The organism is Nostoc sp. CCY0012 (assembly GCF_963920855.1).
In the GTDB taxonomy this organism is placed as follows: Bacteria; Cyanobacteriota; Cyanobacteriia; order Cyanobacteriales; family Nostocaceae; genus Cyanocohniella.
The window spans coordinates 1-54,802 of record NZ_CAWUDM010000039.1 but is presented as its reverse complement, the minus strand read 5'-3'; the positions used below and the strand labels follow the sequence as shown (position 1 = coordinate 54,802).

At 41.9% G+C, this 54,802-nt stretch carries 56 protein-coding genes, 1 tRNA gene, 3 pseudogenes and 1 riboswitch; of the genes and pseudogenes, 24 read left to right on the top strand and 36 right to left on the bottom strand.

The features are described from left to right. Positions 1-120: 120 nt before the first annotated feature. Positions 121-588 carry an MgtC/SapB family protein gene (locus ACM0OS_RS13430; protein WP_414543686.1) on the bottom strand — a complete coding sequence of 156 codons (468 nt, stop codon included), beginning with the start codon at positions 586-588 and terminating at the stop codon, positions 121-123. Positions 589-959: 371 nt separating this feature from the next. Between ACM0OS_RS13430 and ACM0OS_RS13425 the strand changes: the two genes are divergently transcribed. Next, the gene (locus ACM0OS_RS13425; protein WP_414543685.1) at positions 960-3,329 is read left to right on the top strand and encodes a putative PEP-binding protein; all 2,370 of its coding nucleotides are present in this window, start codon (positions 960-962) and stop codon (positions 3,327-3,329) included. A gap of 7 nt (positions 3,330-3,336) precedes the next feature. On the opposite strand, the gene ACM0OS_RS13420 is transcribed toward ACM0OS_RS13425, so the two are convergent. From ACM0OS_RS13420 to ACM0OS_RS13400, 5 genes are all read right to left on the bottom strand, one after another. Further along, on the bottom strand, positions 3,337-4,146 hold the full coding sequence (locus tag ACM0OS_RS13420; RefSeq protein WP_414543684.1) for a hypothetical protein: 810 nt from the start codon (positions 4,144-4,146) through the stop codon (positions 3,337-3,339). A gap of 335 nt (positions 4,147-4,481) precedes the next feature. Beyond that, on the bottom strand, positions 4,482-5,144 hold the full coding sequence (locus ACM0OS_RS13415; protein WP_414543683.1) for a DUF1361 domain-containing protein: 663 nt from the start codon (positions 5,142-5,144) through the stop codon (positions 4,482-4,484). A 332-nt stretch (positions 5,145-5,476) separates the two neighbouring features. Continuing rightward, entirely contained in the window at positions 5,477-6,673 is a 1,197-nt protein-coding gene (locus ACM0OS_RS13410) for a hypothetical protein (RefSeq protein WP_414543682.1), read from the bottom strand. Between the two features lie 162 nt (positions 6,674-6,835). Next, positions 6,836-8,728 carry an iron uptake porin gene (locus ACM0OS_RS13405; RefSeq protein WP_414543681.1) on the bottom strand — a complete coding sequence of 631 codons (1,893 nt, stop codon included), beginning with the start codon at positions 8,726-8,728 and terminating at the stop codon, positions 6,836-6,838. 118 nt (positions 8,729-8,846) lie between these two features. Next, positions 8,847-9,245, bottom strand: a complete 399-nt coding sequence (locus tag ACM0OS_RS13400; protein WP_414543680.1) for a hypothetical protein — start codon at positions 9,243-9,245, stop codon at positions 8,847-8,849. 243 nt (positions 9,246-9,488) lie between these two features. Between ACM0OS_RS13400 and ilvB the strand changes: the two genes are divergently transcribed. Continuing rightward, a complete protein-coding gene (gene ilvB / locus ACM0OS_RS13395) occupies positions 9,489-11,384 on the top strand; it encodes a biosynthetic-type acetolactate synthase large subunit (protein WP_414543679.1) in 1,896 nt (631 codons plus the stop codon). Positions 11,385-11,463: 79 nt separating this feature from the next. On the opposite strand, the gene ACM0OS_RS13390 is transcribed toward ilvB, so the two are convergent. Genes ACM0OS_RS13390 through cobG form a run of 3 tightly spaced genes read right to left on the bottom strand, consistent with a single transcriptional unit; the run spans position 11,464 to position 14,291 of the window. Beyond that, positions 11,464-12,168: a precorrin-2 C(20)-methyltransferase gene (locus tag ACM0OS_RS13390; RefSeq protein WP_414543678.1), complete on the bottom strand. Its 705-nt coding sequence runs from the start codon at positions 12,166-12,168 to the stop codon at positions 11,464-11,466. 2 nt (positions 12,169-12,170) lie between these two features. Continuing rightward, positions 12,171-12,797: a precorrin-8X methylmutase gene (locus tag ACM0OS_RS13385; protein WP_414543677.1), complete on the bottom strand. Its 627-nt coding sequence runs from the start codon at positions 12,795-12,797 to the stop codon at positions 12,171-12,173. 27 nt (positions 12,798-12,824) lie between these two features. Beyond that, positions 12,825-14,291, bottom strand: a complete 1,467-nt coding sequence (gene cobG / locus ACM0OS_RS13380) for a precorrin-3B synthase (RefSeq protein ID WP_414543676.1) — start codon at positions 14,289-14,291, stop codon at positions 12,825-12,827. A 50-nt stretch (positions 14,292-14,341) separates the two neighbouring features. Further along, positions 14,342-14,500: riboswitch (cobalamin riboswitch) on the bottom strand. A gap of 71 nt (positions 14,501-14,571) precedes the next feature. Between cobG and cbiE the strand changes: the two genes are divergently transcribed. Beyond that, entirely contained in the window at positions 14,572-15,783 is a 1,212-nt protein-coding gene (cbiE, locus tag ACM0OS_RS13375; RefSeq protein ID WP_414543675.1) for a precorrin-6y C5,15-methyltransferase (decarboxylating) subunit CbiE, read from the top strand. Positions 15,784-15,800: 17 nt separating this feature from the next. On the opposite strand, the gene ACM0OS_RS13370 is transcribed toward cbiE, so the two are convergent. Next, a complete protein-coding gene (locus ACM0OS_RS13370; RefSeq protein ID WP_414543674.1) occupies positions 15,801-19,229 on the bottom strand; it encodes a PAS domain S-box protein in 3,429 nt (1,142 codons plus the stop codon). Positions 19,230-19,608: 379 nt separating this feature from the next. Beyond that, a complete protein-coding gene (locus tag ACM0OS_RS13365) occupies positions 19,609-20,877 on the bottom strand; it encodes a CCA tRNA nucleotidyltransferase (protein ID WP_414543689.1) in 1,269 nt (422 codons plus the stop codon). An 86-nt stretch (positions 20,878-20,963) separates the two neighbouring features. Here ACM0OS_RS13365 and ACM0OS_RS13360 point away from each other — a divergent pair, with 86 nt between their 5' ends. The 11 genes and pseudogenes from ACM0OS_RS13360 to ACM0OS_RS13310 form a co-directional block, all read left to right on the top strand. Next, entirely contained in the window at positions 20,964-21,212 is a 249-nt protein-coding gene (locus ACM0OS_RS13360) for a Ycf34 family protein (RefSeq protein WP_414543673.1), read from the top strand. Between the two features lie 318 nt (positions 21,213-21,530). Then, positions 21,531-22,253 (top strand): tRNA (adenosine(37)-N6)-threonylcarbamoyltransferase complex dimerization subunit type 1 TsaB, encoded by a 723-nt coding sequence (gene tsaB / locus ACM0OS_RS13355; RefSeq protein ID WP_414543672.1) that lies wholly within the window; start codon positions 21,531-21,533, stop codon positions 22,251-22,253. A 180-nt stretch (positions 22,254-22,433) separates the two neighbouring features. Next, the gene (locus ACM0OS_RS13350) at positions 22,434-22,646 is read left to right on the top strand and encodes a glycogen debranching protein (protein ID WP_414543671.1); all 213 of its coding nucleotides are present in this window, start codon (positions 22,434-22,436) and stop codon (positions 22,644-22,646) included. A 195-nt stretch (positions 22,647-22,841) separates the two neighbouring features. Further along, the gene (locus ACM0OS_RS13345; RefSeq protein ID WP_414543670.1) at positions 22,842-23,303 is read left to right on the top strand and encodes a helix-turn-helix domain-containing protein; all 462 of its coding nucleotides are present in this window, start codon (positions 22,842-22,844) and stop codon (positions 23,301-23,303) included. 50 nt (positions 23,304-23,353) lie between these two features. Beyond that, positions 23,354-23,620, top strand: coding sequence for a hypothetical protein (locus tag ACM0OS_RS13340; RefSeq protein ID WP_414543669.1), 267 nt, complete (start codon positions 23,354-23,356; stop codon positions 23,618-23,620). Positions 23,621-23,771: 151 nt separating this feature from the next. Beyond that, positions 23,772-23,987 (top strand): hypothetical protein, encoded by a 216-nt coding sequence (locus ACM0OS_RS13335; RefSeq protein ID WP_414543668.1) that lies wholly within the window; start codon positions 23,772-23,774, stop codon positions 23,985-23,987. Positions 23,988-24,064: 77 nt separating this feature from the next. After that, complete coding sequence (locus tag ACM0OS_RS13330) at positions 24,065-24,601, top strand: HNH endonuclease (RefSeq protein WP_414543667.1); 537 nt, start codon at positions 24,065-24,067, stop codon at positions 24,599-24,601. A 202-nt stretch (positions 24,602-24,803) separates the two neighbouring features. Next, a tRNA-Asp gene (locus ACM0OS_RS13325) sits at positions 24,804-24,878 on the top strand. Between the two features lie 247 nt (positions 24,879-25,125). After that, positions 25,126-25,830 carry an IS4 family transposase gene (locus tag ACM0OS_RS13320; RefSeq protein ID WP_414543666.1) on the top strand — a complete coding sequence of 235 codons (705 nt, stop codon included), beginning with the start codon at positions 25,126-25,128 and terminating at the stop codon, positions 25,828-25,830. A gap of 20 nt (positions 25,831-25,850) precedes the next feature. Continuing rightward, positions 25,851-26,315, top strand: coding sequence for a transposase (locus tag ACM0OS_RS13315; RefSeq protein WP_414543665.1), 465 nt, complete (start codon positions 25,851-25,853; stop codon positions 26,313-26,315). Between the two features lie 35 nt (positions 26,316-26,350). Next, positions 26,351-26,602 (top strand): annotated as a pseudogene (locus ACM0OS_RS13310) (zinc ribbon domain-containing protein); the annotation flags it as partial. A 38-nt stretch (positions 26,603-26,640) separates the two neighbouring features. On the opposite strand, the gene phnE (ACM0OS_RS13305) reads toward ACM0OS_RS13310, so the two are convergent. From phnE (ACM0OS_RS13305) to phnG, 14 genes are all read right to left on the bottom strand, one after another. Then, complete coding sequence (gene phnE / locus ACM0OS_RS13305) at positions 26,641-27,441, bottom strand: phosphonate ABC transporter, permease protein PhnE (RefSeq protein ID WP_414543664.1); 801 nt, start codon at positions 27,439-27,441, stop codon at positions 26,641-26,643. Between the two features lie 2 nt (positions 27,442-27,443). Beyond that, entirely contained in the window at positions 27,444-28,202 is a 759-nt protein-coding gene (gene phnE, locus ACM0OS_RS13300) for a phosphonate ABC transporter, permease protein PhnE (RefSeq protein ID WP_414543663.1), read from the bottom strand. Between the two features lie 7 nt (positions 28,203-28,209). After that, complete coding sequence (gene phnC, locus ACM0OS_RS13295; protein WP_414543661.1) at positions 28,210-28,974, bottom strand: phosphonate ABC transporter ATP-binding protein; 765 nt, start codon at positions 28,972-28,974, stop codon at positions 28,210-28,212. Between the two features lie 74 nt (positions 28,975-29,048). Beyond that, positions 29,049-29,963, bottom strand: a complete 915-nt coding sequence (gene phnD / locus ACM0OS_RS13290; RefSeq protein ID WP_414543660.1) for a phosphonate ABC transporter substrate-binding protein — start codon at positions 29,961-29,963, stop codon at positions 29,049-29,051. Between the two features lie 636 nt (positions 29,964-30,599). Further along, complete coding sequence (locus ACM0OS_RS13285; protein ID WP_414543659.1) at positions 30,600-31,223, bottom strand: hypothetical protein; 624 nt, start codon at positions 31,221-31,223, stop codon at positions 30,600-30,602. A gap of 18 nt (positions 31,224-31,241) precedes the next feature. Then, positions 31,242-32,378 (bottom strand): phosphonate metabolism protein PhnM, encoded by a 1,137-nt coding sequence (gene phnM / locus ACM0OS_RS13280; protein WP_414543658.1) that lies wholly within the window; start codon positions 32,376-32,378, stop codon positions 31,242-31,244. After that, on the bottom strand, positions 32,371-33,093 hold the full coding sequence (gene phnL, locus ACM0OS_RS13275; protein ID WP_414543657.1) for a phosphonate C-P lyase system protein PhnL: 723 nt from the start codon (positions 33,091-33,093) through the stop codon (positions 32,371-32,373). The genes phnM and phnL overlap by 8 nt, the downstream gene beginning before the upstream one ends. A 46-nt stretch (positions 33,094-33,139) precedes the next feature. Beyond that, on the bottom strand, positions 33,140-33,910 hold the full coding sequence (gene phnK / locus ACM0OS_RS13270) for a phosphonate C-P lyase system protein PhnK (RefSeq protein ID WP_414543656.1): 771 nt from the start codon (positions 33,908-33,910) through the stop codon (positions 33,140-33,142). Positions 33,911-33,983: 73 nt separating this feature from the next. Continuing rightward, positions 33,984-34,868, bottom strand: coding sequence for an alpha-D-ribose 1-methylphosphonate 5-phosphate C-P-lyase PhnJ (locus tag ACM0OS_RS13265; protein ID WP_414543655.1), 885 nt, complete (start codon positions 34,866-34,868; stop codon positions 33,984-33,986). After that, positions 34,865-36,061, bottom strand: a complete 1,197-nt coding sequence (locus tag ACM0OS_RS13260) for an alpha-D-ribose 1-methylphosphonate 5-triphosphate diphosphatase (protein WP_414543688.1) — start codon at positions 36,059-36,061, stop codon at positions 34,865-34,867. Before ACM0OS_RS13260 ends, ACM0OS_RS13265 begins: the two co-directional genes overlap by 4 nt. 14 nt (positions 36,062-36,075) lie before the next feature. Then, positions 36,076-36,498 carry a fosfomycin resistance glutathione transferase gene (locus ACM0OS_RS13255; RefSeq protein WP_414543654.1) on the bottom strand — a complete coding sequence of 141 codons (423 nt, stop codon included), beginning with the start codon at positions 36,496-36,498 and terminating at the stop codon, positions 36,076-36,078. Further along, a complete protein-coding gene (locus tag ACM0OS_RS13250) occupies positions 36,495-37,655 on the bottom strand; it encodes a carbon-phosphorus lyase complex subunit PhnI (RefSeq protein ID WP_414543653.1) in 1,161 nt (386 codons plus the stop codon). Before ACM0OS_RS13250 ends, ACM0OS_RS13255 begins: the two co-directional genes overlap by 4 nt. A 55-nt stretch (positions 37,656-37,710) precedes the next feature. Next, complete coding sequence (phnH, locus tag ACM0OS_RS13245; RefSeq protein WP_414543652.1) at positions 37,711-38,307, bottom strand: phosphonate C-P lyase system protein PhnH; 597 nt, start codon at positions 38,305-38,307, stop codon at positions 37,711-37,713. Between the two features lie 49 nt (positions 38,308-38,356). Continuing rightward, complete coding sequence (gene phnG / locus ACM0OS_RS13240; protein ID WP_414543651.1) at positions 38,357-38,815, bottom strand: phosphonate C-P lyase system protein PhnG; 459 nt, start codon at positions 38,813-38,815, stop codon at positions 38,357-38,359. A 114-nt stretch (positions 38,816-38,929) separates the two neighbouring features. On the opposite strand from phnG, the gene phnF reads away from it, so the two are divergent. Further along, positions 38,930-39,676 (top strand): phosphonate metabolism transcriptional regulator PhnF, encoded by a 747-nt coding sequence (phnF, locus tag ACM0OS_RS13235; RefSeq protein WP_414543650.1) that lies wholly within the window; start codon positions 38,930-38,932, stop codon positions 39,674-39,676. Here the strand turns inward: phnF and phnE (ACM0OS_RS13230) are convergent. The 4 genes from phnE (ACM0OS_RS13230) to ACM0OS_RS13215 all read right to left on the bottom strand — a co-directional run bounded on the left by phnE (ACM0OS_RS13230) (position 39,673) and on the right by ACM0OS_RS13215 (position 43,055). Beyond that, positions 39,673-40,446: a phosphonate ABC transporter, permease protein PhnE gene (gene phnE / locus ACM0OS_RS13230; protein WP_414543687.1), complete on the bottom strand. Its 774-nt coding sequence runs from the start codon at positions 40,444-40,446 to the stop codon at positions 39,673-39,675. The two genes, phnF and phnE (ACM0OS_RS13230), sit on opposite strands and share 4 nt — an antisense overlap. 108 nt (positions 40,447-40,554) lie before the next feature. Beyond that, a complete protein-coding gene (phnD, locus tag ACM0OS_RS13225) occupies positions 40,555-41,556 on the bottom strand; it encodes a phosphonate ABC transporter substrate-binding protein (RefSeq protein ID WP_414543649.1) in 1,002 nt (333 codons plus the stop codon). Between the two features lie 119 nt (positions 41,557-41,675). Continuing rightward, positions 41,676-42,473, bottom strand: coding sequence for a phosphonate ABC transporter ATP-binding protein (phnC, locus tag ACM0OS_RS13220; RefSeq protein ID WP_414543648.1), 798 nt, complete (start codon positions 42,471-42,473; stop codon positions 41,676-41,678). Positions 42,474-42,893: 420 nt separating this feature from the next. Beyond that, positions 42,894-43,055: a hypothetical protein gene (locus ACM0OS_RS13215; protein ID WP_414543647.1), complete on the bottom strand. Its 162-nt coding sequence runs from the start codon at positions 43,053-43,055 to the stop codon at positions 42,894-42,896. Positions 43,056-43,123: 68 nt separating this feature from the next. Here ACM0OS_RS13215 and ACM0OS_RS13210 point away from each other — a divergent pair, with 68 nt between their 5' ends. Then, the gene (locus ACM0OS_RS13210) at positions 43,124-43,861 is read left to right on the top strand and encodes a DUF2786 domain-containing protein (protein WP_414543646.1); all 738 of its coding nucleotides are present in this window, start codon (positions 43,124-43,126) and stop codon (positions 43,859-43,861) included. 5 nt (positions 43,862-43,866) lie between these two features. Here the strand turns inward: ACM0OS_RS13210 and ACM0OS_RS13205 are convergent, their stop codons facing one another. After that, positions 43,867-44,898 carry an NADP-dependent oxidoreductase gene (locus ACM0OS_RS13205; RefSeq protein WP_414543645.1) on the bottom strand — a complete coding sequence of 344 codons (1,032 nt, stop codon included), beginning with the start codon at positions 44,896-44,898 and terminating at the stop codon, positions 43,867-43,869. Between the two features lie 40 nt (positions 44,899-44,938). Next, positions 44,939-46,048: a dihydroorotase gene (gene pyrC, locus ACM0OS_RS13200; RefSeq protein ID WP_414543644.1), complete on the bottom strand. Its 1,110-nt coding sequence runs from the start codon at positions 46,046-46,048 to the stop codon at positions 44,939-44,941. A gap of 298 nt (positions 46,049-46,346) precedes the next feature. On the opposite strand from pyrC, the pseudogene ACM0OS_RS13195 reads away from it, so the two are divergent. Further along, positions 46,347-47,600, top strand: a pseudogene (locus ACM0OS_RS13195) (ISAzo13 family transposase). Positions 47,601-47,682: 82 nt separating this feature from the next. Next, positions 47,683-48,021, top strand: a complete 339-nt coding sequence (locus ACM0OS_RS13190) for a thermonuclease family protein (RefSeq protein WP_414543643.1) — start codon at positions 47,683-47,685, stop codon at positions 48,019-48,021. A gap of 76 nt (positions 48,022-48,097) precedes the next feature. Here ACM0OS_RS13190 and ACM0OS_RS13185 read toward each other — a convergent pair whose 3' ends face one another. Beyond that, positions 48,098-48,997: an oxidoreductase gene (locus ACM0OS_RS13185; protein WP_414543642.1), complete on the bottom strand. Its 900-nt coding sequence runs from the start codon at positions 48,995-48,997 to the stop codon at positions 48,098-48,100. Between the two features lie 121 nt (positions 48,998-49,118). Between ACM0OS_RS13185 and ACM0OS_RS13180 the strand changes: the two genes are divergently transcribed. Continuing rightward, entirely contained in the window at positions 49,119-49,634 is a 516-nt protein-coding gene (locus ACM0OS_RS13180) for a GNAT family N-acetyltransferase (RefSeq protein WP_414543641.1), read from the top strand. 258 nt (positions 49,635-49,892) lie between these two features. Here ACM0OS_RS13180 and ACM0OS_RS13175 read toward each other — a convergent pair whose 3' ends face one another. Next, positions 49,893-50,036: a helix-turn-helix domain-containing protein gene (locus ACM0OS_RS13175; RefSeq protein ID WP_414543640.1), complete on the bottom strand. Its 144-nt coding sequence runs from the start codon at positions 50,034-50,036 to the stop codon at positions 49,893-49,895. Between the two features lie 563 nt (positions 50,037-50,599). On the opposite strand from ACM0OS_RS13175, the gene ACM0OS_RS13170 reads away from it, so the two are divergent. Continuing rightward, positions 50,600-51,565: an orange carotenoid protein N-terminal domain-containing protein gene (locus tag ACM0OS_RS13170; protein ID WP_414543639.1), complete on the top strand. Its 966-nt coding sequence runs from the start codon at positions 50,600-50,602 to the stop codon at positions 51,563-51,565. Between the two features lie 380 nt (positions 51,566-51,945). Here the strand turns inward: ACM0OS_RS13170 and ACM0OS_RS13165 are convergent, their stop codons facing one another. Genes ACM0OS_RS13165 through ACM0OS_RS13155 form a run of 3 tightly spaced genes read right to left on the bottom strand, consistent with a single transcriptional unit; the run spans position 51,946 to position 52,748 of the window. Further along, a complete protein-coding gene (locus ACM0OS_RS13165; protein ID WP_414543638.1) occupies positions 51,946-52,161 on the bottom strand; it encodes a hypothetical protein in 216 nt (71 codons plus the stop codon). Continuing rightward, positions 52,148-52,357 (bottom strand): hypothetical protein, encoded by a 210-nt coding sequence (locus tag ACM0OS_RS13160; protein WP_414543637.1) that lies wholly within the window; start codon positions 52,355-52,357, stop codon positions 52,148-52,150. Before ACM0OS_RS13160 ends, ACM0OS_RS13165 begins: the two co-directional genes overlap by 14 nt. Further along, positions 52,338-52,748, bottom strand: a complete 411-nt coding sequence (locus ACM0OS_RS13155; RefSeq protein ID WP_414543636.1) for a hypothetical protein — start codon at positions 52,746-52,748, stop codon at positions 52,338-52,340. The genes ACM0OS_RS13160 and ACM0OS_RS13155 overlap by 20 nt, the downstream gene beginning before the upstream one ends. A 465-nt stretch (positions 52,749-53,213) precedes the next feature. On the opposite strand from ACM0OS_RS13155, the gene ACM0OS_RS13150 reads away from it, so the two are divergent. From ACM0OS_RS13150 to ACM0OS_RS13135, 4 genes and pseudogenes are all read left to right on the top strand, one after another. After that, on the top strand, positions 53,214-53,507 hold the full coding sequence (locus ACM0OS_RS13150; protein ID WP_414543635.1) for a hypothetical protein: 294 nt from the start codon (positions 53,214-53,216) through the stop codon (positions 53,505-53,507). A 55-nt stretch (positions 53,508-53,562) separates the two neighbouring features. Then, positions 53,563-54,042 carry a hypothetical protein gene (locus ACM0OS_RS13145; protein WP_414543634.1) on the top strand — a complete coding sequence of 160 codons (480 nt, stop codon included), beginning with the start codon at positions 53,563-53,565 and terminating at the stop codon, positions 54,040-54,042. A 29-nt stretch (positions 54,043-54,071) separates the two neighbouring features. Continuing rightward, the gene (locus ACM0OS_RS13140) at positions 54,072-54,323 is read left to right on the top strand and encodes a hypothetical protein (protein WP_414543633.1); all 252 of its coding nucleotides are present in this window, start codon (positions 54,072-54,074) and stop codon (positions 54,321-54,323) included. A 56-nt stretch (positions 54,324-54,379) separates the two neighbouring features. Continuing rightward, positions 54,380-54,658: pseudogene (locus ACM0OS_RS13135) on the top strand (ISKra4 family transposase); the annotation flags it as partial. Positions 54,659-54,802 lie beyond the last annotated feature (144 nt).

Here is a 54,802-nt window from a genome sequence, read left to right as displayed (position 1 = left end):
CAAGGAGAGGGGTTGGGGGTGAGGTTCTGTATTTTATTAAATCCACATTCCTAAGTATTCAGCCAGAATCACGACAGAATCGGGTTTTTGATGATCCCGAACTCAAGTTAAATACCAAATTTATAGTGTAGGAGGATGTTTTTCTAATTTTTTAAATATATTAAGGACTAAAAAAGTTAGAATAGCAGCAATTAATCCTAGCTGCCACAAACCAACTCCAGCAGCAATTCCCAACGCGGCACAAACCCATACAGATGCTGCTGATGTTAATCCATGAATTTCCGGGCGACGAGAGTCTTGAGAAGATTCGCGCACAATTTCTCCAGCACCCATAAAACCGATGCCAGTTGCCACACCTTGGATAACACGGCTGATGGCATCAGCACTTGGTTCGAGTAAAGTGAATTGCAAAGGTATAATGATAAACATTGCTGCACCAAGACTTACCAGCATATGAGTTCTTAAACCTGCTGGTTTTTTCTTAAATTGGCGTTCTATACCAATAATTGCGCCGAATAACAAAGCCAGGGATAACCTAAAAATGATATTCAGCAAATCATCGGGTGCAAGATAGTAAGTATTTAGCAATTGTAAATATGGTAAAAAATACTACATTTTATATAATTACTTGATCATATAGTTGACGAAAACTATGCAAAAACTAGTAACTCAGAATATAGATTGATACTGATTATCTGAGCATTGATCTGGAAAAAACTACATGCTAGATAGTATCCTACCTCACATTGTTAAATTTCACATAAACTCAAGAAGGACATAGGCTATTAAGGGTTACATCTAAGGGCGCACAAAAATAAGGTAAGTAATTTTATTCAGGTACTTATCAAATATAAATAGGAGAAACTCTGGCTGATAAAAATTTTATGGATAAAAACCGAAAATGTACCAAGGCGGAATATTCATAGCGACAAATAGACAACAGACAACTAACAAATTGAGTGGATAAACTCTACTGGCTGAACCAAATTAAACTGCAAGACCGCGCCAAAGTAGGTGACAAAGCATTTTACTTGAGCAGAATTACGCAGCGTGGCTACCCGGTGCTGCCCGGTTTTGTCATCTCGGCAGAAGTTTTGCGACAATTTTTAGCAACTCTCAACAGTCCAGAGTCTTTAGTTGCAGACTTGCCCTATTCTTCTTTGCATCTGGACGTATCTAATTGGCGGCAACTTCAGCAAGTAGCTGGGCGGTTACGTCAGGAAATTCTGACAGCAAATGTCCCACAGGAATGGGTGAGGACAATTTTTGCTGCTGCTAGAGAATGGCAAACTAGTCATGTAATTTTGCGCCCCACGTTGGCATTATCCACAACTACGTCGGCAGTAGGAAATACTTCTGGGTTGCTGGAGTCGATTTTTTGCCGTTGCCATGAAGAAGCGATCGCCTCGGCTTTAAAGCGTACTTGGAGTCAGATGTTTCGTGCCAGGAGTCTCCTGTATTGGCGACGGGCAGGCATTAGTTTGCAACAAATTAATTTAGCTGTGTTAGTGCAACCAGTGCAGAATGCCATCGCTAGTGGTCTACTTAATGCTAATTCTTCGGGGTGGACAATCGAAGCAACTTGGGGGTCAGGATTAGCGATCGCCAAAGGTGATGTCTTACCCGATGCATATTATATTCAACATGAAACTGGGGTAGTACTAGAGCGACATCTAGGTAATAAAATGCTGGCTTATCGTTTTGATGATAGCGCCACAGAGGATTCATCGAAGTCAGTTGTAACCGCAGATAATACTGATATAGTGGCCTATGTCCTTGAGGAAGCCCAACAAAAACAGTACGCTTTACCAGAAGAATATTTACAACAAGTAATCACTCTGGGAAATCAACTTGTGAGTGAAATAGGTCAAAACTTTACCATTAAATGGACTATCTCTGAAGAAGCCCCAACACCCAATCTCTACCTCACTCAAGTCAATGCCCCTCAATCTACAATTCCTCGTTTACAGTTCATCAAAGGACTAGGGGCATCAGGGGGGCGGATAGCAGCAACTGCTCATGTAATTGTCAATTCCCAAAATAAACCCGAACAAATACCCCAAGGCGTGATTTTAATAGTATCGGCCATCACACCTGATTGGTTGCCTTTACTACATCAAGTTGTAGGTATTATCACAGTTCAGGGAGGATTAACTAGTCACGCAGCAATTCTGGCTAGGGAATTAGGTATTCCAGCAGTTGTTAACGCAGCAGACGCTACAGTCCTGATTCACAACGGCGAAAGGTTGCTTTTGGATGGTGATCGGGGAGAAGTTTATCGCATCAAAGGAGACAAACTAGGAGAGGGAGAGACTCAAGACCTAAATTCCCCTTATTCCTCCATTTCTCCATCATCCCCCAATCCCAGAAAGGGTCACGCAGCCCCTCACCTACCTATGATTGCTACTGAGTTACTCGTGAACCTGAGTCAGCCTAGTTTAATAGAGCAAGCACAAAGCTTACCTGTGGATGGAGTGGGTTTATTGCGTTCCGAAATGATGTTACTCAACATCTTAGAGGGACAACATCCCCATAGTTGGATCACAAGTGGCCGCAAAGCAGAACTGTTAGAAAAATGGTCTTTTGCCATTATGCAGTTTGCGCGTGCTTTTGCACCACGACCAGTTTTTTATCGTTCTTTAGATTGGCGATCGCCTCCTTCACTGCAATCGATGCCATCACACGAGTTACCATTATCAACTCACGAACTACATTCTGTAACACATTCGACCTTAGGCGATCGCGGCACATTCAGTTATGTGCAAAATTCGGCGGTTTTTGAGTTGGAAATGACAGCCTTAGCTACTGTACAGCAATCTGGCTACAGTAATATTCACCTCTTGTTGCCGTTTGTTCGCAGTGTAGAAGAATTTTCTTTTTGTCGGCAAAAAGTCGAGCAAGCAAGATTAACCCAAGTACCCCAGTTTCAACTATGGATGATGGCAGAAGTGCCAAGTGTGTTGTTTTTGCTGCCAGAATATGTCAAAGCCGGTGTAGCGGGAATTTCCATTGGGACAAATGACCTGACACAACTATTGCTAGGAGTAGATCGAGAACAAGGACAACTAACAACAGTCTTTAATGAACGTCATCCAGCAGTAATCAAGGCCATCGCCCAACTGATCCAGATGGCAAAAAATGCGGGAATACCTTGTTCCATCTGCGGACAAGCACCAGCAATTTATCCAGAAATCATTGATCAATTAGTCCAACTTGGTATTACTTCTATTTCCGTAGAACCAGAAGCCGTAGAGAGAACTTATAGAGCGATCGCTCGTGCTGAACAACGCTTAATCTTAGCCGCAGCCCGCAAAAAACTTGATTGCTAATGACGAATTACTTGATATATCCAGTTTCGCGCAAAAACTTCCGTAAATCGGCAAAAAATTGTGTGCGATCGCTTTGTTTATAAACCTGCTGTACCCTTTGCCAACCATCTTTTTCTTGTCCTATCATGTACTTATTTGCCAAGTAAGACGCTAAAAAACCTTTACCGTCATCTCCTTGTTTTTTCGCCTCAAGATAAGTTTGCCATTGCTGAAAGGCGGCATTGTAGATTAACTGGGGATAGCGACGGGTAACATCAATCATTTTTCCTTGGCGATACTGCCAAATTTGTAGTGGGTAACCAGACGCAGCATAGGAAGCAAAACTATAGGCGAAGCGATCGTCTTGACTGACAAACTCTGGTATTCCATCTTGATCTACATCTTTGAGGTGATAACCACCATTACCCCATTTATGCTGAATTTGACCGTATTGCTGGGATTTGCTGCCATATTTGTAAATTAATGAATATAAACAACAGTGCGCTCCTCCTGTAAAAAAATCAGCAATTACTTCTGGTTCTTTGTTTCCATCTAAGTCTAGGACGGGTAAATTACTATTATCTGTCAACAACCCGCCAATAGGTCTGTCATATTCACTATCTTGGGGCAAGGTTCGATCTAAAATCTTTTTACCTGCCCGCATAATTTGCAATCTCACATTTTTATACTGATATTCTTCTGACTGTTCGTAAGATATTTCTGCTCGAACATTACCAGATTGCCCAGTGAATACTTCTGCTCTACTAGGCTGGTTAGCCAAAGTGGTTATGCTGACTACGGCTACACTAATGAGAGCTTGCCTGATAAATTTATACATATGATTTCTTGTAAGTGTTGTTAATTACTTGTTTTAACTTATACAACACTTCAGAGTCCATCAATATCGGAAAATAGCTGCCATATCCATCATTCTTGAGATAAGTAGAACGAGGTGAAAAAACCAAACTATGTTAAGCAATATAAAATAATTAAAATTCATTTCGTAGTAAGGGCTACCCTACGGGAACGCTGCGCGAACAGCCCTTATTTGATGACTAAAGTCCTCACTACAAACCTTTAATTATTTACGCCGTCCTACTTAGATAAAAAATAACCTCCTTCTAGTCATGTCCAGAAAGGAGGTTGTGAGCGAGATTGGCAATGCTTACCTAATTAAGATAGGTCACTATTAGTTTGATTAGTTTGCCGTGGCTGAATGCCTGTCCCCTGGTGTGGTTGTACCACAAAACTCAAAGATGCTCGTTTCATAATCCAGTACAAACCCGCAAGAATTACAAAGGTAATAGCGATAATTACTAACGGCTGTCTACCAAGCAATTCTTCTATACCTTTTGTTAATATGGCATCGGGTTGAGTTACGAAATCCCAACTATTAAAACGCAAAAACCTACCCCAATAAATACCAATGGCACAAAGAGCATGGGTAATCATTTCCGCTCCCAAAATCCATTGGCTTTTACCGATACGATGTAAATAATAACCTAAATTAATTAAAGATATTACGTAGGCTTCAAACCCAGCTAAAATTACTAGTAGATAAATAGGAATTAGCACTAAAGTAATCATCCACACTGATTGAATCCGGCGGATGTCGTCAACAAAGTGAATCACATCGGTCAATAAATAAGGCGCATTTGGCAAAAACGCAAAGAAAACCAGGAATCCTAGCCACCACACCCAAGAACGGCCGCGTCTGGTGCGAAATAACCAAACACTCAAAGCCAAAGGTATAAAAGCCAAAAATAAATTCCAAGTCATCCAACGCATATTAAAGCGTAAGATCTGTAAAAACGTGGCGATCAATTCCTCTTTCATAGTTGCTTACTGGCAAAATGTGTGCAGGATAAAATGTGACTATGAGGGGTGGACTGTGAAAATTGCTACTGTTAATTTTTGAATAATTAGACTTAAGTATCTAGTATAGCTAGAAAATTGAAAGCGACAAAGGAATCACTCACAAGGATGAGCTGAGATGAGAAAACCAAAAAAAACTCCCTGAATTACCTTCGGGAGATGTAGAACAAGTCAGGACTTATGTAACCAACCACGTATTTCCGTCATTGCGACAGTAGGGAATCAATCTCGAAGCCTTAATTTTCGTGGCGAGTGCGTAAGTCCTACAAGTATTAAAAACTGATATCTGTGAATTAACGCATCAAAACTCGACTGCGAGGGCCAATTGCTTGTTTCAATGTAGTGGATCTGGTAGGACAATTTACGGAATTTTGTGAACAACTACCTAGATCAACGGCAGATGTTTCTAACCCCACTGGATTGGCAGCAAATGAATTACCATTACTAAATTCTATATTGGGAGTAATGGAGGGTAAAGAGAAATTAAACTCATTGGTATCAATTGAAGGTGTCTGTGAGGTTAATACCTGTGCAATAACGGGTGTCGGCGCTGGGTTACTACTAATTGGCGCGGTGACAGGTGTCGGCGCTGGTGTACTACTAATTGGCGCGGTGACAGGTGTCGGTGCTGGTGTACTACTAATTGGTGGCGTGACAGGTGCCGGCGCTGGGGTACTACTAATTGGCGCAGTGACAGGTGCCGGCGCTGGGGTACTACTAATTGGCGCAGTGACAGGTGCTGGCGCTGGGGTACTACTAATTGGCGCGGTGACAGGTGCTGGCGCTGTGACGAGAGTAGCATCTGCCGGTACTTTGATTGTCAATCTTACCAAGGGCGAGTCATTCATTTCCCAGGTGGTGACGGTTGGTTTACCTGGTAAATCAGACTTGAAATCAAAAACAGTGGGACTTTCTCCACCATTGCGATCGCTATATCTTGGCCCTTGTCCACTGACTTCAAAAGTACCTTGATACTGTTGTCCGGTGTTCGGATCGGTCACTACACCTGTGTAAAAGCCTCTTGTGAGTCCAAACTCATCCTGAACTACACCTTGAAATAAAGTTCCTGGTATTTTTCCTTGATAATTGAAAGATGTCAACTCACCGCCAGATAGTACTGGCGAATTGAGGATACCATTGGCAGAAATTACCGGAATGCCTTTAAAATCTACAAAATAATGCAGACTGCCATCGGTGCGTGTTTGAACCTTTACATAGTCTGACTGATATACGGGAACATAATTAGGATTATTCCTAGTACCTATATTGCGCGAGTAAGCACCACTAGCATCGGTATCAATGCGAGTAACTCGGTTATTGAAATTGGGATTAAAGCTAGGCAGTTGGAGAGTTCCTGATAATGTCCCAGTACTTTGAATGGTAAGTTGAGCCGAAGCACTGGTTCCGCCTACAGCCAAGATAAATGCAGCCAAAGTGCTACTGCTAATAACTGCAAGACCCAATTTAGTAGCTGATGAATTTAATTGCATGAAAAATTAGCTCCATTAATTTAAAGGAGATGAGAGAAATGAGGCAGAAATGGGAAAATTTCTTCACCCCTGCATCCCTACTTTTTTCTGGCGATCGCTAATAGTTGGGAAATACGTACTAGGGGTTAAACCCCTTGTGATTACATTTACATCCGTACGAAATTAAAACCGGAAGGTTGCTCTTAATGCCCCAACTACCAAGGGGTCATTAGCCGCGTTGTGATCAGGATTAAAAATCACGAATAAGCCTGGTGTCACAGCAATATTTTCATTGATTTGGGCGCGATAAAAAAGTTCTACGTGGAGTGATGTATCACTGCGTCCGCCCGGTGTGCCACCATCGGAAAAGTTGGGAAAATTGAAGCCTTCAGGTAAGGTGCTAGAGGTAATTTTGGGGGGTTGTCCCACGAGAACGCCGCCTAAGTTACCAGGACGTAGCAGATTAGGCAAAGCTGCAAATACCATCCAGTTGGTAGTTTCTACGCTACCTGAAAGGTCTACTGGTTTGGAAGATGAAAACCCCCCCCAACCGCCTAATTGTAAGTTCGGGTTGACACGCCAGGCGACAGTGGCTCCCACAGCGTGGGTATTAAAAGCTGTTGTCTCTGCGAAAGGTGAAATTAATTGAGCATCACCAGTAGCTGTTCCTAATAAATCATTAGGGGAGTGGGAGTAAAGATAATGCACCCCCGCATCGACGTTATTGCTTGGTGCAACTGTGAGTTGCGCGCCTGCTGTATATTTACCACCAAATAGTCCCGCTTGATTGCTGTTGCCAGGAAAGCTGGGAATTTCGGCACTATACACGCCCTGTAAACTCAGGCGATCGCTAATTTGCCAGTCAAAACCTATACCGCCAGTGCCGTTACCAATACCCAAAATCGGGTTACGCTGACCAAATTGAGAAATTGCGCCATCACCAGAACCTTCTAAGGGATTAATCCCGCGAAATGTGCTGCTGGGGTTAACACCGGCTGTACCTACGACAATTCCCAAATTATCGGAGAGAGAAAATCTGTAAGACAAGTCGTTGAGTACCAGATTATTTTCTGTATTAGACTCAAAACCTAATCGCCCCATGTTAGTAAATACAAAGGGTGCAGACGAACCCAAATTTCCCGCCGATAGTCCTGTTAACAGTAAATCTCGCCCTGTAAACGAAGTAGCTAAGGTTAATTGGACGCTATTTGTGAAAGTTAAATTTGTTTGCCCTTGACGGTCTGGTATCCCATCTCTGGGAAATAAATCTACATTTGGGCTATTTGTTCCCTGGACGCTAAAAATTGCTTGACCAAATAGTCTGGTAGTGGTAGAAAACTGATTTGCCTGCAATTGACTAGTTTGGTTTTCTAGTCCTGACACACGCTGCTGTAATTGCTGTAGTTCTTCCTGAAACTCGGTTTGTAACCTTTGCAGTGCTATCAAATCATCATGATTAATCGTGTTTGTTTGATTACTAGCAATTAATTCTTCAACTTTATCTATACAAGCATTTAAACCAGCGGCAAATTCATAACGACTGATAGCACGGTTACCTTGATAAGTACCAACTGGATATCCAGCAATGCAACCATAGCGTTCCACTAACGACTGTAAAGCAGCAAAAGCCCAGTCAGAGGGTTGGACATCATCCAGTTGAGACACCGATGTGATTTGAGACATTGGTTCATCTGGTTCTGACTCTGGGGAAGGCGAAAGAGATGGGGAAAATTCTGCTATGCTTTCTGGTTCAGGTATTTCTGAGATTACAGGGCGGGATTTCTGAGATTTAGACAAGATGGAAGTGCTTTGAGCATGAGCCTTGTCAACAACTTTATTAAGTAGATTTTGATACTCTGTATTCGAGTCAGTAGATAAGTCTTGAGAACTACTATCCGACGGTACAAATTCCGGGGGTGTGATGTCAGCATCTGGGAATATTTGAGCTATTTGTCCCTGGTTTGACTGCTGTACCTCTTGTTCTGAATCAATTACAGACTGTTCTGGTAAGTTATGGGGCAAAGAGGGTTGCCCTACTGTTAATACACCCATCATCAGTAGACTTATCTCACTCATTGTATTCCAGTTGACTGAACACCAATATTTATCTTGACAGGTGTACTTGGTGTTATTCAGGAATATTTAGAAAAAATAAGTGATAAAAGTTACTTACTTAGAAGTGTTCTTTCCCTATTCAGTCTGACAGGAAGAGGCGGGGGAGCAAGCCCTTTCCTCTTGCGTGGAGCGGAGCGGAACATGGGTCAATAAAAACATCCCCGACGAATTGAAGAAGTCGAGTATCTAAGTTTATAAATAAACAGATATTGAGACAATAATAATCATGTCCCCAAATCGCTGGATACTCAAAATTTGTGATGTCTGTGCGGAGTCCCTGGGAAAGAGGAATATTACTAACTACACCTTTCCTGAGTGGATGCTGCCACTTTTCAACACTTTCAACCACATCATCATGGTAGGTAATTTCTCCTGTTTGTAAACCCTCTTCCCATAGTTCATCCAACTCCGGATCTGTATAAATTTTAGTCATTTTGGCGAATAAAATTTTCTCAAGTTTATTGAGAAATAATCTCATAATGATGGGTGCTTAATGAGATACGTATTTTGACTGCAAGCATCCGAGGGCTTGCTCAATCACGGACTCGCGCATCATAAATCTTTCTGTAAACAGCCTTCAAAGCATTCGTTAATCATCATAATTCTGGGTTTGTATGCATCTTTGTATTTTTATTTGATGATTTGATGGAAGTTTTCCATTAAAATGAAGTATCGACTACAAAATTTACGTGTTAACTTAGCTATCGCCTGAGGTTTGACCGTGACCGTGCGCTTGCCATCCCTAACTAGTCTTCCACAAACCGAGAATCATCAGTCTGCTGTCACTAAATCGCCAGTAGTTGCGCCCAAGCGGGCAACTGGTGGTTTTGCCTTGCTTGACAGTCTTTTACGCCATGAAGTTGAGTACATTTTTGGTTATCCTGGTGGGGCAATCCTGCCAATTTACGATGACCTGTACAAAGTGGAAGCAACTGGTGCTATCAAGCACATTTTAGTGCGGCACGAACAAGGTGCAGCCCATGCAGCAGATGGCTATGCCCGTGCTACAGGTAAAGTAGGAGTATGTTTTGGTACTTCTGGCCCTGGGGCAACTAATTTAGTGACAGGTATTGCCACAGCCTACATGGACTCAATCCCCATGATTGTGGTTACAGGGCAGGTACCACGGGCAGCAATTGGTACGGATGCGTTTCAAGAAACCGATATTTACGGCATTACCCTACCAGTAGTTAAACACTCGTATGTAGTCCGTGATCCGGCTGACATGGCACGGATTGTGGCTGAAGCTTTCCATATTGCTAGCACCGGTAGACCAGGGCCAGTGTTAATTGATGTCCCCAAAGATGTGGCTTTAGAAGAATGTGACTATGTACCCGTAGAACCTGGCACTGTGAAACTACGAGGGTATCGTCCTACAGTCAAGGGAAATCCCCGACAGATTAATGGGGCAATCCAGTTAATTCGTGAAAGTCGGCGACCACTATTGTATGTTGGTGGTGGTGCGATCGCCTCTGGTGCCCACGAAGAAATTAAAGCCCTGGCTGAGTTATTTAACATTCCCGTCACCACAACATTGATGGGTATTGGTGCCTTTGACGAACATCATCCCCTAGCATTGGGTATGTTAGGAATGCACGGTACAGCCTACGCCAACTTTGCTGTCACTGATTGCGATTTGCTAATCTGTGTTGGTGCGAGATTTGATGACCGGGTAACTGGCAAGTTAGATGAATTTGCTTCCCACGCCAAAGTAATTCACATTGATATTGACCCGGCAGAAGTCGGCAAAAATCGGGTTCCCGAAGTGCCTATAGTTGGTGATGTGCGGAATGTTTTAACTGATTTGTTGCGTCGCTGTCAAGAATCAGGTATCAAGAACATTCCTCATAAAAATCAAGAATGGTTGAATTTAATTAACCGTTGGCGGCAAGATTATCCTCTAGAAGTGCCTCATCATGCTGATAGCATTTCGCCCCAAGAGGTGATTGTCGAAATTAGTCGTCAAGCACCCCACGCGTTTTACACTACAGACGTGGGTCAACACCAAATGTGGGCAGCACAATTCCTCAAAAATGGCCCCAGACGTTGGATTTCTAGTGCTGGCTTAGGAACAATGGGTTTTGGTGTGCCTGCGGCTATGGGTGCGAAGGTGGCCTTCCCGGATGAAGAAGTCATTTGTATTAGTGGTGATGCCAGTTTCCAAATGTGTTTACAAGAGTTAGGCACGCTTGCACAATATGGCATTAATGTCAAGACCGTGATTATGAACAACGGCTGGCAGGGAATGGTGCGCCAGTGGCAGCAAGCCTTTTATGGCGAGCGTTACTCCTGCTCAAACATGGAAGTAGGGATGCCAGACATAGAGTTTTTAACCAAAGCCTATGGCATTAAGGGCATGGTAATCCGCAGTCGGGATCAATTAAACGATGCGATCGCCGAAATGTTAGCACATAATGGCCCAGTAGTCGTTGATGTCCGAGTCACCAAAGACGAAAACTGTTACCCAATGGTAGCCCCAGGTAAAAACAACGCTCAAATGATTGGTTTACCTAAGCAGCTACCAAAAGCCTCAGTAGAACCCGTTGCTTGTAGCCATTGTGGAACAACAAATGCTCCCACACACAACTTTTGCTCTGAGTGTGGCAATAAGTTGTAAAGGCTGGGGAATTAGCTCAATTTAACCGCATGTTTAAGCAGAGGATTTGTTTCTCTGCTTTTTTTGTGAAATTAGACATCTACAGCCGATTCTTAGTCGGGATAACAATCATGGAAAAATAAGGTACTTGCTCCGGATCAACTTCATCCAAGGGGACAATTCTTTGCTGTGCCATTGTTGCCCGCTCAATATATAATGCTCGTGATGCCAACCCTAATTGATGTAAAATGTCTCGCACTTTTGTAAAATGGCGCCCCAGTTTCATAATCGCTGCGGCATCGGTTGCTAGTAGGTGCGTAATCATTTCTTCTGCTGGCATGGGGGCAGGTAGAACAGTCATAATATCGTTGTAATAAGTGAAAGGTACACTCAAAGCTACCGGACAAGCCATCAGTGAGGAAACTCCTGGTACCACTTCAGTTTTGTATTGTTCAGACAGACGTGTAAAAACATACATAAAAGAGCCGTAAAAAAACGGATCACCTTCACATAACACCACGACATCCCGCCCGGCTGCTAAATGTTCGGCAATGGGTTCTACTTCTTTGTCATAAATGGCACTTACTGTTTCTGGTTCCAAGGCACGGGGGAGGTGAAATAAGACCTCGATTTGATTGCCTGTAAGATACTGGGAGACGATCGCCCGCGCTATACTTTCTCTATCTACCGCCGACTGATAAGCCACCACAGGTGCCGCTTGTAATAGTCGCAATGCTTTCAATGTCAATAGTTCTGGATCACCAGGCCCTACACCAATTCCATAGAGACGGCCTTTGGTTTGCATGATTATTCTTCCTCTGTTGCTAGGGCGTTAACTGCGGCGGCGGCGATCGCACTCCCACCACGCCGACCATGTAATGTTAAAAATGGTACACCTCTGCTATTGGCTGCCAGGGCTGCTTTGGATTCGGCGGCACCGACAAACCCCACCGGAAAGCCCAAAATAAGGGCAGGCCTCGGCACTCGTCCATCTAACATTTCTAGCATTCGAAATAGTGCTGTAGGCGCATTGCCAATGGCTACCACTGCCCCTTCGAGATGCAAGCGCCATAATTCTAGGGCCGCTGCCGATCTCGTATTCCGCAAACGTTTAGCTATTGCTGGTACTTCCGCATCATAAAGGGTGCAGAGAACTTGGTTATTTGCAGGTAATCGGCTTCTGGTAATACCTTCGGCAACCATGCGGCAATCACATAAAATTGGCGCTCCTGCTGCTAGTGCTGCGCGTCCAGATTTTACTGCTTCTGGGGAATATCCTAGGTCAGTGACTATATCCGTCATTCCACAGGCATGAATGAGGCGCACTGCAACTTTAGCGACATCGGGTGGCAGCACATCTAGATTAGCTTCGGCTCGAATAATTGCAAAGGAGGTTTTGTAAATTTCGTTAGCGTCTCGGATGTAGTCAGGCATGGGAGATTAAGGATTGGGGACTGGAGATTAGAAACAAATTTTCTGGCTGTAAGTTGAAGAGAATAACTGTTTTAATTGAGCAATTTCATAGCGATTGACAAATTTCCCAAAGGTTTCATCGGGATTTGGGCATTGGATTTTATACACTTGTAGCATCTGCTTGATCAGTCTAGGAAGTTCGGCAACGGTTACATTTTGATAAATTTCCCGTCCAAATTTTTGGTTGCTGTCACCTGCACCAATATAAATGTCATAAGTTTCCACAGTTTTATTATCTGACTCTAGGCTGACACCGACTAAGGTAATGTCACTATTAGTATGTTGGGCGCAGGATTTTTCGCAGCCGCTAAAGTGAATATTAATTGGGTGATTCAGGGTAACTCTAGTTTCGAGGTATTTTGCTAATTTCAATGCATCAGCTTTGGTATCTGTAGCCGCAGATGCACAACCTTTGTTACCAGAACAGGCCACTAAGGCACTTTTGAGGTTACTGGCTGAGAAATCTAATCCTAAGTTAACTAATTCACTTTTGACATGAATCAGCCATTGCTGGGGAATATCAGTTAACAGCAAATTCTGCCAAGGTGTCAGTCTGAGAATACCATTACCGTATTTTTCTGCTAAATCAGCCAAACCTCGGATTTGCTTAGTTTCTAGTCTACCCAGAGGCAGAACTACACCAATATAAAATAAACCTGGTTGACGCTGGGGATGAATACCAAGATGCCCATACTTATTTTCTACTGGCACAGCAGTAAAGTTAGTCTTCAATAAAGGAAAAGGCAGTCTTTGTGCAACTTGCTGAAGATAATTTTCACAACCCAAATTATTCACTACTTCTCGTAGACGCTGTTTACGCTGACTGTGAGGATCACTATGAGTGAGATAGACTTCAGCTAAAGCTGCCAAAACTGATAAACATTTATCTGGTGGTAACAAAATTCCCAGATCAACGGGTGGCTTTCCTTTAGGGCCAATGCTGAGAGCAAGACGAAAGTAAACGCTATCTGCCACTAAGACCGCCGCCAACATGATATCGTTGAGGCGATCGCCCACTGAAACTGTACCACCACCATCAAAACCCACGCTGAATTTGGCCGACAGTCCTGATAACTCTGGATGCTCGACTATGTAATTATCCCAAGCTTGCACAAAGGGACGAGTATCAATTAATTCTTGCAGATCAATACCAGCTGTGGGACTGGTCATAATATTGCGGATATGATCAACAGCAGAATTGCGAGAACCTATACCCATATCCTGTAAATGCTTCAGAACTGCGGCATCGATCCCGGTGCGAATTTCCCTGACTTGTAGGTTAGCACGATTAGTTACATCCACATAGCCACCCCCACACTGATCTGCTATGTCTGCGATGGCATGACACTGTTTACTATCCAGAATCCCACCTGGTATTCTGATGCGAGATAATATCCCATCTTGGGCGCGTGTATCATAAAACAAGCCAGGACAAGTGGCAAAACCGGACAGCAAAACAGCAACTCCTTCCCCGTGCAACGCAGGGATTAGATATTTATTTAGTGTCTTGAGGACACTGCTGAAGTTGGCATTCTGACTTGGAAAGTAAAAAAGGGAATTTTCTGCTTTTGCCTTACCATTACAGCTGCGGCACAGTCCCGGAATCTCACCGGACTTTCCCAACTCTCAGCTTTTGTAATTTAACATGAGTAGGCGTTGAGACTAATTCGTAATTCGTAATATTTCCTTCGGAAACGCTACGCGAACGTAATTCGTAATTTAGACAGTAAATTCTATGTCAGGGAAGTGGCTATCGATTGTGGGTGTTGGTGAAGATGGGTTACAGGGTTTAAGTGCGATCGCTCGTTTTTTGGTGGATCAAGCAGAAGTGATTTTCGGAGGCCATCGCCATTTAGCTATGTTACCTCCAAACGACCAACGCCAAAAAATAGCCTGGACATCTCCCCTCAGCACTTCCATTGCCGATATCATCCAGCGTCGGGGTCAATCAATCTGTGTCTTAGCCAGTGGTGACCCCATGTTTTATGGCATCGGTGTGACTTTAACCCGACAAATTCCCATTGACGAAATTACGATTATTCCTGCACCTTCTACTTTCAGCCTGGCCTGTGGGAGGTTGGGATGGTCTTTAACTGAGGTAGAAACTTTGAGTTTGTGCGGTCGTCCAGCCTCGCTGCTGCAATCTTATATTTATCCTGGAGCCAAACTATTAATTTTGAGTGAGGGTCAAGATACGCCGGCAATGGTGGCTGAGATATTGACAAATCGGGGCTATGGTGATAGTAAAATCACTGTATTAGAACACATGGGTGGTGTTGATGAACGGATAGTCAAAGGTGTTGCTGCAACGTGGAATCAAACGGAAATTGCTCCTTTGAATGCGATCGCAGTTGAATGTATTGCTGCTCCTGGGGTGATACCTTTAGCTAGAGTCCCAGGATTACCAGATCATGCCTATCACCATGATGGACAGTTAACCAAGCGGGAAGTTAGGGCCATTACCCTGTCAACCTTAGCACCCAACCCAGGAGAACTGCTGTGGGATGTCGGTGCAGGTTGCGGTTCCATTGGCATTGAATGGATGCGGACTCATCCTCGATGTCGGGCGATCGCCATTGAACAAAATGCTTCTAGAATCCAATACATTGCCGATAATGCCACTGCTTTAGGAACGCCCCATCTGCAAATCATTACGGGGAAAGCACCCCAAACCCTCAAAGACTTGCCTCCACCTGATGCCATATTTATTGGCGGTGGAGTTACAGCCGAGGGATTGTTTGATATCTGTTGGCAAACATTACGTCCGGGTGGAAGATTGGTTGCTAATGTTGTCACCGTAGAAGGCGAACAAACCTTATTTCAATGGTATGAAAAAGTTGGCGGTAATTTAACTCGCATTGCCATTCAAAGGGCAGAACCCATTGGTAAATTTTTAGGTTGGCGGGCAATGGCTCCTGTTACCCAATGGATAGTCATAAAACCGTAAGACTTTAGCTAATAAAACTATTTAACTAGTTGAACAACTGCTGCGGCTAAAGCTTCTGGTGCGACTGGTTTAGGTATATGCATTTGAAAACCTGAAGCGATCGCCTGTTTTTGATCATACTCGCCGGCAAATGCTGTCAAGGCGATGGCCGGCACTTTTCCACCTGTTTCTGGCGGCAAAACCCTAAGTTGGCGTAAAAATTCATAGCCATCCATCTGGGGCATCCCGATATCACTAACTAAAACATCTGGCGGGGACTTGACTATAATTGGCAATGCTTCTAATGCTGATGCTACTTTGGTGACTTCTGCACCATAGATTTTCAGCGCAAAGGCGATAAAATTGAGCGAATCTGCATCATCATCTACAACTAAGATTTTCATATTACTTAAATCTAAAGTTGCTTCCTGGGATGCATTATCTGTGCCTATCTCTGGTTGCAGCGATGTCTGGTGATAAGTTGCTACGTGTTTACACAAAGGGAGTTTGACAGTAAAAATTGCTCCCTGACCTTCGCCTAAACTATCAGCCGCAACAGTGCCACCATGTAACTCTACCAACTGCCGCACAATGGCTAATCCCAACCCTAGCCCGCCAAATTTTCTGGTAATTGAACCATCTTCTTGACGAAAATAATCAAATATATATGGCAAAAATTCGGGGCTAATACCTTTGCCTGTATCGCTGACTTGGATTTGAGCCATAGAACCACATTGCTCTAGCCTTACTTCCACTCGTCCACCCATAGGGGTAAACTTGACGGCATTAGATACCAGATTCCAGACAATTTGTTGTAAGCGGGCCGGGTCACCTGTAACTGGCCTGATATTCGCCGCCAACATAGTATCAATAGTAATTTCTTTGGCAGCAGCTGCTAGGCTGACAGTCTCTAACGCTGCGGCAATGGTATTTGCTAAATTCACTGGGGAAACATTTAAACTGAGTTTACCCCGGAGAATGCGAGATACATCTAGCAAATCTTCAATTAAGTCAACCTGCAATTTGGCATTGCGTTCAATAGTTTCTATGGCTTGAATAGTCTTAGCCTTGTCTAGCTTGCCAGTTTTCAATAGCTTTGCCCAACCTAAAATCGGGTTAAGTGGTGTCCGCAATTCGTGGGAAAGGACTGCGAGAAACTCATCTTTAATCCGATTGGCTTTTTCAGCTTCTGTACGCGCGGCTTGTTGCTGTTGCAAAGCACTCCATAAAGCTTCCTCTGTCCGCTTATAATCATCAATATCAGTAGATGAACCAAACCACTTGATAATCTCTCCTTGATGATTACGTAAAGGAAAAGCTCGACCTAAATGCCAGCGATATTGCCCATCACTAGCACGACGAAAGCGGTATTCTACATCATAATTTTTGCCTGTACGCACGCATTCATTCCAAGTATCTACGGTCACTTGTACATCGTCGGGGTGTAGTACAGGTTGCCAGCCCCAACCTTGAGCTTGATCCCTAGTTATACCCGTATAGTCATACCAGCGTTGATTATAGTAGTCTACCCAGCCATCAGGCCGACTAGTCCAGACAATCTGAGGCATGGTGTCTGCTAAAGTTCGGAAATTTAATTCGCTTTCTTTGAAAGCTTCCCTGACTTGAATCAGATCGGTAATGTCAGTATTAGTACCGTACCATTTAACTATATTTCCTTGTTGGTCACGCAAAGGCAGTGCCTGTCCTAAAATCCAATGATATTCCCCACTTTTAGAAAGCAAACGAGCTTCTACCTCGTATTCGCTGCCAGTTTGCACACAGTGATTCCATACTTGTTCCACCCGTGCTAAGTCTTCTGGATGAACAATATCAGCCCACCCCTCAGCTTGCAGTTTTTCCTGTATCTTGCCTGTAAAGTCGCGCCACCTTTGGTTATAGTAATCTATCTGACCATTAGGTAACGCTGTCCATACCTGTTGCGGAATAGTTTCAGTCATCAATCGCAATTGATATTCACTTTGTTGCAACGCCTGTTGTGAACGATGTCGCTCAATGGCTACACCTGCTAAATGAGATGCACTCTCGATTAGTTGTTGCTCTGATTTTTGCGGACTGCGCGTTGTGGAATAGTAAAGCGCAAAGGTTCCTAAAACAGTGCCTTGGCTATCGAAAATCGGCGCAGACCAACAAGCTTTGAGATTATGAGGCAATGCTACATCACGGTAGTTTACCCATTTCACATCGTTAGCAATATCTGAAACAATGACTGTTTGTTTGGTATAAGCAGCTGTACCGCAACTACCCATTTCTGCACCCACAGATACTCCATCTGCTAGTGCCTGAATATACTTCTTTGGCAGGCTAGAACCGACAGTAAGATATAATTTCGTTTTCGATTCATCTAATAACATAATGGAGCAAAAAACTTGATGTAACCGGGCCTCAATTAACTGCGACAAAGTTACCAAAACCTCAGAAAGAGATGCACCTGTAGCAATAAATTCTAAAATTTGGTTTTGTAAGGACAGGAGAGCTTCATTGTGCTTACAACTAGTAATATTCTGCTGTAGCATCATGCCCGCAAAAATTTTTCCTTCCTGGTTGCGAACAGGAACCGTATGAGTTTCGTAAATTTGATGTTGATAAGTGATTTCTTGAACTGTAGTTTTACCTGATAAAGCTTGATGATACAAAGGTTCTAGGACTTGACAAGTTTCTTCAGGAAACACTTCCCTCATAGTTTTGCCGATCATGGAATCGGCTGTCATTTCCATTACAGCTAACTCAGTACCTTCACATACCAAATAACGAAAATCATGGTCAAATAAGTAAACAGCACCATTGGGGATATGCTGCATGAGGGTGCGGTAAAGTACTTCTCTTTCAGCTAAGATGGCATGATCTGGGGGTATTAAAACATCAGTGGGTGATAAATCACTATAAACTTGACTTTGATTACCAGTTATTAATAATTTTTTATTTACTTCTTGCTGGAGTTTTATTTCAGTAATATCAATAAATGTAGTAACAACAGTATCGGGAGCAGCATGATTAACCTGAAATAAAGGCTGGGAATTGAGCAATAACCAAACTAATTCTCCAGTTGATTTATAAAATCCAATAACAATATTTTTACATGGCTGCCTTGTTTGGATAGCAACTATCACCGGATGAGTTTCTGGTGTGACAATTGACCCATCTTCATGAATAATTTGCCAGGGAGGTTCAAAAAAACTTTTTCCTAGTATTTGGTGCTTTTCATATCCTAAAATTTTCTCGGCAGCATAATTACAGGCTTGTATAGTTGTATCAGCTAGTTGAAAAAGTATCCCCTCTTCTTGAGTAGAATTAATGATCACATCTTGTTTTTGGCTTTCTTCTAGTAGTTTTATTTCTGTTGATTGCCAAGGATTGTTAGGTTCCTGCAATTGTGATAAACGAGTAATTGTCTGTATCAATTCCAACTCAGGAATATTTTGCTGCTGGTGATTTTCTTGATTTTGCATTATGTCAAATTCAACGATTTAAACGTAATTTTTTGTAAATTTATTCATTCAGTTATTACTGGGCAATTTATATATTCATCCTATTTAATTTGCCAAGAGCGAGAGGCTTATATCATAGACTCTTGCCGAAGTCGGGGATATTTTTGTTTGTTATATTCCCTATTTTAGCCCACACTTAAGTCTGAATTTAACGAAGCTTCCTGTATTTGTGTAAACTTTATACCTAGCGTTCTCAAAGTTTCGATTCTGCCAAATGAGCAATGAATGAGAGAACAAGGATTAACAAAGTTACCAATATCAGAAGTATGACTAAAAATAATGGGTAATATTTAGCAAAAATGCCTCTTTTGAGTCAATTAACCCAAAAAATGTTTCTAATTCACCTTAGTAAACCCCGTGCAAAAGCGATCGCCTGTTCTGGCGTAGTAATTTTTCCTTCGGCTCGTGCTATGGCAATTTCTGTCAGTAGTTCGCCCACCACTGGCGATGCCGGAATATTTAATGCTATCATTACTTCTTTACCACTCACTATTTGAGTGGCATGAGCAACCAGATCATCAGGGTTTAGGTAGCGGCTGATCAACGGTGCGTAGGCGCGTAACAGCCTGTGTCCTGGCATCGCCTCTACCAAAATATCATCTACTAAGGCTAAAAGTACTGTAGCCGGAAATACATTCCCTGCCTCTTGAAACAAAAAATACTGTTCTCGCACAGACATGGTAGTTGATTTTAGCTGCGGTAACAGTTTCAGCGCAGTGGTAACAGCACGAATTTCTGCACGACTATAAGTTAGTGCTTGTAATTCTATTTCTGCAACTTCTGGATTGGGGTGAACCAGACAAGCAAGTTTGGCAATACCTAGCCAAGTGGTTTTCACTGTATCGCGGACATATTGTTGCAGTTCGTGGCCTAGTTGCGGCCAATTTTCTGCCAATAAAGCAGCTGCTGTATCAACGGCTGTTAATTTTTGGAAACTAGGGCGTGTGGCATTTTTGAAGAAAGGTGTAAGTAAATTATCTTCACCAGATGTTGTTATCCAAGGCGTACCCTGGAGAGTTGCCAACATATAACCAATTTCTACTCGTACTCGTTCGGCGGCTACTTGAGTTATGTGTGATGCCAAAGCGCGAATTGTAGTTTGAGTAGTTGACTCAATGGTAAAACCAAGTTGGGCTGCTTGACGATAAGCTCGCAATAATCGTAAAGGATCATCTTCAAGGTTGGCGGGTGAAATCATTCGCAACAAACCTTGGGCTAAATCAGCATAGCCATGTAATGGATCGATGATTTCTTGAGTATGAGGATTATAGGCGATCGCATTAATTGTAAAATCTCTTCTATGCAAATCAGTTGTTAAACTATCTCCTTCTTGCTGGGCAAAGTCTGCTGTTGCCTGGGGAAACACCACACGGGCAATTTGTCGTTGGGGATCGAGTAACACAAAACCAGCTTGATAATCACGTGCGATATCTCTGGCCACCTTGACAGCATCAAATGGAATCACAAAATCTAAATCTAAATATTCACGAGTTCTGCCCAGCAACGCATCCCGCACCGCACCACCGACAATATAAGCAGGTTGTGGTAAGTATGCCAAACTAAAGGGCCAATTTTCGGGAACTAAGGTAGGATATATTGAGCCATACATTGTCATAAAAATCAACCCAACAACTAGTGAATAAAAGTTAGGCTTAAGCTAGAGTAACAATAAAGGTTCCTGGAGTTGGTTCTATTATGTGTATTTGCGTGAACTGCCACTATGTAGACCGCTGTGAAACCTACCATGCCGTAGAAGCACAGCACCAACAGCCTCATTTGACTGAAAACCCGAATTTTGACCCTAAAGAACCCTCGATCAATGTCAACATCCGTACCCAAGAAGACGTGATTGAAATGGAATGGGATGTTGTCGGTTGTCTTAGCTTTAAACAAGAAACGGGCAAGTGGTCGAAATTACGTCCCGGTGAATTAGTCCCCACTTGATAAATCAAGCATTTGGTGATTTTGTCTGACCCATTCATAACAACACCTTGGCAATTAAATTTAAGGTGGATCAATACAACTTCAGTATCTGCTTAAGTAGAATGGTGTAAATAATTAAAGGTTTGTAGTGAGGACTTTAGTCCTCTAATAAGGACTGAAGTCCTTACTACGAACCAAATGCATTTTTTTACATTACTTCACATAGTTTGGTTCTTTCAAGTCGTTCTACTTAAAAAACTCCTCGACATTAGTCAGGGGAGTGCATCAATTATGTGGTTGAATAGATACATCCAGTTGACTTAGTTGACTTAATTAATTTTGACCCAGGAACCACAAAACCTTGCAGCCCCAAAATATGCCTTATCGCTGCACACTACAACTCCCGAACTAGGACTAGCAATTAGTAATTTTGCTGGCGAAACTCGCTCTCAAGTATGGAATTTAGGGCGAGATTTATCGAGTTATGTACATCAATATTTAATTGAATTTATTTCACCCCATACTTGGGCCGACTTGGCATTTATAGCCGTAGCTAAGGGCCCTGGTGGTTTTACAGGTACTCGCATCGGTGTTGTGATTGCCCGCACCTTAGGACAGCAGTTAGAGATTCCTGTATTTGGCATATCTACCTTAGAAGCGGTAGCTTGGGCAGAATATATTTTGCCTTCCCCCACCAGTAATTCTGATCAAGACAACGAAAATAAGGATACTCCGGCTATTGCGGTGGAAATGCCGGCACAACGGGGTAAAGTTTTTGTAGCTATTTACCAACCAATCTCCCCAGGTACCGGACTTAAAGCTTTATTGGCAGATACAGTCATGACACCAGAAGCTTGGCAAGACACTTTAGCTAACTGGAATACAACTTATCAACTCATCACTGCCAAGTCAGGGTTAGCCGCAACGGTGACAAATGTGTTAGAACTAGCTGTTCTCAAATGGCAACAAGGCAACCGTCCTCACTGGACAGAGGCATTGCCGTATTATGGGCAACATCCTGTAGAAACGCCTCCACCTTCAGGATCTGCAAAACAGCAATAAAACCTGTCTTTGACGCTGATGTTATCAGTTTCAGGGGTTATGAACCCAAGTTGATTATTAAGCACAAAAAGTTTAAATTTTATCACTGTTGATGCTTATTTACTCACAATTTCTAACTTTTGGTAGTATTCTAAAATGACAAATTAAATTGTCAGTGTTGAGTTTGCAAGAGGATAATTTATGACAAGGACCATTTGGGTAAATGAGCAAATTGATCCGTCTGGGATGATTCATGCTTGCATTGCTTGTTGTGATGAGTCTCAAGCTAAAGATTGTCATGAATCATTTAAAGGTAACTTAACCGATATTCAAAAATCAGCAGGCTGGGTAGCACAATTGCGGACAGTCAGTTCTTGGGATGAAGTACCAGTTAATGCTCTCAAACTTGATTAAGTGAGGTTGTTGGCAACATTTCCACGCCCATAGTCTATAATTCAGCGTGGAATGCCAGCCATTAATTTAGTGATTTACAAATATTGATAATTTACCTATATCGAAATCTTGAACAAAGCGATATTCGTCCTAGTAGTCTGTCAAATACAAGATGACGGATAATGGGAGATATATTTTCCAGCACGATAATCAGCTATGCCTGCAAAAAGATACATTGTTTCGCTGACTCCTGAAGAACGCCAAATTCTAGAACAATTAACCAAAACAGGTAAAGCCGCTGCTGCCAAAATCAATCATGCTCATATACTGCTAAAAGCCGATGTGAATCAGCCTGATGGCGGATGGAAAGATCAGTCTATCAGTGATGTTTTCAATATCAGCACTAGAACAATTGAACGTGTTCGGCAAAGGTTTGTAGAAGAAAGCCTAGACAATGCTCTTGTACCCCGTCAGCGACATTCATTGAAGTGGCGACGACTAGACGGAGAAGCAGAAGCCCATTTGATAGCGACAGCTTGCAGTAGCCCACCATTGGGATGTAGCCGTTGGACATTACGGCTATTAGCAGACCAGATAGTGGCATTGGGATATGTAGAGAGTATTTCCCATGAAAGTGTGCGACAAGTGCTAAAAAAAACGAGCTTAAGCCTTGGTTGAAGGAATCTTGGGTTATTCCTCCTGAAGCCAGCGCAGAGTTTGTTTGTCAAATGGAAGACATTCTACAATTGTATACTCGTCCCTATGACCCCGACTACCCCTTGATTTGCTTTGATGAAAGCTCAAAGCAATTGATTTGCGAAGTTAGAAAACCTCTGCCACCAGAACCAGGACGGGTTGAACGTTATGACTATGAATATCAACGGGAAGGAGTTTGTAATTTATTTATGATGTTTGAGCCTTTGGTTGGGTGGAGGCACGTAGAAGTGACAGACCAACGTACCCAAATTGACTACGCTCAACAGATCAAAATTTAAAAAACAAATCACCAGCAACTGTTTGAGAGCGCGCGGATAGCCGACACCAAAGCGATCGCTTTTTTCCTCTTTTGAAACTGTGTGCTGGACAAACACATATTACAAATGTAATATAGAAATTAGTTTAAATTACAAATACTACAAGCATTCAATGAGCCGCAAATTCTCTTCAATCATTAGTAGCGCGATACATTGCCAACCCAAGGGTTTAGGCAGAGTTGTTGCGCTGTTTGCGTTTGAGGGTACATATCGCTGTGGCGGCGGTAAATCTGCAAGTGTTGGCATTTTAGGAGCAATTGCCGAATGGCTGAATCTGGATCAACTTATTCAAAGCGGGAGGTGCAAGTGTTGTCTAGCACCGACATAGGTCAAAAAGTATCAACCACCTGACCCCCGCACCTGATAACCAGAGGCGGGGGTTATTTTTTAGGAGTTAATCAACGTATGCAAGCTCAACCACCTTTTGGGCAACCACACATATTACAAAATTCAGTGGTGGTGTTCTCTAAAAACTACCTACCACTAGCACGCATCAACATCAAACGCGCAATCGTGCTATTAGTCACAGGTCAGGCAGAATCATTGAATTTTGGTACTACAAAGCTTTGGGAAGTGCGTTCCCCCAGTGTCGTACTACAAGTAAGCGAACACATTCGTTTGACCGTTGGCAATCCCGAACGTCATTGGAAAGTACCGCCTGTAAACCGTCGTGAAGTTTTGAAGCGAGACAACCACACCTGCCAATACTGCGGTAGCACCAAGCATTTAACGCTTGACCATGTAATCCCCCGTTCAAAAGGTGGACAACATACCTGGGACAACGTTGTAACAGCTTGCTCTAAATGCAACTCAGTTAAGAGCGATCGCTTACCTCATGAAACTGGAATGGTACTCAAAACCAAGCCCAAAGCTCCAATTCACCCAGCAGTTGCATTTGCTGAACAGTTTTGGAACGCACAACGCTTGAGTGAAACTGAGTAATTTACTTCAATCCTAATCACAGAGGGCAATACCGCGATTACATCACACTGTCCTCTCACTTGTTCTCAAAATTTTGTAGTATGCCCTTGGCACTCTGTAATACATTATGTAGTATATATGTAGTGAAGTACTACAACCTCCCAAAAAGGCAGAGAGCTAACACAATCAGAACCATGAAAACTAAATAATTGCCACCCAACGTGGGGGTGTAACTCAGTTGGTCTAGAGTGCCTGTCTGTCGAACAGGAAGCCGTGGGTTCAAATCCCATCATCCCCGCCTTGTAGCCTTGTGGACAAATAGACAAGTCGCTTTGATTCTCAGTCGAATGGCACTAAGAAAAGCTCTAAGCTTTGCTGAATAAGGGATACAGCTTTTAGTGTCCATTGAGCAGTAATGTCATGAGTCAAGCGAGCAGCGTTCGCCTACGGAGCGGTAATCCAAAAAGTTTTTGTAGGTAGAAAAAGCTTACTCGTCTGTGAAATACTTTTTTTGAGACGAGCAAGTCAATACGATAATTACTACTGTGACACTACGAGTACAAATCCTCAAGGACAAATTTAATCAAAGTTTGGGGCTACCTTTTGAAGAACTATTGCCAGAATCTACAATAAGGCAAGCAATCTCTGAGTTAAAGCTCAAATACAAAAAGCGATTATTTGACCCGTTCATAACGTTGTGGGCATTTTTATCTCAAGTTTTAGATACTGATAAAACTTGCCACAATGCTGTGAGTAAAATAATTGCACATTTGGCTGGGGAAGAGGTAGAAGTCCCGTCAACTGATACGAGTGCCTACTGCCAAGCACGGACAAGACTGCCGGAAAAATTATTAGAGAAACTTTTCAATTCGACGGCACAAAACATAGAAAAAAAAGTAACACCAGAACATTTATGGTGTGGTCGGAATGTGAAAGTGATAGATGGCTCGACTGTCTCCATGCCAGATACAGTAGAAAACCAAAAAGAATATCCTCAACCCAGTAGCCAAAAAACAGGATGTGGATTTCCAATTGCTAAAATTGGGGTGATATTTAGTTTAGTGACGGGAGCCGCTGTTGCTTTGTGCATCGATGTTTTGAACACTCATGATATTAAATTAGCCAGAAAACTTTACAGCTTTCTTAAACCCAATGATGTACTTTTAGGAGATAGAGCTTTTTGTGCCTATGCTGATATGTTTGCTATAAAACAACTTAATTGTGATGCTGTATTTCGCAAACTTTATTAGATCAAGAAATCTACCCCACTTTGCAAATAGTCAGACTTTACTATAAACGTTGGGAGGTTGAACTAGATTTAAGACATTTAAAAACTACCTTGGGTATGGATGTTTTACGATGTAAAACTCCTTCAATGGTACGTAAAGAAATTTATGTTTATTTACTTGCTTACAATCTACTCCGTAGCTTAATGTGGTCGGCTGGAACTACTTACAATACTCCTCCCTTACGTTTATCCCTGCAAGGTACTCGCCATCATTTAATCAACTTTCTTCCCCAATTAGAGGCTGCTGGCTCTCAAAAACGGCTTAGACTCTACCGCACAATGCTTAAAATTATCGTTCACAAGGTCGTCAGCGATAGGCGAAGCCATGCCCTCCGGGCTTATCGCCCTGGTAGAAGTGAACCACGAGTTCGTAAACGCCGCCCGAAAGCTTACCCCTTAATGACAAAACCCCGGCACGAATTACGCAAGCAATTGCAAACTGCTTAGACCACAAGTGTTTCGGCTTTTCTTAGTGCCATTCGACTCTTAGTACTAGAACTCATGTTTGTCCTCATTGTGGGCATACCCAGGATAGGGATTGGAACACAGCGCGAAACATATTAGAAAAAGGTCTGAGTACGGCGGGTCACGTCGGAACTAACGCCTCTGGAGACATCGACCTCTGCGTGGGTGAGGAAACTCAACGGACACTTCGCTCAAGTCGGCAAAGCCGCCCACGCGAGTGTCCTCCTCCAAGTAAGTCGGGTCGCGGAAAGAGGAATCCCAAGAAGTGATTCTTGGAATCACCGTGGCTTTTAGCCCGGTGAGGATGTCAAGCTAGACGCGAACGGATTGATGCTGATAGATAATCAATAGCCACAATACTTACTAACATTACAATGATCAATGCGGCTGATTCATCGTAACGGAAAGTACGTAAATTTTGTTGCAGTGCCAGACCAATACCACCAGCTCCTACTAATCCCAGAACTGCGGCCATTCGCACATTGCGATCAAAAATATACAAAGTATAGCCCACGACTTCCCGGATAATTGCTGGCCAAGCCGCAAACATGATTTGCTGTAAAAAACTCGCTCCCGTTGCCGACACCGCCTCGTAAATACCGGGGTTCACCCGCTCCATACTCTCAGCAAAAAACTTGCCGAGAAAACCAGCCGTATGAAACCCCAGTGCCATTACTCCCGGTAACGGCCCCAACCCTACCGCAGCCACGAAAATTAAAGCTAGTAACAAATCTGGCATGGCGCGCATAAAGTTGAATAGTTCTCTGGTCAAATGGTAGATTATTGGATGGGGGGTGAGGTTTTTGGCTGCCAACGGAGCCATGACAAAACTCATCACAAAGGCTATGGCTGTACCCCAGAGCGCCATAGCTAAAGTTTGCCCCATTAAAATAAAATACTCCCCTAGATTAGTAAAATTGGGAGAACGGTAGCGGCTTAAGTATTCAACAATATCTCCTAACCCGCCAATTACTTCAACGAAAGATAAACCCAAATCATTGACTGCCAATAAAATTATAATTGCTAATAAGCTCACCCACACAGGAATCCAACTTAATGGCTTTGGCGGTAATGGCTGGAGTTGAGACTTGATATTTACTGGTTTCACGATTAAATTACCCGACCACGAAACTTATCAGAAAGCCGATCCAAAAATGTCACAGCAAGATAGATACAAACCGCTATCATGACCAGGCGATTGTAATTAAACAGACGCATCGCCATCACCATGTCGTAGCCAATACCGCCAGCGCCTACTAACCCCAAAACTGTGGCAGAGCGAATATTTAAGTCCAAAATATAGAGAATAGTACTAATAAAATCGGGAAGTGCTTGTGGTAGTACAGCGAACATCAATATTTGAAATTGCCCTGCTCCTGTAGATGTCAACCCTTCCACGGCTTTAGGGTCTATCACCTCAATGCTTTCGGCAAAAAACTTGCTCATAAAGCCTGTAGTCACAAATGCCAATGCCATGACTCCAGGTAAAGCACCTAAACCTACCGCCGAGACAAATACTAATGCCCAAATAAATTCTGGCAAAGCCCGCATGAGATTCATCAAGTTACGGGTGAAGTGGTACACCAAAGGATGTGGAGAGGTGTTACTTGCAGCTAGTACTCCCAGTGGCAAACTAACTACTAATGCCATAAAGGTACTAACAAAAGCAATTTCAATGGTTTGCAGCATTTTGATGAGGAGGTCTGGCAGATATCCCCAATCAGGGACAGCTAACATTAAGCCCAAAAATTCTATTAATTGGCCCACCGACCCCAAGAGTCTAAACAGATCAACTTCTGCGGCTGGAGCTGCAATGAGTAATGCTGCGATCGCTAACAAAATGCCCACTACTATTGAAGTAGGCAACATACCATGTTTAGTGGGCCATCTCCATTTGAAAGTTTTCATCTTCTCGTTGGTAAACTGTTTGCAACATATCTGAACTTAGGGCTGAGGGTGTATCATCAAACACTACCTGTCCCTGATTTAAGCCAATAATCCGGTCAGCAAAACGCATCGCCAAGTTCACCTGGTGCAAGCTAGCTACTACTGCAATCTGCTCATTGCGGCAAATCTCTAGCAACAATCCCATAATTTCCTCACTGGTAACGGGATCGAGACTAGCCACCGGCTCATCAGCCAGAATTACTTTAGGGCGCTGGGCTAAAGCACGGGCAATTCCTACACGCTGTTGCTGACCCCCTGAAAGTTGGTCAGCGCGCTCCCATGCTTTATCTGTCAAGCCAACGCGATCTAAAGCCCAATGAGCTAATTCGTAATCTTTTTTGGTAAATAAATACAACAGGCTGGTATACCACGGACGATGATAAAGACATCCAGTCAGCACGTTGGTCATCACATTTAAGCGTCCCACCAAATTAAACTGCTGGAACACCATGCCAATCTTAGCCCGCGATCGCTGCATACTATCGGGGGTCAATTGTCTACCGTCAACTGTGATTTTGCCAGTACTAGGTTGTTCTAATCCGTTAATAGTACGCAGTAGCGTAGATTTACCTGCTCCACTAGGCCCCAGAATTACTGTGAAGCAACAGGGATCAATAGTCAAAGTTGTAGGGTGGAGTGCGAGAAAGTTATTGGAATAACGCTTACTGATTTGCTCAATGTGAATTAAAGGCATAAGCAATATTGAGGAAGTGGAGAGTAGGAGGATGAGGGAATAAGGAAAAAGTTTTCTGTTCCCTTAAATGACTTTTACTTAAGAATTTCCTTACGCTCTAACCCTAAAGTTTTAATCATTTCCCGAATGGGATTGTAGTCATCTGGGGTGGCGGCTTCGTATCTGGCTAATTTACCGAATCCGCTTACTTCAATATCTTTGTGGGCATTGAGGATAGTCTCTCGAATTTGGGTTTTCAGTTTGTCATCGAGATCACGTCGATAAGTCAAAGGTGGCCCAGGAATGGGATCGGATTTGGCAATAACGCGATTTGTTTTTTCTGTAATTAAGCCACGGTCAATCATGGTTTGATAGATAACGGTATGAGAAGCTGCTGCATCTACCGATTTATTTCTTACTGCCAACATGGCAGCATCATGAGAGCCAGCATAAGTCAAACGCCCAAAGACTTCTTGAGGATTGCGGCCAAATGTTTGTCTTACCATAAAAGAAGGTACAAGACCACCGGATGTGGAAGCAGGATCTACAAAAGCTACATTCCGACCTTCTAAATCTTTGAGGGACTGAATGGTAGAGTCCGCAGGCACCATGATGATACCGTTATATGTGGAGTCTCCGCTTTCTGGTACACCGACGGCAAAAGCTTCAGCTCCTGCTTCCTCTTCTGCGAGGATGTAAGAAAGAGCGCCAAACCAAGCAATATCAACTCGCTGACGACGCATGGCTTCCACAATCCCGGCGTAGTCCGTAGCCGTAAACATTTTAATGGGGCGACCTATCTGTTTTTCCATGTAGGCTCGCATCGGCTCGAATTGAGCTACTACTTCCTCGTTACTTTCGGCAGGAATTAAACCTAATACTAATTCTTTGCCATCTCCTGATGAGTTTTCTGCTTGGTTATTGTTATTTACCATTGCGATCGCAGCTATAGCGCCTGCCAGTACAACTGCTATACCTATGAAAATTGGGGCACGACGAGATAAAGCCATTATTTTCTCCTCCTTGTTGTATTCGATTTAATTCAGGTAATAAATTTTCTCAAATTGTTAAACAGCAAACACTGAACTAATTGACAATTTTGTACTTAGTTTTATCTTGAAAGTTAGTTCGTTAAATTGTGTTCGATTTTATAATCTCTTTTGCAGATATTGTTTGACTTGCTATTTGTTTGGCATTTAAAAATAACTAATTTTACAAGAATCGAAAAACTTAATTAACTTCTTGAAAAATACATTAATATTTTCAGATAAAGAACTAGTTATTATATGTTTAATAATTGGTTAAACTTATTTTATAAATGATTTGCTTTTAGGAGTAAGAAAAAATTAAATGATAAATTTTATATTATTATAAATGAGGATAAAATATTAATTAAAATATGGCAACAAAATACTTACAAATTTGTTGACTGATATAACTATTTTGGTTTATTAAATATGGCTCTCCCAGACTTGGGTTGATAAATTAACCCTAAAAAATGGCTAAAACGATTGATATAAGAAGGTTTGTCTAAAATAGAATCAAAGATTTAATAAAAATTTACTTTGTTCCTATTGAATCCCAGACAATGTAAGGATTTAACCTGATATCAAGTATTAATTTTTTATAGCTAGTCTAGGAGAGCCTTAAATATTTACAGAATATAAAGTTGCGGCATGGCTACCATAATTACCTACCTGATAAATAGTTATTTGCTGAATTTTAATTAAATTTTGTGTAGCAAAGAATTCTATTATTCTTTTCCAACTAGATTGCCTATTATTTATGGAATTGTCTATAATTCTACCTAAAGTAAAATGAGGATTAAAACTACTACCTATATATCGGTATCCATATTTTATATAATTTATTTTTTCTAAGTCAGTGTAGCTAGAAATATCTTTTTTTAAATCTTCTCCCGTTACATAGATAAGATTTTTTACAGATGTAAATATAAAATTATGTAAATCATAAAATATGTGTTCGTTATTAAGCTTTAAAAAATACCATCCTGGTGTTTTATATTCTAACTGTGTTATTTGAAATTCCTTTAAATATTTTTCTTTCTGCCAATAATCCTGCAAATTATATACTAAATTAATCCAGTTAATAGGATGATGAAACCTACCTTGTAAAAGTGTGAGGTGAGGAAGATTGTTAATGTTTCCCCAAATAGGTACAAGTGGATTATCAGATATAATTTTCTGCTGCATTTCTATCATTAATTGAATAGTCTGACAGCAAGGAACAAGAGCAATACCAACTTTCATCTTTCTTAAAAATCTATACTAGCTAACACGATTACCTTGACATATAGTGGAAGTAATACGCGGCACAATACAATCATCATGAACAGTAATAAAATCAGCACGTTTGCCAATTTCTAAGCTACCACGATTATGAAATAAATTAATAGCTTTGGCTGGATTACTGGTAAATAACCGCATAGCTTCATAAATAGGCTTACCAGTTTTATGAGCAATGATAAAAATAGATTGCAACAAACTTTGAGGAACGTAGTCAGAGGAAATTACATCTACTAAATCGAACAAAACTAATTCCATTGCCGCAACATTACCAGAATGAGAACCACCCAGAACTAAATTAGGCGCACCCATTAAAACTTGTAATCCGGAATTATGTGCTGCTTTGGCTGCTTCTAAGGTGGTGGGAAATTCAGCTAACACTACTCCATCTTGTATAGCTTCTTGCACATGTTCGACAGTAGCGTCATCATGACTAGCTAAGGAAATACCTTTAGCTTGAGCTAGTTTAACTAAGGCTTGACGATTTTTTTGTGCATAGATTTTTTGCTTTTCTTGACGAGTTGTAATTAGGTTGTCCATTTCTGCTGCTGTTACCCCATGTTTACCCATGTAATATTCTTTGAATTTATCTAGCCGAATAAACTGCCGTTGTCCAGGAGTATGATCCATGAGCGAAATCATGGATAACAATGGATTATCGGCGTATTGTTCAGTAATGGGATAAACATCTTCAAAAGCTAGTTCACAACGCAAATGTATACGATGTTCCACAGCAAAACGTTCTGTTGCTTGTCCACGACAGATGACATCAATCATGGGCGCAAAGTTAGTTAAACGGGGAGAATCGGCTGCTACATCACCAATGGCGATCGCATCACATACGGTTGTGACTCCAGCACTGGCTAAATCTCGGTCATGATAAACGGCTGCGGCTTCTAAAGGCCAACTAATCCCTGGACGAGGAGACATACAGCGTTCTAGATTGTCTGTATGTAGTTCAATTAATCCTGGTAGGAGATAGTTCTCTTCACCATTTTGTCCATGATTAACTACTCCTGGTTGAATATCGGCAATCATGCCATCTTGAACTACAAGAGTACCCAAGACTTCTTGATCTGGTAGTTGCAAGCGATAGTTGGTATATATTTGCTCATTCATTGAAGGTTAACTCCCGGTTACACAGTTGCGCTCGCACTTCTTGATCGTGAAAAATGCCAATTAAGGCGCAGCCCATACTTTTACGTCCTTCTAGAAGTTCCATCACTACTTGGCGATTGGTTGCATCTAGGGCTGAGGTGGGTTCATCTAACAGCAAAATGGGAAAGTTGACTGCAAGGGCGCGGGCTATATTGACTCTTTGTTTTTCGCCCCCGGAAAAGGTGGTGGGGGAAAGATGCCATAAGCGTTCTGGTAGTTGCAGGCGATGGAATAAGTCTTTAACTTTGGCAAGGGCAACTTTTGGTTCTTCGCCTAAGTCCAGTAACAGTTCTGCGGCAACTTCTAGGGCTGGGACTCTGGGTATTACTCGGAGGAATTGGCTGACGTAGCCAATGGTTTTTTGTCGGACTGCTATTAGTTCATGGGGTGGAAGTTGGCACAAGTCAACCCAGTTTTTTTGGTGTTTGACCCATACTGAGCCGCTATCAGCCCGGTAGTTGCCGTATATGCAGCGCATGAATGTGGATTTGCCGCTACCTGATGGGCCTGATAGGGCTACGCATTCTCCGGGGTTGAGGGTGAGGGAGGTTCCTTGGAGGACTGGGAGTTTGACTCCTCTTTGTTGATGGAGGATGAAGCTTTTGTGGAGGTTGTCGATGTGTAGGAGGGTGTGGGGGTTGATGTTCAGGGGTGGGTGGTGGTTTAGGATGAGCATTTTTTTCACGCAAAGGCGCAAAGGCGCAAAGACAAGAAGGTTTAATTTATGGTGTGAGGGCGGCGCTGACTAAAAGTTGGGTGTAGGGATGCTGGGGATCGTCTAGTACTTGGTCGGTTAGTCCTGATTCGACTACTTGGCCTTGTTGCATTACTAGTAGGCGATGGGCTAGGAGTCTTACTACGCCGATGTCGTGGGTGACTAGGATGACGCTGAGTTGGAAGTTTCTAACTAGCGATCGCAATAGGTCTAATAGACGTGCTTGGACTGATACGTCTAGTCCGCCTGTGGGTTCGTCCATTAAGATCAATTGGGGTTGGGTGACTAATACACGGGCCAGCTGTAGCCTTTGCTGCATCCCTCCAGAGAAAGTAGTTGGCAGGTCATCTATTCGTGTCGGATCAATTTCTACTTGTTGTAACCAGTAAGCTGCCTCTTGGCGAATCTGTCCATAGTTTCGTACTCCTATATCTAGTAATCTTTCACCTATGTTCGCCCCCGCGCTGACTTGCATTCGTAAGCCGTCACGGGGATTTTGTTGCACAAAGCCCCACTCGGTTCGCATCAAGCAACGTTGTTGATGTTCAGGAATTTTGGTGATTTCTAAATATTTGTCTTGGCGATTTTTGTAAATAATATTACCGTGGTCGATGGCAGTATTATGAGCGATCGCTTTCAATAAGGTAGACTTTCCTGACCCTGATTCCCCGACAATACCCAGAACTTGCCCAGGATATAGGTCAAAGGAAATGCGATCGCACGCCTGAATGGCACCATAAGACTTACTAAGTTGTTGTATCTGTAAAATAGGCTGCATGGTAATTTGTAATATTTCCTATGGCTAACGCTACGCTGCGCTATCGGAAACGCTGCGCGAACGTAATTTGTAATTATTCTCCCCCTGCTCTCTGCCCCCTGCTCCCCTGACTCCGGCAATGGCAATAGTCTGTATCTGAACAAATCCATATCCTGCCCCCTTGGTCGTCAATTACAACTTCATCTAGATAACTTTCGGTAGAACCACATAGTTCACAGGCTTTATCCCATCGTTCTACAGTGAAGGGATGGTCTTCAAAATCCAGGCTTTTGACTTTGGTGTAAGGCGGTATTGCATAGATGCGCTTTTCTCGTCCAGCACCAAATAACTGGAGTGCAGGATTCATCTGCATTTTGGGATTATCGAAACGTGGTATGGGACTAGGACTCATCAAATAACGGTCATGTACCATTACCGGGTAGTCGTAGGATGTGGCAATGTGTCCGTGTTTGGTGATGTCTTCATACAGTTTGACGTACATGGGCCCGTATTCTTCTAGGGCGTGCATTTTGCCTGTTTCTACAGATGAGGGTTCGAGCCAGCGCAAAGGTTCGGGAATTGGGACTTGGTAAACCATAATCTGTCCTTCCCGTAGTGGTGTTTCGGGGATGCGATGGCGTGTCTGAATCAGGGTGGCTTTTTCTGTTCGTTCTGTTGTTTCTACACCGCAAACTTTTTGGAAAAAGCGGCGAATGTTGACTGCGTTGGTTGTGTCGTCTGCGCCTTGATCGATGACTTTGAGGATATCGGTTTGACCAATTACGGCGGCTGTGACTTGCATTCCTCCAGTTCCCCAGCCGTATGACATGGGCATTTCTCTTGAAGAAAAAGGAATTTGATGTCCGGGAATAGCAACGGCTTTCAGCAAGGCGCGCCGAATAGATCGTTTTGTTTGCTCGTCTAGGTATGCGAAGTTAAAACTTGCTTCTGGGGATGGAGGATGGGGAGCTATATTCATGATTTTATTTGATATCGGGTAACTTCTTGTCCTGCGACATAAACAGATGCTATGCCTACAGCGATAGCAGATGGTAAATAATTATCAGGAGATATCAACAGGAAATCAGCATCTAAACCAGGTGCGATTTTACCTTTGCGATCGCTAATTCCCGCCGCCTCTGCTGGTTGGCTGGAAACTAATGACCATGCTTGTTCAAAAGACATTAAGCCTAACTCTTGTAACTTAAAGGGCGCGTAAAACAAGGAAGGATAATGATAATCTGAACAAAGACAATCAAGGACGTTATGTTTAACTGCCTCAGCTACACTCATCAAGCCCAGGTGAGAGCCGCCACGCACTAAGTTAGGCGCACCCATGAGGACGGCTGCACCATATTCACGAGACTGAGCCGCTAAGGGTACAGTAGCAGGAAATTCTGCGATCGCTACTTGACGTTTTTGACTTAGTGCCACCTTTTCTGGGGTGTCATCATCGTGGGAAGCGAGGGGAATATTGTAGGTGTGGGCTAAATCCACCAGTTGTTCTATTTGCGCGTCTCCTTTATGTTTTTGTGCTGTGACTTGGGTGATTAATTCTTCGATTTCTGGCATAGACATGGATGATCTTTGCTTCACACTATTGAGATAGCGGTTCAATCTCTTTTGATTTCCTGGAGGTGGTAGGTGGTCGTTGATGGACAAAATATGCACGTGACCAGATTCCAGCCAATCACACAACTCTTGATGTCCTGCTATATTTGCTTCTTCATGTCTAATATGAATACGATGGTTGCAATTTAAAAATTGTTTGCCTGTCCCTGAGATGAAGTTAATTAAGTCACGGGCAGAATCTCGGCTGCGTAAACCTGGTTCGTAAGAGTCGGTGATTGAGCAGTAAAAGGTTGTGATACCAGACGCTAAGAGGTTACGGTCATTATCTGTGATCGCTATTGATAAAGGAAAGTTGACTCCTGGACGAGGGCAAATCATCCTTTCAAAGGCATCACCATGTAAGTCAATAATTCCTGGCAACATCTGGAGTCCTTGAGCATTGACCAGATGAAATCCATTAGGAGTAATTGCTTGATCAATCTTCGTAAATTGCCCATCTTCAATTAAAACTGTGGCATCTTTTAGCCAACCATCGGGAGTTAATACATTGACTCCTTGGATAGCAGTTTTTGTATTGGTTAGTTTTGATAATATTTGCATACTTGGTGTTGTTGTCACTGACTGACCTCACTAAAAATTTTCATACCTTCATAAGGTGCTTTTTTAATAGCCGCAATTCTAGAAGTTAAATCCCCTACATGCAGTTCCAGTTTGTAGTAATTGGGGTCAAAAATATAAATTGAATCGCCTTCACTTGTATTTTGCTGCCACTGTTGAACCCCTAAAGCTTTGAGGCGATCGCTATATTCTTTAAACCTATTTTCAGGAATACTAAAAGCTATGTGAGTGTATTCGTTTACGGGATTTGTGCGTTTGTTTGGATCTAAAGATAGGCACAACCACAAGTCACCTGCTAGTAAATAAGCACCTCTTTGCCATTTGGCGATCGCTTGACAACCTAGAATTTCGGTATAAAAGTTAAAAGATTTCTCCAAGTCGGAGACAGACAAGGTAATGTGGTTAATTCCTGTAATCATTTCGCTTCTTCCAAAATCAAATCACTACTTTCTAAAGACTGAGATTCTTCCCCAGCAACAGTTAACTCTGGTGATTGATTATTTAGCTGCTGCTGTCGAATTTTGCGGACTAAATTTAACTCCGCTTGAAAATCGATGTAGTGCGGAAGTTTGAGATGTTGGACAAAACCTTGTGCTTCAACATTGTCGGAGTGGGAAAGTACAAACTCGACATTTTGGGCTGGGCCTTGAACTGTTTCCCCTAATTCCTCCGCTCGCATTGCCCTATCTACTAGCGCCATCGACATAGCTTTACGTTCGTTGTAACCAAAGGTGAGTCCATAGCCACGGGTAAACTGAGCAGGTAAGTCTTTACTACCTTGAAACTGATTGACCATTTGCACTTCGGTAACAGTAATATCTGCGATCGCTACTTCAAATCCCAATTCTTCAGGACAAATGACCACCTCTACTTCACCCATGCGAATCTCTCCCGCAAAAGGATGGTTTCTGCCGTAACCTCGTTGTGTAGAATATGCCAGCGATAGCAAAAAACCCTCATCTGCACGCGCTAAATTTTGCAGCCTCGCATCCCGTCCAGCCGGAAAGGTCAACGGTTGGCGAGTGAGATCAAAAGGTTGAAGCTCTTGCCTCCCTACCCCCTGCTCCCCCTCGGCTTGTATCAACCCTTCTTGATCTAAAGTGTCAATTACACGCGGAACTGGTTCTGTAATTGCTTCTGCTTCTGGTGCTGTGGGAACTTGTCCTTCTGCTATCAACTTAAAGTCTAGTAGGCGGTGGATGTAATCGAAGGTAGTTCCTAACCTTTGTCCTCCTGGTACATCTTTAAAAATGGCAGAAATGCGTCGCTGAATCTGCATTTTGCTGGTATCTAATGGCTGGCTGTAGTAAAAACGGGGCAGTGTTGTACGATAGGCTCTTAACAAAAAAATTGCTTCTACTAAATCACCCCAAGATTGTTTAATAGCCAGGGCTGCTAACTCCCGGTCATATAAGCTGCCTTCACACATCACTCTTTCTACTGCTAGGGTCAGCTGTTGTTCAATTTGGTCTAGTGACAATTCGGGAATTGCCGGATCGCCTCTGCGTCTGCTTTGCAGAAGTGCTTCTGCATTTTGAATTGCTTGTTCACCGCCTTTAACTGCAACGTATGGCATAGTTCGTAATTTGTAATGAATATATTTAGGTTGGAACTAAGTTTTCAGCTTTCTATTATTGATATTTTTCTGCTTTTGCTGTGCGCGGTAGCCCCATTACTGCATTTTCTGTAAATAAAAATACATCTACGCCTTGTGGATAGGCTTGATGATTCTGCACCCAAAAATCCCAAAAATGACGGGGAAGTATGGGGGTAATCACACATTTGTCTGAGATTCCTGGCCCTGTCAACATCACAGTTTGCCCCATTTCAAAACTTTCTACCTGTACTAATAGCGTTGTTGAAGCTTCTGGTTTTTCTGCTGTCCCCCAGTTAAAAATAGATAATTCTGGTAGCGCTGCTACATCTTGAATTAAGGCAAAGTCGGCTTCTTCTGGGTACTGCGTAAAGCGACACCCAGTATGAAACAACAACCAAGCCCTAACTTGCTCTGCAAAACTCGGCTGTAGCCATACCACAACATCCAAATCCAGCAATGTCAGACAAGCAGCCCCACAAGCAGGTGTTAAACCCAAAGGTACACTCATATCAGCCGTTATCTGGTCAGTTGTTCCTGGTCGAGCATTGACATCAAGTAACGCCCGAAACGTCCGTTGGGCATCATGAATCGGATCTCGAAAACCAGGTAAATGAGTAACTATGTTTAACATTTATCAATAATCCAATTTTTGAATTTTGAATTTTGAATTTTGACTTGATTTACCCTTCACCCCTCACCATCGTGAAGAAATTGACCTCAGTGGCAGCTGCTTGACGCTGCTTGAGTTCTTGTTGCTTTTGGCTTTCTATTTGCAAGGGCTGAATTATCTCAGCCTGAATCTGCTCGTGCCAGTTTGGGGTTTGGAGTAACGCATCACAAACAGCAACTAGTTCTGCGTGGCGGTGCGATCGCCCGGCTACATAACCAAATCCAGTGACGGCTTCATATCCTTGGCTCTCTAACTGCACAACACAGCGAGTCATAGTCATTTCTCCCAAGTTAAATGCTTGTCCAGTACCTCCAGCACGTCCCCGCACCATTGCTAAACCAATCTCTGGGCAGCGTAAAAAGTTATATTTGGGCAAACTACTGATTTCGTTTACCAGTTTTTCTAATAGCTCTAACTCGGCTTTAGCTAATGTTGCCATCCATGCTTGTCGCTGCGTCACAGTAGGCATAATGTTGATTTGGGGTATTTTGTTTTAAACTATTCTTAACTTGTCTAGACATCTAGATGAAAGTAGATTAACGCAATTCTGACAAGTTGACAATCTCATATTGATAATTAATACATGAAAGAAGTAATACCAATTTATGTGCAGATTGCTGACCAACTGCGACAACATATTCATCAGGGGGTTTATCAGATTGGAGAACAACTACCAACGGAAACCAAGTTAGCAGAACAGTTTTCAGTGAATCGCCATACCCTCAGACAAGCGATCGCCCTCCTAAAAAATGAAGGATTGTTACGAGTTGACCGGGGAAGGGGGACGTTTGTCGCGGCCAAAACCATCCGCTATGCTATTGGTAAGCGAGTACGTTACAATCAAACGCTGAAAGCACAGGGATGGCAAGCGAGGTTTCAACTGCTACGTGTTTTAGAAGTACCTGCGGACAATGCGATCGCCAAAGGACTAAAAATTTCTTATGGTGAGCCGGTAGCGTTAATTGAACGTTTAGGCCTAGCAGATGAAGAACCTATTAGTGTGGGTACTGGTTACTTTCCCCTCAAGCGATTCCCAGATTTTTTGGAGCCGAGAAATATTAAGATTTTGCAAGAACAGCAATCAATATCTCAGTTTTTACAGCAGGTGTATCAATGTGACCATATACGCCGCAGTACTTGTGTTTCTGCTCGTTTAGTCCAGCCTCATGATGCTAAGTGGCTACAACTACCCCTCAATCAACCCATCTTATTAGCGGAGTCGGTGAACGTCGATGAAACAGGTAAGGTCATTGAATATGGGGTAACTCGACTACGAGGCGATCGCATGGAGTTATTTTTTGAAAATGACTTGAAAGTGGGCATTAGTTAGACTAGCCACTGTCTTACCTTGGCAGAAAGTAAATCAATCGTACCAGTAGCAGCCACCAAAATAATCAGAATCGCACAGACTTTTTGGTATTCAAATGAACCAAAACTCTGATAGAGTGAAACGCCAATACCACCAGCCCCGACAATTCCTAATACAGAAGCAGAACGCACATTTGACTCAAATCTGTAGAGAGTAAAAGAAGTCCACAAAGGCATAACTTGAGGAATAACACCATAAATAACTTCTTGAATTTGGTTAGCACCAGTGGCTCTAATTCCTTCTACAGGTCCTGGTTCAATTGATTCTACAGCTTCTGAAAAGAGCTTACCCAGAACACCTGTAGTATTCACAAATAAGGACAAAACTCCAGCAAATGGCCCCAAACCCACAGCAACGACAAATACCAGTGCAAAGACGATTTCGTTAATAGCACGCATAGCATCTAAAAGGCGACGTGTGGGTTGTACAATCCATACTGGACACATATTATTGGATGCTAAAATAGACAGAGGAACAGCTGCGATCGCAGCCATTAAAGTCCCCCAAATTCCCATCGATATAGTAATCAGTGTTTCTGAGAAATAATAATTCCAATCGCTAAAGTCTGGCGGAAAGTATGAACGCATATATTCCCCCATGTTGTCTCCCTGTTGCATAAGTACAGGGAAATCTAACTCACTTTGATAATAGGTAAAAATCAATACAGTAGCAATCACGAAAAAAAACAAAATTCTTTTGGTACTCACAAGTTTTGCTTCTTTTTCTAACATTGCTACTACGCCAGGAGATGAGTTAGTAATTAACTGATTTTGTGACCGCACTTTTTAGACCTGCAATACTATTTTCGCTTGATTCATGAGCTTAAATTTAATTTAATTTTATTGAATTTCTTGGAGTTGCTGATTGAGATCTGCTATTTTCTGCTGTTTTTCTTGCTCACTTATATTTTCTTGAGATTGAGTCTCTTGAATTTGTTTGGCAATTTCTAGTTCTCGAATTGTATGCCAATTTTTATCTTCAGCCTGCACAAAACCAGCAACTTCAAATGGTGTTAAAACTGAAGCATCCTTGTAGTTATAGAAAAAGTCTTGCAACTTCTTTTTAATATCTGCTGGTAAGTCCTGACGATAAACTATTGGATCACCAGGAATTAGAGGTGATTGCCAAATAATTTCAATTTTCTGTCTAGCTGTAGGATTAGTTCTTTCTAAACGACTTAATGCTTCATTACTGATGGTCGCTATATCTACCTGGTTATTAGCTATAGCCAGAGCGCAAGCTTCATGATTACCAGCGAAAATCAAGCGTTTAAAAGCTTTCTTGGGGTCAACATTATTTTTGGTAAAAATATAGTAACTGGGAACTAAAAACCCAGAGGTAGAATTAGGATCATTAAAAGCAAAGGTAAGATTGGCTGCATTTTTAATCACATATTGATCGCCACCTATTGCTATAGCTTCAGCCTTGATAGGATTATTTGCGTTAGTAATCAAATGTGAATAGTAGCCTCTAGCACCATCTGCACTCACAACCTGAGCAAAAGCTTCTGCATTAGCAATTTTTGCTGCTGTAATATAAGATTTACCACCTAACCAAGCTGCCTGAACTTTACCAAAGCGCATGGCTTCTACCACTGCTGCATACTGTGTAACGTAGAAAGGTTTAATGGGAATCCCAATTTCCTGAGACATAGCAGCAGCGAAGGGTTCCCAAAGTGGTTTTTGATTAGATTGAGATTCTGTAGACAGAACACCAAAGTTAATTTCTTTAATCGCTGCGTTGCTATTATCAGCATTGGAATTACAAGCTGAAAGCATCTTGGCACTTGCCAAAGTTATAGTAAACAAAGAAGCCTGCTGAATAAATAACCTTCTATCCATAAGTTTAGTTTTGGGGTTCAAGTAGAAACATCATTGCTTGTTACAACTATCTGTACCAGCTATCACTATTAACGCCCTTGGGGTGTGCCTAGTATCAGTGATATTTAAATTGGTGGAAATTATACGAGTAGTTCACCATGTCCTCGCATTACTAGTTCTTCTGCTGCTGCACCGTAAATTTCATTAAGTTTGTTGTCATCTAGTTCGATAGTTGCACCATCAAACATGACGGCGCCATCTCTGAGTGCGATCGCTCGATCAAAGTAACTACGCACCATTTGAATCTGATGTAAAGAAGCCACTACAGTAATTCCGCTTTGGCGATTCAACTGGACAATTAACTCCATGACTTTACGCGCCGATTCGGGATCTAGGGACGCAATAGGTTCATCAGCAAGAAAGATTTTTGCCCCCTGCACCAAACAACGTGCGATCGCCACCCGTTGCTGTTGCCCCCCAGAAAGCATAGACGCCCGTTTGTAAGTGTGTTCAAGAATTCCTACTCGCTCTAGGGCCGCAAGAGCTTGTATTTTTTCTTCTTTGGTAAATAAATGTAATATTGAACGTAAAATAGACAATCTTGCTAAGTTACCAACAAGAACATTTTCAATAACTGTTAGCCGATTAACTAAATTAAATTGTTGGAAGATACAGCCTATCTGACTTTGTAACAACCTAATTTTAGAGTGTAATTTCCCTTTGCTTTGTAAAACAGTGCCAAAAATATAAACTGTTCCTGCATCTCCAAGATGCAAGCCATTAATATGCCGCAAAAGTGTGGATTTACCTGAACCTGATGCACCTATTAGTGCAACCATTTCCCCTTTTCTAATTGTAAAATTTACACTTTTTAATGCTATCTTACCTTTGAAACTTTTAGAAAGATTATTAATCTGAATAGCCACTGTACTTGCCATTTTATTGACATATCTATGTCTTTAATTAAAATTATTATGACTTACTCAATCATACTTAATTGCCCATTTAATTAAATGAGCTAAATGAGTAAATTACGTAAATACATTCTATATACTAGAAGTTTATAGTCTATTTTTTAATTTTTTGAGGTTAACATTTAATTAAGAAAAAAATAATTTTTGGTAAAAATGTAATTATCTGAGACGCCCAATTCCACAAGCTACATCAAATAACACCTCATTTGGTACAGATTGAGTCCTCTGGCTAAGTATTGGAAGTAATAAATCTTTTAATTGTTTACTTAGCATTCTGTGAGTTAGACCAAAGAAACTTTTACTTTGTTGAAAGGTTTGGTAAGTCAGTTTAGCAAAAATGTCAGAGATAAAATTTTAGATTGATTACTTATATTTTACCTGAATCTACATCGTACCTGCCAATGTAATCATTGCACCCATGCGTCCCACGTGAATTAACAGGGGAGCAGCAGAATCAATTACAAAATACAAATTAGCTTGACCAAAATGATTACGCATTCGGTAAAAGACCATTGATTGTAAGTAGTCATGCAAAATAAATTGCACATCTCCTTTTTCGGCAGCATACTGTCATCATAACAAGTAGACTGAGATTGATTATTTTAAATTACGCCATGCAAAATAAATCTACATATTATCCCCCAGACATTGAGAAGGTTGCTGATAAAATTAAAAAGTTATTTTCCCTTTCTCAATCACCTAATGAATCAGAGGCATTCGCAGCTTTCTCTAAAGCTCAAGAGATGCTAACTCGCCATAATTTGTCAATGGCAGACTTAGTAGATTCTACACCTCAAGAGATAGAAGAACAAATTCTCAACGAATCCCAAAGGCAAAGCTCTTGGAAAGGGATATTGCTGAATGCAGTTTGCAAAGCTAACTATTCTTTTGCTTATCGGGTTAAACAAAAAAACCGAATCAAGCAGATAATTTTTGGACGACCTGTTAATAATGAATCAACGCGAATACAGTTTGAACATTTAGTGCAAACAATTGACCGACTAGCGAAACAAGTGGATGGCGATCGCACTTTTAAGAATGCTTTCAAATTAGGTGCTGCACATCGGCTTTATGCAAGAATTTTGGAGGGTATCGAGAAACAAAAAAGTGAGGGTGTAGCAGCTTCCGAAAATTCAGCAGCAATTTCAGCCATTGTTATGCGATCGCTCTACGAAAAACTGGATGCTGAGTTGAAAGCATATTCTGAAAAGTTGCATCTAAAAAGCCGAAATCAAAGGTTGTCTTGTAGTTCACAAGATGGATTTATTGCTGGACAGATGGCAGGGGATAAAGTTTCACTCAACAAGCAGATTGGTGGGCAGGGTCAACGCTATCTACCCAAAAGTTGCTAAATTTTTCATACAGGTTCATCAGAAACTTTAATAATCAGTTTTCCCTTTTTGTTGCCGTCGAAAAGTTTTAGGATCGCCTTGGGTGCATTTTCCAAGCCTTCGACAATCTCAAGAGCATATTTAATTTTCCCCTGGTTTAGCCACTTTCCAATCTCCGCGATCGCTTCATGAAATCGGGGAAGATAATCCAAGATAATAAATCCCTGAACGAGAGCGCGTTTCATGAGAATTTGGCTGTAATTATATGGGCCAGGAATAGGCTTTGAAGCATTATAAGTTGAGATTAAACCGCATAAAGGCAGGCGGGCGTGCAGATTAATTTTGGTTAGTACGGCATCAAGGATTGTTCCGCTAACATTGTCAAAATACACATCGATTCCATTGGGACAAGCTTGAGCTAATGCTTTTTCTAAATCCCCAGTTTTATAGTTAATTGCTGCATCAAAACCAAGTTCTTCTGTAAGCCAACGGCACTTTTCATCACTGCCAGTGATACCAACGACCCGACAACCTTTAATCTTGGCAATTTGTCCAACAATGGAACCAACTGCCCCAGATGCGGCTGAAACGACCACAGTTTCTCCAGCTTTTGGCTGTCCTATGTCTAATAACCCAAAATAAGCTGTAAAACCAGTAGCTCCCAGTGGCCCGGTAAATGCGTTGAGCGGACAAGGTAGAGGATCAGGTAATCGCGTGATTGAAAAGCCGCTGTTTCCAAGGGCGATGGCGTAATCTTGCCAACCGAGCATCCCAGAAACCAAATCTCCCTTTTTAAAATTGGGATTTTTGGACTCTTCAACGACACCTATAATACCGCCACGCATAACTTCCCCAATTTCAACAGGAGGCATATACTGGTCGATATCGCTCATCCAGATCCGATTGGTAGGATCTAGTGACAGATATATAGTACGTACCAGCACTTCATCATCTTTGGGGCTGGGAATTAGCTCTTCTCGGTACTCAAAATCGCTTTCTTTAATGTCACCAATTGGACGAGCAGCCAACCGAAACTGTCGATTTATCGCTCTAGTCATAAGTTTTAATTGGATGTGACTGAGTGTTGATTTGGGTAGTTTACACCAGTTGCCATGTCATTTCCTGCCCCGCTCCCAAAGGTACAAGCCCAGATTCCATAAATGGAACTTCATCAGGAACGCGCCAAGTTGTTTTGGACAAGGTAATTCGCTCGGTATTACGCGGCAGTTGATAAAAATCTGGGCCATAGAAGCTAGCGAACGCCTCCAGTTTATCCAGGGCTTTCACGCTTTCAAATGCTTCGGCATACAACTCAAGGGCGTGCATAGCCGAAAAACATCCCGCGCAGCCACAGGAACTTTCTTTGCTGGTGCGGGTATGGGGAGCGCTATCGGTACCTAGAAAAAACTTCGGATTAAGCGATGTTGCCGCTTGCAACAAAGCCTGACGATGCTCCTCCCGTTTCAAAATGGGCAGGCAATAAAAATGGGGGCGAAGGCCGCCTTTGAACAGGGCATTACGGTTAAACAACAAATGTTGTGGCGTAATTGTGGCCGCGATGGTGTTGGCAGACAGGACATACTGCACCGCATCGGAGGTGGTAATATGCTCAAGCACCACCCGCAGGTGGGGAAATCGCTGCTTGAGGGGGATTAAATGTCGCTCGATAAACACCTTCTCACGATCAAACGTATCAACATCGTTATCAGTCACTTCCCCGTGCAGTAATAACGGCATGTCCACCTGCTGCATTGCTTCAAAGACGCGATCGCTCTTCCGAATATCCGTCACACCGGAGTCTGAGTTGGTCGTTGCACCGGCTGGGTAGTACTTGACCGCTTTGATAAACTGGGATTCTTTCGCCCGGAGAATGTCGTCGGGGCTGGTGTTGTCGGTGAGGTAGAGCGTCATCAATGGCTCAAACTGTTGCCCCTCTGGAATGGCGGCGAGGATGCGATCCCGATAGGCTGCCGCATCTGCCACCGAGCGGATAGGGGGCTTTAAGTTCGGCATGATGATCGCGCGGGCAAACTGACGCACCGTGTAGGGCAGAACCGCTTTCAGTGCTGCACCGTCGCGCAGATGCAGATGCCAATCGTCAGGTCGGGTGATGGTAAGCTTTTGCATCCTTTCATTATAAAACGGTAACAAGGGACTCATTATAATAGGGGCGATCACCATTGAACGCAGGCTCTCAAGACGGTTCACTCCTTAGAAAAATATTCAGACCTGAACTCTCTGGAATCAGATTTAAATACTGCACTTCAAAGCCGCTTACCAGATGGAATCCGAGAAGGTCAACAAAAAATTACGCTAAAACCATCTCTGAATAAGGACACAGCAAGTATTTGGTTAAAATTTTTATATTTGCTTAAGCAGAACTACTATCGTAAATCTACTGAGACTCCCTGGCTGTCTTATTAGTATATAAGGCATCATGTAAAAATAAATTGAACAATTTACTAAATAGCTAGACAATCATAATGTAATCAAATTACAGCGTTAAATGTCTAATAGCCAGGAAGTCAAAAATATTCAAGACAAGTACGATTCGTTATCGCCTTATTTGAACGAGAAAACACGGCGTATCTGGGCAGCAATTGAAGCCCAAAGCTTGGGTTGGGGGGGTGTGAGTCAGGTTGCGTAGGCGTAGCCCGCCGTAGGCATCGCAACTGGACTATCCCGGACTACAATCCATGCTGGGATAAGGTTATTGTTAGACGCTTCGGAGGAAGAAACCTCGAATGGCGATAGTAATCGAATTCGTTCGTCAGGTGCTGGGCGTAAACTACTGGAAGAAAAAGACGCGATGCTGCTATCAGATTTAGAATCGCTGATTGAACCAGTAACGCTGGGAGATCCAGAATCGCCTCTAAAATGGACTTCTAAAAGTGTAGTGAAACTAGCTGCGGCATTAAACATTGGCGGACATAGGACTAGTCCTAAAAGTGTTTACAACTTACTGGAATCGCTTGGCTACAGCTTACAATCAAATCGTAAAACTCGTGATGGCTCATCTCATCCAGATAGGGACGACCAGTTTTTACATATTTCCAAGCAAGTCAAGCACTTTCAATCCCAGAACGAACCCGTAATTTCAGTTGATACCAAAAAAAAAGAATTAATAGGAGATTTTAAAAATTCTGGAAGCGAGTGGTGTGAGAAGGAACAGCCAATTGAGGTGAAGATGCATGATTTTGTTGACCCCAAATTGGGCAAGGCAATTCCCTACGGAATTTATGACTTAACCTCAAATCAAGGATGGGTAAATGTTGGCATTGACCACGATACTGCGGAGTTTGCAGTCGAGTCTATTCGTCATTGGTGGTACTCAATGGGAAAACAAGTTTATCCAACAAGCCAGCATATAATGATTACGGCTGATTGCGGTGGTAGCAATAGTTATCGCTCACGATTGTGGAAACTGAAGCTCCAAGAATTAGCAACCCAGACTGGTAAAAATATTCATGTGTGCCATTTTCCTCCAGGCACAAGTAAATGGAATAAGATTGAGCATCGCTTGTTTTGTCACATTACCCAAAACTGGAGAGGCAGACCATTGACCAGCATGCAAGTTGTGATTAATCTAATTCGCAATACTACCACCACACAAGGATTAGAAGTTGAGGCTAGATTAGATCCAAATCTCTACAAAACAGGAATCAAGGTTACAGACCAAGAGCTTGATACTATCGCAATCGAACGAAATTCCTTTCATGGTGAGTGGAACTATATTATCAAACCCAAAGTAATCACTTAATTGTTCAAGTTATTTTTACATAACTCCTAAACAATAACCTACTGGCTGTTTCAAGGCAACCCGAAGTATTACCGTATCATAGATGGTGCAGGAAGGTCAGGCTGTTGTCTACAGGCAGTATCTCCAAGGATGCAACAGCGCTAAAGACCAATATCTCCAGGCTGAAGCTGATGCCCAAGTACAAAAGTTGGGCTTTTGGAATCAATTGCAGCCGGTGATGCCTTGGGATTTTAGACGGGGACAAAAAAGCACCCAAGAGAATCAAGTGCAAGAGTGCGATCCTTCCTACCCGGATTTTTGCATTCCACCGAATTTGCCAGATTTAGATTGCTGTGATATTCCTTACCGCAGATTTAGGGTGAATCAACCAGATCCGCATGGGTTTGATCGGGATAAAGATGGGATTGGTTGTGAGAGATAACTATCGGTTTTCTTAAATTATGAAACCCTGTTATGTTAATTTGAGAGAAGCCAATGTCTGAAAGCCTTTGAAAGCTTTACCCACCAATTGGTGCAACTACTGCGTCCTCGTAAGCAGTATCAATTCCAATTTCCTTCCATTGTTCAAATTCCTGCCGTTCAGCTGTCCGCTTTTGTTCCCACAGCCCGTAAGCGTCCGCTCCGAGCATCAATCTCAATGGTGGATTCTGAGATTCAATAGCTTGAATCATTGCTAGTGCTGCCTTTTTTGGATCGCCTGGTTGTTTTCCGTTATTACCGTAAAGGTATTTTTGAATCGGCTCAATTACTGCTTTGTAATCATCAATTTCGTTTGACGGCTGCATATTTGCATCTCCAGCAAAGTTGGTGCGAAATGCGCCAGGCTCGACAATTGTTACATTAATACCTAGTGGTTTAACCTCATCACGCAAACCTTCAGAAAAACCTTCCACAGCAAATTTCGTCGCACAGTAGAGAGCAAATCCGCCAATCGCAGCCAAACCGCCGATAGAAGTAATGTTGACAATATGACCAGATTTTTGGCTACGCATTACTGGTAAGACTGAGCGAGTCATTTCGATGACACCAAAGCAGTTAACTTCAAACTGTTTTCGGATCTGTTCGGATGAAAATCCTTCCACAGCTCCAAGAGAACCTTGCCCCGCATTGTTGACTAAAACATCAATGCGCCCAAACTGTTCAATGGCGGCTTGAACAGCCGCAAGTCTATCTTGGGCTTTGGTTACATCCAGGCGGACGGCGATTGCATTGTCAGAGTGTGCTTGTGCCAATTGAGCCACTTGTTCAGGTTTTCGTGCCGTCAAAACAACCTTATCACCACGCTCTAAAACCGCTTCTGCTAGAGAGCGACCGAATCCGGTTGACGTTCCGGTGATTAAATAAACTTTACTCATGGATTTTTCCAAAGATAAAGGTTTTTCTGTAAGTTCAAACACAGGTATTGTCAAATTAAACTGATTGAAGGTCAAGCAGCTAATATCTATCTTTTGGCAGAAATTTGTAAGCGATCGCCAAGCTGATCAACGCTGTACGATGATCTAAGCTCAGACAAGTTCGATGTCCAAGGAAGTTGTGATTAACCTACGCCCCGCCACCTTAGCCGATTTGAATGTGTTGCAATATTGGGATGAGCAGCCTCATGTGATTGCTTCAGATCCTAATGATGACTGGGGCTGGGAGGTAGAACTTGCTCATTCTCCCGATTGGAGAGAACAATTGATTGCTGAAATCGATGGTCGTCCTCTCGGATTTATCCAAATTATTAATCCAGCACATGAAGATAGCCATTACTGGGGTGATGTTGGGGCGAATCTTCGCGCGATTGATATCTGGATTGGGGAAGAGACTGATTTGGGTAAAGGTTATGGAACACAAATGATGCGGCTTGCACTTGCTAGATGCTTTGCTGCTCCGCTTGTGACAGCGATACTTGTTGATCCACTAGCCAGCAATACCCGTGTTCATCGCTTTTATGAACGCCTTGGCTTCAAATTCATCGAGCATCGCTGTTTCGGTGATGATGAGTGCTTTGTATATCGCCTAAACCGAGAAGATTGGCACTGTGAAAGTTAGATTTTTAATGCGGTCACTTGAAGGAAAACCTTATGGGAGTTGATGACCCATCGCCTTCAAGTATGCCAGGAGAAATGAATGATAGGCTTTAGAATTGCTGGTATTCAAATGCAATTAACAAATATTAGATAGAAGCGATTGTGAGCCAACAGACTTATAATACAATCGCTTCAAAATCATTGAAAACTATGATTTAGCGGGGTTTAAAACATTTAAAGCTTGTAATCAGAAATGAAACTTCGCCTAATTTGGTAATCTTTATAAAGCTCCTGGAGGAACAACAGTTCTTCTATCTCTTCTAAAAGTTGGGATTTGTCCTTTCTGCACAGCCACATACAAATCGCTCTGACTTACACCTAAACGTTTTGCGGCTTCTGCCAGTGAAATACCTTGCTTGAGCATTAGGAGTAACTTTCCTTGCAATCTGAATTAGATTGCTAAGTAGCCTAATCTTAACAAGATATTACAAAGTATTAAGAATACTAACATTAGAGTAACTGATATTGATGATGACTGAAGCTTATCAAATCTGACACTACCTTGCTGCGGTTGAGAATTTTGACAAAACTCTAGGTTTCAAGATGGACGAGGTTAAACCATTAACCACTGACAAAACTCTATCCCTTTGCAGATAGAGTTTTTAGTTAGTTATTTATTTATTTAGATAGATGCTATTTACTTTTTATGTATTTTTTTAGTAAAAATAGAAACCAAAATTTTTACTTTGATTAAAGAATAAGTCTAGATTAAAACATAATTGAGATGATTTTTTTAAATGATATCCATCAGATAAATCTTAGTCTTTTGTTAAGCTTTATAAGCTACGATACCAGAGAGTTTAAGCTTTGGGATTTAGATATCTAGGATTGGTTGTGTGATCTTTTTAAAAGATCCTAGATTTATCCCATAAGTTCCAAAAAAGAACCAAAAGTCAACAATTATCAGGTAAATCTGAGGTGACAACCATGAGTTATACTATCGAGTCTGCTCGCAGCATTTTCTCTAATACTCAGGTTGCTGATGCTGTTCCAGCCACTACAGCCAAATTTGCTCAACTTAATATTGATGACCAACTCGCATTTCTCTGGTACGCCTACACTGAGCTTGGTAGCACAATTACTCCTGCTGCTCCAGGAAAAGCAAACCTCCAACTAATGGAAGGTATATTCAACCAAATTAAGCAGATGTCTCATGAAGAACAAACTCAATTAATGAGGGATCTGGCTACTAACGCTGAGACTTCTATCAGCCGTTCGTATGCATATTTTGGTGTCAACGCTAAACTGGGATTTTGGTGGCAATTGGGAGAGTGGATGAAAGAAGGTATTGTTGCTCCCATGCCGGCTGACTATCAAATGTCAGCTCAAGTTAAAGCAGTATTAGAGGCAGTCCAGAAACTCGACCCAGGTCAACAAATTACTGTACTACGTAATACTGTAGTAGATATGGGGTTCGATCCGGCTTTGGCTTCCAAAAAAGAGAAAGAGGCAGAAGTCATTAACTTTACATTTCCACGCACATCTCAAAGTCCCCAATTCACTATTGAAGGCGTAACAGAACCAACAGTAGTAAAATACATTGAAGCCATGAATGCAGATAATGTTGAAGCTGCTGTTGCTTTATTTGCTAGCAACGGTGCGTTGCAACCACCATTTCAGAAACCGATTGTCGGTCGGCCAGCTATCAGTGCATATTTGCGGGATGAAGGACAAGGATTGGTAATGAAGCCAACAAAAGGCATCTCGGAAAGCATAGAAGATGGTTATACACAGCACAAAATTACTGGTACGGTCGAAACTCCTTGGTTTGGAGGTAATGTGGGAATGAATATTGCTTGGCGATTTTTACTCGACCCCCAAGGCCAAATTTACTTTGTAGCGATTGATTTGCTTGCTTCTCCTAAAGAACTGCTCAATTTAACTCGCGGGTAAAATTTGTTCGCTTTTGATTTGGGGTAGCACTTCTTAACTATTACGCCTTATATCCCGCCACTGACCTTATGAGGTTCCGTGGCAGCATATAAGGCGGGTGATGCCTACGGAGTCAGTTTTGCGGTTATTTTTTAGCAAATTATCGTCTACATCCAAAATTATGGAAGCATACCATTTTCCATTGCGATGTTAAATTATGGAATGTCACTACTGGTAAAGAAATCACAACTTTTACGGCGCACAAGTTACAAGTTTGGTCTGTTGCTTTTCAATCCCGATAGCAAAACACTTGCTAGTGCTGGGCAGGACGGCACTATTAAGATTTAAGATTTGGCGTGTATTTATTTCTACATATTTAGTCGATCAACATACGGAACTTATTACTGTGCTTGAGTTTCAAGCTCTTTCATACAAATTAGACAGCTAGCGATCGCACCGAGTAGAAAAGCTAGCCATTGCCAACCGCGTCGTGCTTGTTTCTCCCGTTGTAATTCTCGCTGTTGTGTAAGTCGTTCTAGTTCTTCCTTTTCTAGCCGATCCAGATCGGCAGCAATGCGATCGCGCTCTTTCTGACAGTCTCTATTAATAATCAGCATCTGCAACTTCAAAAAAGCGTAACCCTTTATAAGTTTCTGGTAGTCGCCGCACACGAAAATCGCCATATTCTTCTAATCGTTGGGCGATCGCCTCGGCGTTATTAGCAGCAGACACAAGATGTTTGGCTTTGCTCGTTGGAGTATCCTTTTGGTGGGATTGAGCCTTTTCCCTGATATCAATTGAGATCGTTGCCATTAGGTGTCGGCAATCGAAGCACCTCAGAAAAACGTGAATACTTAACTTCATCTGTAGGAGGATAATCCGCCGATACAGCAATTAATCCAATTTTAATATCCTCGAAATAAATTACACCCCCAATGCGTCGTTCAACTTGGAAAGGGGCATGAAAAAAACCATACTGTGCAATGTAGATTGGCAAAAAGTCAGTAATTCTTATTGCTCTGCCAAACATTTGTTGACAAGTTTTCTGGATGACACTATCTAAATATTCATTATATAGAGGCTCACCCAGTTCAGTAAACTCTGGATGATCCGCAAAATGATCCATATAAAATAACCAGATATCGGATAAGTCTGGTTCAACAGTCAGTTTTTGTTTGAGTTCTTGCCATCGGTCGATGTTCATACGTGTGGATATTGATGAGGTGGAACAAGTAAACAGCACATTGCATCACTAAAGATGTGGTGTAGTATACCATGTCATTCACTCAAGTACTCAACAGCTACCAAGTTGGTGAGGGTTTTGGAATCTGAGTCTATTAATGAGATATTTTTGAAAATTACAACAATTTTGTAAATATCAACATTTAAAATAGCTCAAAATATTCACAATAACTTAATAAAAATAGTTGTAAATCAAAGAAAATTGGGAATATTAAATAAAGTCAATTCATACCATATTTAGCAAATGGTTAAGGAAAACAAGTACATGAATGATAATTCCCATCGTAATTCTGCTGTCAACGCATCTGCCGCAACTAAAGTTTAGCACGCCCAATTATCAGACTTACATTTAAGTACAGCGAGTAGAATGTACAAAGGCGGTATTAGGTCTGGTGAACAGATAAGAACTAGGGTGCAAGTTCAATAAATGTTAGACAAGATTCCCCCTTTTCAAAGAGCAGGTATTAATGGCAAGTCTGCGGTTAGTAATGCAGAAAAGTATTTATCTGATAAGTACGCTAGTTATATCAAGCCCCACAGCCCTGGGGGATCTAATGATCAGAGTAATATCAGATGTAAAAATGCTAAATATAATGTTGCTCGTGGTGGAAAACTTATAAGTAAACAAGAGCAACTTACATTCAGGGCAAGGCATAGTTCCAATATTGAACGATATTTCCTTACTTTATTATTACTATGCATTACTACCTATTTTTCGTAATGTCCGTAATAAAAGATATAAGTGATGAAATAGTAATCTATATTAAGATAATAAAATGAATAATACCCATTACACTGATCCTAATTTTGAGCGACTTTTTGCTCAGATTAATCCGCAAATTGCAAGTACTTTCACAGATAAGCAAATAGAAGCCCTAAAAAGGAGTTTTACCTATAAGAAGTCTTCTAATAGTTTTTTAGATATAAGACTTTCGATACCAGTTCCTAGACTAAGATTTTATATAGTTTTCTTAGCAGGTGTAGAACGCCGTTCTCAAAAACGTTTACGCTCTGAAAAAGGGTTATATCCTTTTTGGACTCTTAGCAATAGCTTGTTTATCATAGGATTTGCCATCATTCTATCTATTTCTACTTTCACAATATTTTCCTTTGTATTGTCTTCACTGAATTTCACATCTACTCTGTATTACCCAACATCAATTCCTTGGATTTATGAAAAATCACAATGTGAACGCACTAACAGAGTTTGGCGTGATGATAAGTGCTGGGATTATGAACACAGTCCTGATTTTTAAATTTTACTGTTAGTCAAGGAAAAAGCAAGATGTCTCAAAATCGTTCAAACAAAAATTCTTCCCAAAATGACCTTTACAAACGACAGTTTTTTGCTCGTATTCCTCCTGAAATATTAGCTACTTTTACCAGTACACAATTAACTGAGATAGAAAAAGTATTTAATGACCGTGTTTATAAACGTCATATTGTTGATATTAGAGTTTCTATCCCATTTTTTGTAAAGCGGTTTTATGTGGTTTTTCTATTAGGCAAAGATAAGCGCTTAAAAAAGCGTGAATAAACTTGAATGACTAACAAAAACATAAACGCTTGAAACAAGCATAGAATCTACTATAAAAATGTCAATTTGAGGCGAATATTGCTTTATTTACAAATAATAAAGGCAAACAAGTACAAAACGTTTGCCTTTATCTTGATAAACCTCGCAATTGCATTATCAACTATGAATATTATCAATTTAAAGAAATTGTTTCAATTAGTTCTGGTTCAGTTGAATTTGTCGTTGAACTCGTTGACCATCGAACAAAATTTTTCGAGACACAATGGAAACGAGAAAATGTGCCTCAAATCTTAGCCCGTCGCTGCGCTTACCTCAATGGATTATTGTCGGTTTGAGCTACTTTAAAAAGTGAGATCCTCCCGAATTAGAATTAGTGGCCCACCACTAGGCAGACCACTTAAAAATGTCAGTCCTGAAAAAAAACCTAGCGTGGCAAAACTTACTAGAGAAGAGTGGAAATGCTGTAATCTTGACCTGGT

Bases quoted from the DNA above. Each gene is read 5' to 3' on its own strand.
- ACM0OS_RS13420 (WP_414543684.1), bottom strand. From the start codon at position 4,146: ATGTATAAATTTATCAGGCAAGCTCTCATTAGTGTAGCCGTAGTCAGC.
- ACM0OS_RS13415 (WP_414543683.1), bottom strand. From the start codon at position 5,144: ATGAAAGAGGAATTGATCGCCACGTTTTTACAGATCTTACGCTTTAAT.
- ACM0OS_RS13410 (WP_414543682.1), bottom strand. From the start codon at position 6,673: ATGCAATTAAATTCATCAGCTACTAAATTGGGTCTTGCAGTTATTAGC.
- ACM0OS_RS13405 (WP_414543681.1), bottom strand. From the start codon at position 8,728: ATGAGTGAGATAAGTCTACTGATGATGGGTGTATTAACAGTAGGGCAA.
- ACM0OS_RS13400 (WP_414543680.1), bottom strand. From the start codon at position 9,245: ATGAGATTATTTCTCAATAAACTTGAGAAAATTTTATTCGCCAAAATG.
- ACM0OS_RS13390 (WP_414543678.1), bottom strand. From the start codon at position 12,168: ATGCAAACCAAAGGCCGTCTCTATGGAATTGGTGTAGGGCCTGGTGAT.
- ACM0OS_RS13385 (WP_414543677.1), bottom strand. From the start codon at position 12,797: ATGCCTGACTACATCCGAGACGCTAACGAAATTTACAAAACCTCCTTT.
- cbiE (WP_414543675.1), top strand. From the start codon at position 14,572: ATGTCAGGGAAGTGGCTATCGATTGTGGGTGTTGGTGAAGATGGGTTA.
- ACM0OS_RS13370 (WP_414543674.1), bottom strand. From the start codon at position 19,229: ATGCAAAATCAAGAAAATCACCAGCAGCAAAATATTCCTGAGTTGGAA.
- ACM0OS_RS13365 (WP_414543689.1), bottom strand. From the start codon at position 20,877: ATGTATGGCTCAATATATCCTACCTTAGTTCCCGAAAATTGGCCCTTT.
- ACM0OS_RS13360 (WP_414543673.1), top strand. From the start codon at position 20,964: ATGTGTATTTGCGTGAACTGCCACTATGTAGACCGCTGTGAAACCTAC.
- ACM0OS_RS13350 (WP_414543671.1), top strand. From the start codon at position 22,434: ATGACAAGGACCATTTGGGTAAATGAGCAAATTGATCCGTCTGGGATG.
- ACM0OS_RS13345 (WP_414543670.1), top strand. From the start codon at position 22,842: ATGCCTGCAAAAAGATACATTGTTTCGCTGACTCCTGAAGAACGCCAA.
- ACM0OS_RS13340 (WP_414543669.1), top strand. From the start codon at position 23,354: ATGGAAGACATTCTACAATTGTATACTCGTCCCTATGACCCCGACTAC.
- ACM0OS_RS13335 (WP_414543668.1), top strand. From the start codon at position 23,772: ATGAGCCGCAAATTCTCTTCAATCATTAGTAGCGCGATACATTGCCAA.
- ACM0OS_RS13330 (WP_414543667.1), top strand. From the start codon at position 24,065: ATGCAAGCTCAACCACCTTTTGGGCAACCACACATATTACAAAATTCA.
- phnE (WP_414543663.1), bottom strand. From the start codon at position 28,202: ATGTTGCCTACTTCAATAGTAGTGGGCATTTTGTTAGCGATCGCAGCA.
- phnC (WP_414543661.1), bottom strand. From the start codon at position 28,974: ATGCCTTTAATTCACATTGAGCAAATCAGTAAGCGTTATTCCAATAAC.
- phnD (WP_414543660.1), bottom strand. From the start codon at position 29,963: ATGGCTTTATCTCGTCGTGCCCCAATTTTCATAGGTATAGCAGTTGTA.
- ACM0OS_RS13285 (WP_414543659.1), bottom strand. From the start codon at position 31,223: ATGAAAGTTGGTATTGCTCTTGTTCCTTGCTGTCAGACTATTCAATTA.
- phnM (WP_414543658.1), bottom strand. From the start codon at position 32,378: ATGAATGAGCAAATATATACCAACTATCGCTTGCAACTACCAGATCAA.
- phnL (WP_414543657.1), bottom strand. From the start codon at position 33,093: ATGCTCATCCTAAACCACCACCCACCCCTGAACATCAACCCCCACACC.
- phnK (WP_414543656.1), bottom strand. From the start codon at position 33,910: ATGCAGCCTATTTTACAGATACAACAACTTAGTAAGTCTTATGGTGCC.
- ACM0OS_RS13265 (WP_414543655.1), bottom strand. From the start codon at position 34,868: ATGAATATAGCTCCCCATCCTCCATCCCCAGAAGCAAGTTTTAACTTC.
- ACM0OS_RS13260 (WP_414543688.1), bottom strand. From the start codon at position 36,061: ATGCAAATATTATCAAAACTAACCAATACAAAAACTGCTATCCAAGGA.
- ACM0OS_RS13255 (WP_414543654.1), bottom strand. From the start codon at position 36,498: ATGATTACAGGAATTAACCACATTACCTTGTCTGTCTCCGACTTGGAG.
- ACM0OS_RS13250 (WP_414543653.1), bottom strand. From the start codon at position 37,655: ATGCCATACGTTGCAGTTAAAGGCGGTGAACAAGCAATTCAAAATGCA.
- phnH (WP_414543652.1), bottom strand. From the start codon at position 38,307: ATGTTAAACATAGTTACTCATTTACCTGGTTTTCGAGATCCGATTCAT.
- phnG (WP_414543651.1), bottom strand. From the start codon at position 38,815: ATGCCTACTGTGACGCAGCGACAAGCATGGATGGCAACATTAGCTAAA.
- phnF (WP_414543650.1), top strand. From the start codon at position 38,930: ATGAAAGAAGTAATACCAATTTATGTGCAGATTGCTGACCAACTGCGA.
- phnE (WP_414543687.1), bottom strand. From the start codon at position 40,446: ATGTTAGAAAAAGAAGCAAAACTTGTGAGTACCAAAAGAATTTTGTTT.
- phnD (WP_414543649.1), bottom strand. From the start codon at position 41,556: ATGGATAGAAGGTTATTTATTCAGCAGGCTTCTTTGTTTACTATAACT.
- phnC (WP_414543648.1), bottom strand. From the start codon at position 42,473: ATGGCAAGTACAGTGGCTATTCAGATTAATAATCTTTCTAAAAGTTTC.
- ACM0OS_RS13210 (WP_414543646.1), top strand. From the start codon at position 43,124: ATGCAAAATAAATCTACATATTATCCCCCAGACATTGAGAAGGTTGCT.
- ACM0OS_RS13205 (WP_414543645.1), bottom strand. From the start codon at position 44,898: ATGACTAGAGCGATAAATCGACAGTTTCGGTTGGCTGCTCGTCCAATT.
- ACM0OS_RS13190 (WP_414543643.1), top strand. From the start codon at position 47,683: ATGGTGCAGGAAGGTCAGGCTGTTGTCTACAGGCAGTATCTCCAAGGA.
- ACM0OS_RS13180 (WP_414543641.1), top strand. From the start codon at position 49,119: ATGTCCAAGGAAGTTGTGATTAACCTACGCCCCGCCACCTTAGCCGAT.
- ACM0OS_RS13175 (WP_414543640.1), bottom strand. From the start codon at position 50,036: ATGCTCAAGCAAGGTATTTCACTGGCAGAAGCCGCAAAACGTTTAGGT.
- ACM0OS_RS13170 (WP_414543639.1), top strand. From the start codon at position 50,600: ATGAGTTATACTATCGAGTCTGCTCGCAGCATTTTCTCTAATACTCAG.
- ACM0OS_RS13165 (WP_414543638.1), bottom strand. From the start codon at position 52,161: ATGCTGATTATTAATAGAGACTGTCAGAAAGAGCGCGATCGCATTGCT.
- ACM0OS_RS13160 (WP_414543637.1), bottom strand. From the start codon at position 52,357: ATGGCAACGATCTCAATTGATATCAGGGAAAAGGCTCAATCCCACCAA.
- ACM0OS_RS13155 (WP_414543636.1), bottom strand. From the start codon at position 52,748: ATGAACATCGACCGATGGCAAGAACTCAAACAAAAACTGACTGTTGAA.
- ACM0OS_RS13150 (WP_414543635.1), top strand. From the start codon at position 53,214: ATGTTAGACAAGATTCCCCCTTTTCAAAGAGCAGGTATTAATGGCAAG.
- ACM0OS_RS13145 (WP_414543634.1), top strand. From the start codon at position 53,563: ATGAATAATACCCATTACACTGATCCTAATTTTGAGCGACTTTTTGCT.
- ACM0OS_RS13140 (WP_414543633.1), top strand. From the start codon at position 54,072: ATGTCTCAAAATCGTTCAAACAAAAATTCTTCCCAAAATGACCTTTAC.